We start from the raw sequence: 53366 nt of genomic DNA on the forward strand, positions 1-53366 counted from the left end.
TCGTCCGGGGGCACGAAGCCCCGCCTCGTTCGGAACCGCCACCGTTTTCTCGTCGCTGGAGAGAGTCGTGTTCGATGAGTCTTCGCGTCGCCGCTGCCGCCCCGTTCATCCAGAACGGGAGTCGTCGGCTGCAGGAAAACGAGTTCGTCGTCGCCCTCTCGCTCGACCGCGACTGGTTCTCCCCCGATCAGGCGAAGCGACTGATCGACGTCGCAGTCCAGGAGGGACTGCTCGAGCACGAGGGCGGCGAACTCGTGGCCGCGTTCGATCCCGCCGAGGTGACGATCCCGGACGAGTTCGTTCCGGAGGAGGACCTCCTGCAGGGACGGTCGGCGTTCGAGCGCGTTCTCGACGCGCTCGTCGCCGAGGGAATGGAGAAACACGACGCCGTCGGCGCGATAAACGCCCTCCAGCAGGAACTCGGAATCACGATCGAGGCCGCGGCGGTCGTCTACGCCCGCCGCGAGGGGATCGACGTCGAGGATCTCGCCCCCGTCGCGCGGTCCGCGCTGATCGAAGAGCGTTAGGGGCCCGCCGACGGACCGAGGGTATGGTCGAGGACCGGACCACCGACGGCCGACGGATCGCCGAACTGCTCGCGTCCGAACTGGACGGCCGCGAGGATGGGGTACTCGCGGGCGTCTCTATTCTCAACGCCGATCGCGACGTCGAACCCTCGGCGAACGGCGCCCGGGCGTACGACATCGTCGTCGACGGCCGGGAGGAACCGTTCGCGCGCGCGTTCGTCCACCCCGATCGATCCCACCTCGAGTTCGAGCGCGGTCAGGACGCCGCGGCGGATGCGGCGTCAGAAGCCGAACTCCGGGTCCGGCCGAAGGCGACGACGCCCCCGAAGACGCTGGTGTTCGTCGAGAGCGGCGCCGAAGTCAAGCGGGCGACGGACGTGATCCAGGCCGTCGTCCGTGCGGAGTAGTTCGCCGTTCGTTGCGATCCGGACGTTGGCACTCCATCGAACCGTTCGAGTGAGACGCTCGTCGCGGTGTCGCACAACGGACCGGGTGAGAAATCAGTTCCTACGAGCCGACGCTGTGGGCCGTCCCGGCGAGTTCGGCGATCACCGACGGGACGGCGGTCGAGACGTCCGCCTGCTCGACGTGGGCGACGGCGCGCGGATCCGGTTCGGGGCCGCCCTCGAGCAGCACCTGAATCGCGGCCATCCCGGCGCCCGTCGCGCCGCGAATATCGGCCTCGACCTCGTCGCCGACGTACACCGCGGCCTCGGGATCGACGTCGAGGGCGTCGGTGATCGCCTCGAACGCGCGAGGATCGGGCTTTCCGGCCTCGAGTTCGCCCGTCACCAGCGCCGCGTCGAAGGCGTCCTCCCACCCGAGCGTCGACAGTTTGTCCCGCTGGGCGCGAACGGGGCCGTTCGTCAGCAGCCCGATCCGATACTCGTCGCCGAGTTCCGCGAGCATCGATTCGACACCGGGTAGCGGCTCGAGGGCCGCCGCGATCTCGTTGCGGTAGGCCGCGGCGACCTCCGCCGGGTCGGCGTCGGTGTCGCGGTCGGCGAGCAACTCCTCGAAGATCGGCTCGCGCGTCTCTCGAGTGAGGTTTCGGCGGTGGGCGTCGAGGTACGCGCTTCGTGAGAGTTCCGGCGCACCGACGGCGTTCGCTGCGTCTTCGAGGATCGTCGCTCGGTCCTGCTGTGGAACTGCGAGCGTGTAATCGAGGTCGAAGACGACCGCCTGTAACATGGTCTTCGGGAGGGAGTCAACGCGCTTGAACCTATTGTTTCAGGATCGGAGGGAACGTGAACGAACGACGGACACGAGGCGGTCGATCCGCGACTCGAGCGGCGTTCAGTCGTCGCTCGGCTGGGGCGTCGGCTCCGCCTCGCTCTCGAGTAGCGGGACGACGGCGTCCTCGATCCGGTCGGCGTACTGCATGAGCGTCGTGCCGAGAATGCTCATGAGCAGCACGTAGCCGACGGCGAAGGCGTAGATCGTTTCGGCCGTCCCCTCGACGAGTCCGGTCCCGGCGCCCGCGAGCGCGATACTCGCGATGATGAGCGAGAACTCGCCGCGCGTCGTCATGCCGAGTCCGACCCGCACGGAGCGGCGCTCGTCGAGGTCGTAGATTCGGCCGCCGAGGTAGCCGCTGACGAGTTTCGTCGGTGTCGTCAGCACCGCGGCGAGCGCGATGAGCCCCAGCACGTCGATGAACAGCGTCGGATCGGTGATCAGGCCGATCCAGAAGAAGAAGATCGCCGCGAACGTGTCGCGAAGCGGCTCGAGCAGGTTCTCGAGTTCGTGCACGTGGTCGGTCGAGGAGAACGCCATCCCGACGAAGAAGGCCGCGACAGCCTCGCTGACGCCGAGTGCGAGCGCGGCCCCCGAGATGAGGATGGTGATGCCGAGCGCGCGAAGCACGACGAACTCGTGGGAGTCGGTCTCGAGGCTGCGCTGGAACCAGGCGGTCCCGACGTAGACGAGCAGGAGCAACACGAGGATAAATCCCATCGCGATGCCGATCTGGCCGGCCGCCTCGCCGATATCGCCGCCGCCGAGGACGAGCGCGGACGCGATCGCCAGGTAGACGGCGATGAAGAGGTCCTCGTAGACGAGCGTGCCGAGCATCGGGTCGGCCTCGTCGTTGGCGATCCAGCCGAGGTCGATCAGCGACTTCGTGATGATCGCGCTCGAGGAGATGTAGACGATCCCGGCGGTGAGAAACGCGGGGAGGAACGACCCGAAGACGGCGTATCCGAGCACCAGGCCGATCCCGAAGTTGACGATCAGGTCGACCGTCCCCGCCTTGCCGATCCGCTCTTTGGCGGCGATCAGCCGGTCGAGGTTGAACTCGAGGCCCAGAAAGAACAACAGGAGGACGATCCCGAGTTCGGCCCCGAGGTAGATGAAATCCGTCTCGAGGAGGGCGAGTTCCGCTCCGTGTGGAACCGTATCCGTGCCGAGCAGTGCCGGAAAGTCGGCCCGGCCGAGGACGTACTCGCCGAGCACCGTCCCGATGAGAATGTAGAACGGGATGACGGATTGGTTGATCTTGTTCGCGATAAGCCCCGCCAGTGCGACGGCCGCGAACAGGATCCCGACGTCGATCAGCGCGGTCGATTCAGCTGCCACTGGCTCTCACCTCCAACTGCCTCATCATCGGTCGAATCAGGCTTCGCTCTCGCCGCTGATCAGCTTCTCGAACTCGAGGCAGTCCTCCTGTTCGCCGACGACCACGACTGTATCACCGGTCTCGATAACGGTGTCCGGCGTCGGCGGGGTGATAACCTCGTCGTCGCGCTGGATCGCGACGACGGAAACGCCGGTCCGCTCGCGAACGTTGGACTCGCCGATCGAAACGCCCGCGAGTTCGGAATTCTCTTCGACGCTGTACCACTCGAGGAACGTTTCGTCGGAGAGCATCGTCTCCACGCGATCGGTCTGAACCGGCTGAAAGTACGCGCCCTCGAGAATCGTACCGACCTTTCGGGCCAGCTGATCCGACAGTTCGAACAGTTTGTCGCTGTCGGCGTCGGGGTCCGGTTTGAGGTAGACCTCTCGCTTGCCGGTGTTGTGGGTCACGATGACGAGCCGTTCGCCGCCGTCGAGTTCGACCTCGAACTTCTTGCCGACGCCCGGGAGGTCGCTCTCGTAGATGGTCATACGAGAACGACGGTTGCCTCGCGTAATAAATTGACGTGACCCGTCGGTTCACCCCTTCTCAGTCGACGGTAGCGCGGCTTCCGGAACCGTGCCGACCGAGATTTCCGCCACGGTCGCCCTCCCCGGTCAGCGCTCGACCGTCGGTCGTCGCCTCGAAGCTGAACTCTGAACCGCGCGCAGACGGCGTCGGTATCGCGGGCGAACCGGGCGGACGACCGCTCAATTCCCAAGCAGTCTTTTGGTCCGGGGGTGAACGACGGTACCACCGTAGCATGAACCGGGATCTCGGCGTCACCGAAGCGATTCGTCGCGCAGTGCCGGAGTGGACCGTCTCCCTCTTCGATGCGATCGCGCTTCTCGGCGACGAGTTCGTCGTCGTGGCCGTCCTGCTCGGGATCGCGGCCGCCGAAGCGGTCCGTTCGGTCCGACGGGACGTCGATCGGCCGCTCTCGAGGCGGACGGGGTTCGTCCTGGGCGTCGTCCTCGGCGGACTGGCGCTGACGCTCCTTCTGAAGACCGCGTTCGGGTTCTCGCGGCCGCCGGAGTCGTTGCAGGCGATTCCGCGGGAGGGCGAGGGATTTCCCAGCGGACACACGATGGCGGCGACGATTCTCTGGGGAGCACTGGCGCTCCGGAGCAGAACGTCCACGCACCGACGACGGCTGCTCGCCGCGGCGCTCCTCGTCGGACTCGTCGGGCTGTCCCGACTCGTCCTCGGGGTCCACTATTTCGTCGACATCGTCGCGTCGGTCGGCTTCGGCGCGGGCTACCTGCTCGCCACCGAAGCGGCGCTCGACGGCGATCCGGAGCGAGCGTTCGCGGTCGCCGTCGCACTCGGCGGACTGTCGCTGATCGTCACCGGCGGGGCGACCGACGGGCTGCTGGCGTTCGCCGGGTGTGTCGGCGGCGCGGCGGGATGGTTGGCGCTGAACCGACCGGCGGTCCGAAACCTGTGGTCCACCCTCGCCCAGTGAGCCGCGCCCGCGTTCGACTCACGGCGACCGCTCCCACCCGACCGCGACGAATCGCGTTCGGGGCTCGAGGAGATCCCGTGGAAGGGTGACGTGCGCGCCGACGGCGTTCGTCGCGGCGTCCGTGAGGATCGCCGCGCGATAGGGAACGAAACGACTGGAAGAGTTCCATCAGGGCAGGTCGTCCGCGCGGTCGTCCGAACGTCGTTCAGTCGGCGAGTCCCTCGATGAGGAACTCCGCGGAGGCGAGGTTCGTCGCCAGCGCCGTGTCGTGGACGTCACAGATCCGCAGGAGTGCGGAGATATCCGGCTCGTGGGGCTGGGCGCGCAGCGGATCGCGAAGGAAGACGATCCCGTCGAGTCTGGCCTCCGCGACCTCGGAGCCGATCATCAGGTCGCCGCCGAGGGGACCGGACTGCTTCCGGTCTATCTCGAGGTCGGTTTCCTCCATCAGTCGCTTCCCCGTCGTGCCGGTCGCGATCAGTTCGTACTCTCGCAACTGTTCCTCGTGGTGCTGTGCGAACTCGATGAGATCCGGCTTCTTCTCGTCGTGGGCGATAAGCGCGACGCGAGTCATATCGAACGATTAGTCGCCGTGAAAATAACACTACTCGTCGGGAGCGACGACTGATCGGAACGGTCCCATCCGTCTACTGCGAGCGGTGTCCCTTTCAGAAGTCCTCGACGTGCGGACGAACGTCGAGTTCGAGCGTCCACGCCGATCGATCCTGGGTCACGAGGTGCCAGTACGAGTCGGCGATCGCGTCCGGATCGAGCAATTCCGTATCGTCGTGGTCGGACGCTCCTCCGCGGCTGCCCGAGGATCCGATCTGCCCGTCGATCACGACGTGGGCGACGTGGATTCCGTCGGGCCCGAGATCTCGGGCCATCGATTCCGCCATCCCGCGAACCGCGAACTTAGCCGAACTGAAGCCGAGTGCGCCGTCTCGGCCGCGAACCGACGAAGTCGCTCCCGTGAAGACGACGGTCCCACCATCCTCGGCGAGCATGTCCTCGACCGCCGCCTGCGAGCACAGCAATCCGCCGTAGGCCGAGACGCGCCACGCCCGTTCGAACTCGTCGGGCGAGAGACCTCGGATTCCCTTCCACGCACCGCCGCTCGCGTGGTTGACGAGGACGTCCACCGTTCCGAACGCGTCGCGAACCGTCCGAAACCCTGCCTCGACCTGTTCGGGGTCGGTGACGTCCGTCGGGACGGCGACTGCGTCCTCACCGAGGTCGTCGGCCAGCTCCTCGAGGTAGTCCGCCGAGCGCGCGAACAGCCCGACTCGACAGTTCTCGTCGACGAACGTGCGTGCGATTGATTCTCCGAGTCCGGGTCCGACGCCGGCGATCACGGCTGTGCGTGCCATAGAGTGAGAGACGGTCGCGTTCCACAAAACGCTGTTCGGCACCCTCCACGTTCGGCGGGCGAGCCGCCGCCGAAGCACTTTTCTCGCGGGCTCGTATCCCCCCATACTATGACGACACTCAGCGCACACCACGTCGGGATCACCGTCAGCGACCTCGAGAAGACGCTCCCGTTCTACCGCGATACCCTCGGCCTCTCGGTCGTCGATCGGTTCGAGGTCGGCGGCGACGCCTTCGCCGACGCCGTCGACGTCGACGGTGCGAGCGCCCGATTCGCCCACCTCGAGGCCGACGGGATCCGGCTGGAGCTCGTGGCGTACGATCCCGGGGCGCCGGCCCGACCGACCCCCGATATCGACGAACCGGGGGCGATCCACGTCGGACTCGCCGTCGCCGACCTCGAGACCGTCTACGAGGAACTCCCCGACGAGGTGCCGACGCTCAGCGAGCCCCGAACGACCGAGAGCGGAACGTCGATTTGCTTCCTGCGTGATCCCGAGGGCAATCTCGTCGAACTGCTCGAGGCGTGAGAACGGTGCGGTGAACCGGGTCGCCGACCGCTCGGCGGGATAGCAATCTTTTCGACCGTTCGGTGGCCACTCGTCGGTATGAACTTCTTCGATCGCCTGCACGACCGGATTCGGACGGTCGACAGCGTCGTCTCGGTGGGGCTCGACCCCGACCCGTCGCGCATCCCTGACCACCTGCAGGACCACGACCTCCCGCGGTGGGCGTTCAACCGTCGGATCATCGACGCGACACACGAACACGCCGCCGTCTTCAAGCCGAACGCGGCCTTCTACGAGGACCCCGACGGCTGGCGAGCCTTAGAGGAGACGATCGCCTACGCGCAAGGGAAGGGCGTTCCCGTCCTGCTCGACGCCAAGCGGGCCGATATCGGCAACACGACGCGCCAGTACGCCCAGCTGCTCGACAGCGCGGACGCGATCACCGTCAACCCCTACATGGGTCGCGACTCGCTGCAGCCGTTCCTGGCCGACGAGGAGTCCGGGATCTTCGTCCTCTGCCGGACCTCGAATCCCGGCGGCGCGGACATCCAAGACCTCGAGCTCGAGACCGGCGAACCCGTCTACGAGCGAGTGGCTGCGCTCGCGGATCTCTGGAACGAAAACGACAACGTCGGTCTCGTCGTCGGTGCGACCAACCCCGACGAACTCGAGGAACTGCGCGAGCAGGTCCCCGATCTCCCCTTCCTCGTGCCGGGTATCGGCGCGCAGGGTGGCGATGCGGAGGCCGCCGTCGAGTACGGACTGTCGGGCGAGGTCGGCCTGATCAACTCCTCGCGAGGTATTATTTTCGCGGGCGAAAACGAGGGCGAGCGGTTCGCGAGTGCCAGCGGCCAGGCGGCCAAACGGCTCAAGAAGCGACTGAACCAGTACCGCGACTAGTCTTCACAGGTCGGCGAGACGACGCGGCCGGCGACCAGTCCGTCGACGATGCGGCCGACGATCTCTACCTCGACCGACTCCCGAGGTGGCCGTTCCTCGAGCAACTCGAGTCCCTCGACGACGGCGACGTCCATCGGACTAGTGTCGTGAGGATGGGTTGCCACGAGGGTTTCGTCTCGCTGCTCGAGTTCGAGGCAGAACGTCTCACCGATCGCGAGCGACTCACTCAGCAGGTTTCGAATCGACGTCATTGGGGATCGTGACTCACGCGTCAGAACCGGTGGATGTCGACGTCTTCGGATTGTTCGTCGGGCTGTGCCTGCGTGGCGCAGTCGGCACAGAGGCCCGCGTCCGGCTCGTAGTGTACCTCACACGCGAGCGTTCCACAGTTGGGACACCGCTCTTGTGCCTGCCGCGATTCGCAGATCTGGCAGAGGCCACTGATGCTCATACCAGTCCGTACGGGCTCGAGGGGCTTGAAAGGGGGCCCGGCAGCGCCGGGGTCTTCGTTTCGACTCCCGCAGGTCGGTGGAGGACGAAACGATGGTGCGAAGTGAATCGGTTCCCGTCGACCGAAGGCTACTCGGCGTCCGTCTCGAGATCGTGACAGCACTCGAGAACCTGCTCGAGGTCGGCGGTCGGTGACGTCCACCTGACTGTGCCGCTCCGACTGTCGTACTCGACCAGTTGCCGATCGGCCAGTTTCGGCAGCTGATTGTGATAGAGGTCGATCAGCACCGGTTCCCGCTCGTCGGCCGTGATCTGCTCGACCGGCAGGTCAGCCTCGCGAGCGGCGATCGTCGTCGCCAGCGACTCGACGTCCGCGATCTCGTTTTCGGAGAGGTAGTACAGGACGTCGCGGCGCCGCTGATGACCGAGAAGCGAGAGCAGTTCGTCGACTGACGACCGTTGATCGTCGACAGCAGGCGCGTCGAGTCGAAACTCGCCCGGCGCTGACTGGCCGTCGGACTTCTCGGAACGATAATCAACCATATATCTGTTGAGTATCGACCGACGCTAATAAATTTGCTAGAGAAGTGTTCCGCCAGAGCGTAGGAAACAAACACAAAATCAGATGTAATACATACTATTCTTTTGATAGTAATTCGCGTTAGTTTCACGCTTTTTTCGACTAGGATATCCGCGACCTTTTCGTGGGGCTCGCTCGTACTCCGCTGCAGATGACGAACGATTGCTCTCGGACGCGAGACGGATCTCGGGGTGGTAGCGAAGGTTCTACAGCTACCGAGATCTCGACTCGTCCGAGTGTCGCAATCGTCGAGCAGATCGCGGACGAAGCCGGAATCTCGCCGCTCGGGTTGCGGCCGCTGAACGACACGATCGATGCGGACGCTCTGGACCAACTGCTCGATGACGCGGACGAGACAGCGAACGACGCGTGGCCGACCGTCGTCTTTACGTACGCGAACCACCGCGTTTGCGTGACCGCCGACGGCCAGATAACGCTCTCGAGTCCCAGCGCTACCGACATCTCGGTCGTCGACGAGTGGACTCACGTTTCGATCGTCGAGACGTCAGACGAAGCAGACGTCGCGACGCGCGCCGTGTCGGCAGTCGCCGAGCACTCCGGACGGGACCTCGCGAAGGTTCGGTCGGCGATCGGGAACGTCGTCGACATCGACGCGATAGCTCGACTCGGAGAGGAGCGCGGAAACGGGGCGTCGCGATCCGGGGCCACCGTGTTGTTTTCGGTACTCGGTTACGACGTCGTCGTCGAGTCCAACGGAACGATCGCCGTCGGATCCACGCTCAAACGGCTGAAACAGACCGGAGGGAACGTGTTGATCGCCGGCGCCGTCCCCGATGCGCTCACCGACGTCGCCAGCGCCAATCTGCTCGGCGACCCCGAGCGCGGCCGCCGGCACGTTTTCGCGTTACTCGATCGCGACGGCACCGTCGTTCCCGCCCGTCTGGGTTCGACGGACGCGACGGCCGCGCGCGTCGTCGACTACACGGCGGCGTCGCGTTCCGCGGCGAGCGCACAGCCGACCGTCGACGGCGGCCCCGCTGTCACCGACGAGCCGACCGATCTCGACGAGCTCGGGACGGCGATCGAGACGGAAATCAGGGCGCTCGTAGCGGGAACGGCCCTCTGTGAACCGGGAGAGCTCCGCCTCTGCGTCGACTCGCTGCGGCCGGTGCTGGACCAGCGCGACGCGGAGGAAGCCGTCGCGTTCCTCGAACCGATCTGCGAATCGGTTCGAGGCGTATCGGGGCTCGCACACTACGTGCTGCCGGTCGACCGGGACGAGCCGGTCGTACGGACGCTCGAGTCGCTGTTCGACGCGACGATCGAACTTCGAGTGACCGAGTCGGGTCCCGAGCAGCGGTGGCACCTTCACGAGAGCCACTACACGACCGACTGGTTCCCCCTCGCCCCCGTCCAGTGAAATCCCGAACGCCCACTCGAGGACGTGTCGCTCGCGATCGAAACCCGATCGCCACTCAACGATGAGCCTGAATCCGACGTTTCAACCGGTTGATGACAGACCCGGACTGACCGTCATCGACCCCGTCGAAAACAAGCAGTATCCGTTCCAGACTCCCGATTCCGTTTCGCTGTATTCGACTGACGACGAGGGGTTCTACTTCCCGGTCGACGCCGCCGTCTCGTTTACCACGACCAAGCTGGTGTTGCCCTACGTCGTTCCGATCTACGTTCGGGATCCGGCGGGTGAGATGCTCCTCGAGGCCGAACACTACGCCTACGAGACGCTGCCCGAGGGGGAGTACATCCTCGAGTTGATGGCGCCGATCAAACTCTACGTTCGCGTTCGAAGCGAGGTGACGATCGCGTCCTCCGACGATCGCCTCTCGTTCGACTTCGGCGGACCGACGTCCGTTCGACTGGGTGCACGCTCGCGTCACAAGCGTCCCGCGGCGACGGTCGGGACGACGGCCGACCCCGCCGACCTGGCACGCGCCGTCTCCACCTTCGGCTCCGCGCTGAAGACGACCCGCTGCGATCGGTCGCTCCCCTCGTTCCGGGGCCATCCACCGCGGCTCGTGCTCGAGGACGAACTCCGGATTCCGGAGGGGCTCGAGCCGCCGGATACCGGGATCACTATCGTCGTGCCGCCGGAGCGGACGGCGATCTACGCCGTCAGTTCGCTCGCCTACTATCTCGGCGCGACGGTCGAAACGGGGTCGCGTCCCCGGATCGAAACAGATCGCGGATTCGAGTTCTCGCTCGCTCGCTCGGATGAGCCGTTCGACCGGACGGTCCAGCGGGTTCTCGAACGCGTGTTCTTCTTCGACTGCGTGACTCGGACGGAGGGATTTTACCGGGTCGACCTCCACGAGCGCCGTCGCCTCGAGGAGCGCGTCGATCTCTCGTTCGACGAGTTGTACGAGGCGCCGCTGGCCGATCGGCTGGCCACCGTTCTTTCGGTGCCGTTCGAGACCGTCGCGGATCTCGTCCCGCAGTGGCACCTCGTCACGCACGCGACGGCGGCGGCGGAGAACGCGGCGACGCTTCCGTTTCTCGTAAACGAACTCTCCGTCGTCCGGACCGCCCCGGACGACGGGGAACGAGACGCTCCCTCGTCGGCGCGACCACCCGCCATCGAAGAGTTCACGCGCTCGAGCACCCGATCGACGGAGGGCAATTCCGACTCCTCCTCGATCGACTCCTACGTCTCACCGCCCGACGTCGACGCCTTCGAACAGGCGTGGCTGGGCGACGGCGTTCCGGTCGGAGCGAACAAACTCTCGCGAACCGCGTTCGAGAACGGACTCGATCGATCGACGTCCAGCGACGGTGTCGAGGTTACGATCGTTTGTAACGATCCGGAGATGGCCGCCGAACTCGAGGCGGGCGACGACGGTCTCTACGGGAAGCGCGAGGAACTCCCCTTCGACGTCACCGTTCACCGAAACGTCTCCGGCGACGAACTGCGTCGGCTGTTCGCCGAAGACGTCGACTTCCTCCACTACGTGGGCCACGTCAGGGACGGCGCCTTCGTCTGTTCCGACGGGATGCTCGACGCCGGAGCGCTCCCGGATATCGGCGTCGAGGCGTTTCTGATCAACGGCTGTCGGTCGTACGATATCGGAACTCGACTGATCGAGGAAGGAGGTGTCGGCGGAATCGTCACGCTCAGCGAGGTCGGTAACCAGGATGCGATCGCAGTCGGCCGGTTCATCGCGAAACTTCTGAACAACGGGTTTACACTCCGGTCCGCGGTCTCCTTGGCGCGTTCTCACCGCTTCGTCGGCAACCAGTACATCGTCGTCGGCGACGGCGGCGTCGCGGTCGGACAGGCCGGAAGCGGCGTTCCGAACAGTTGTCGTCTCGAACGAATCGACGGCGACGACGCGTACCGGCTCCAACTGCAGTTGTATCACGTCGACAGCGGTGTCGGTGCGCAGTACATCCCCTACCTCGATGGCGTAGACTGTCACTTCCTCGCAGGAAACGAACTTCCGCCGATACGGGTTTCCGGCGAGTCGCTGGCGCGCTTCCTGCGGCTAGCGCAAGTACCGGTCGAGTACGACGAAGAATTTTGTTGGTCGACTGACGATCGGTTCGCTACGCTGTAACGACGCCGTTCAGATTCGGACGTTACCACGTGCCGCCGCCGTTCCCGGCAGCGACGGTGCCGGCCTGCGACAGCAGGAGGCAGGCGGCGAACAGGACGCCCATCAGTCGGGGATGCTCTGCGAAGAACGCTTGTAGTCGGCCATTACTGGATGACATTACACCATTACCTTCGCCGGCGCTCGTAATATAATTTTCCTAAAACATTGTTTACGTAATTAGTAATTTCTTACCAGATTCCTTCAAAAATAATATTATTATGTTCGGTTTGTATTACCTAATTACCGAGACAGAACGAGAGATTACCGAACGAGAACGAGAGCGATAGTGCAGCTCTCGGGACGTAAGACGCGCTTTCGGGAGTAATATCGGATTTAGGCCGGAATTTGTCGGGAAGCGAGCGAGACTCCCGCTCGAACCGGCCGCTACAGTGGCCGAAACTGGCTCTGACCGCGAACTAGCTTCGTTCGTGAGACGATTTCCGACCGAGTTGTTCCGCCTGTGTGCTGTGCTAACTTCTCACTCGGGCGGGAAGTTTTTATCAGTTCGCCTGCTACCCGCACCCATGACCCGTGACCGGGCCCTCCTCGACCGGGCCCTGGAACGTGGCGAACAGGACGGGGGTAGCATCGAGTTCAAGGAACGACTGCTCCGGGACGTCCACCTCGAGGGGGGACGCAGGGAGAGTCTGGCCGCTCAACTCCGACACCGAATGCTCTCGGGCGACGGCGAGGCGACGTACGTCGTCGGCGTCACCGACGATGGCGGCCTCGCCGGCATCGACCCCGACACGTTCTCCGAATCGATGGACGTTCTCTCGCTGCTCGCGGAGGAAGCCGACGCCCACATCGACGACGTCCAGACGTGGGGTCTCGAGGGCGGGATCGTCGGCGTCGCACGGATCTGCGACGGGGCGATCCTCGAGACCGACGACGAACACCTCGTCGTCGGAACGGCAGGCCACGTCGACCACGGAAAGAGCACGCTCGTCGGTTCGCTCGTCACCGGAACGGCCGACGACGGCGACGGCGCGACGCGCGCGTACCTCGACGTCCAACCCCACGAGGTCGAGCGCGGACTGTCGGCGGACCTCTCGTACGCCGTCTACGGCTTCGACGACGGCGGGCCGGTCCGCGTGCGCAACCCGAACCGGAAAGCCGACCGCGCCGAGGTCGTCGAGGAGGCGGACCGACTCGTTTCGTTCGTCGACACCGTCGGCCACGAGCCGTGGCTCCGCACGACGATCCGCGGACTCGTCGGCCAGAAACTCGACTACGGACTGCTCGTCGTCGCCGCCGACGACGGTCCGACGCGAACGACGCGGGAACACCTCGGCGTCCTGCTGGCGACCGACCTCCCGACGATCGTCGCGATCACGAAAACCGACGCGGTCAGCGAGGAACGGGTCGAGGAGGTCGAACGCGAGGTCGAGCGACTCCTCCGCGACGTCGACAAATCACCGCTACGGGTCGCCCGTCACGGCGTCGACGCCGCCGTCGAGGAGATCAACGAGCGCGTCGTCCCGATCGTCGCGACCAGTGCGATCACGATGGACGGTCTCGAGACGCTCGACGAACTGTTCGATCGCCTGCCGAAGACCTCCCAGGACACCGGCGAGTTCCGAATGTACGTCGACCGAAGCTACTCCGTGACCGGCGTCGGGGCGGTGGCCTCGGGCACCGTAATGGCGGGCGAAGTCGAGGCCGGCGACGAACTCCTGATCGGCCCGATGCCCGACGGCCGGTTCCAGCAGGTCGAGGTTCGCTCGATCGAGATGCACTACCACCGAGTCGACAGGGCCCGGGCCGGCCGGATCGTCGGGATCGCGCTCAAGGGTATCAAGGAGAGCGCCATCGAGCGCGGCATGGTCTTGCTCCCACGGGACGCCGATCCCGACCCCGTCCAGGAGTTCGAGGCCGAGGTCATGGTGCTCAACCACCCGACTCGCATCGGCGACGGCTACGAACCGGTCGTCCACCTCGAGACGATCGGCGAGGCCGCGGCCTTCTCCCCCGAGAACGGCCGCCTCCTGCCCGGCGACACGGGGAAGACTACCGTCCGGTTCAAGTTCCGTCCGTACCTCGTCGAGGAGGGTCAGAAGTTCGTCTTCCGCGAGGGCCGAAGCAAGGGTGTCGGAACCGTAACCGACGTCCGCCCAGCCCAGTAATCGTCGTCACGCCGTCCCATTGTCCCGTTTTCCGGAACGGACCGGCGGGATCAGTTATCAGTCCTGTTTCCGCCGGTATCCGTTCTCCGTTCGTTCCGCCAGCCCGGGTAACACCGCCCACTCGAGGAGTCGCTCGATACGTGCTTCTCGACGCTTCTCGAGTCGGCTCGAGCGTTCGTGACGCGCGTTGTGAGAACTCGTCTCCGAGAGATGTGTCACGGTCGCCTTCGTGGTGAGAGGGTCGTCCGCTGCCTCGAGTCGAGCGAGCAACTCGTCGGCGCGGTAAACCCGGTCGCGAAACGCCCGCCGAAGGCTCTCGAGATCGAAATCGCGTCGGATCCGAGCGAAACCCGACGTGCTCACGGTCGCGAGTTCGAGCGCGCGAAGGAAGGTCAGCCACGCGGCAGCCGCGCCACGCGATTCGATCTCGGTTCGATCCACGAGTCGGGCACAGCAGTCGTCCGCGTCCTCCGGATCGCGCGGCACGGCTCGCCGGACGGTCTCGAGGGACTCGAGCGAGTCGGGCGCCGGGGGAACGGGTTTGAACTGCACGCCTACAGGTCGAACGACTCGGCGAGGAGTTCCTCGTCAGTCTCGCCGTGGACGTACGTCGGTCCGCCGAGCACGTCGACGGTGACCTTCGCCGGGGCGAACAGGTCCGACGGGACTTCCTCGAACTCCCAGTCGAGATCGTCGAAGACGTCGGCGAACGGGCGGCCGTGGTCCTCCGCGGCCGTCGACGGGATCGAGTCGAAGACGTCGGCGTCCTCGCGGACGGTGAGGTGTGCGGTGCCGCCGTAAGCGAGCGCGTCGTTCGTCCGGGCGATCGCGGTCTCCTCGTCGGCCGCGACGGGCGCGACCGGCGCACGACCCGTCGCCGAGACGATGTCGAGCGGCTCGTAGCCGAGTTCCGTGAGTCGGTACGTCGCGAGTTCCGCCGCGCGCGCGGCGGTGGTGATACTCCCGGCGAGACTCGCGGTCCGGTAGGCGAGCAGGAAGACGCTGCCGGTCTCGACCTCCGCGAGGTCGGCGACCTGTTCGGCCGCCGACTCCGGCGGGAGTTCATCGCTCTCGACGGCGAGCGCCGTCAGATCGAACGCGTCCGTGTAGCCGACCTGACGGAACTCCTCCTCCTCGGCGACGAGCGCCCGGGCGGGACCGCTGCCGAGCCCCTCGAAGTCCTCCGTGGTCAGCTCCCAGCCCGCCTTCTGCGAGCACAGCAACGAGAGCGCCGGCTGGTCGGTCGTCAGTTCGATGTGCGGAATCGGCGCACCGTCGATCTCTCCCAGTCCTCGGCTCGGCGTCGCCATTCCGGCGGTCTGGATCTCCGTGAGCAGGAGTCCCGCCTCGAATCCGCCGTCGAATTCGACGCCGAAGTCGAGGACGGTCGCCTCGTTGTCGAGATCGAAGCCGCCGATGTTCAGCTCTTCGGCGTACTCGAGGGCCTCGTCGACCAGCTCGATCGCCATCCGGTTAAGACTCTCCATACCCTCTCTTCCGTGCCGGACGTAAAACAGTTTGTCAGTTCGATTCCGCGGGGCGGGGGCGTTCCAGCGGTCTCAGGCGACGACCTCGTATCCCGCGTTCTCGATCGCGTCGCGAATCGATCCGACGGTGGTCGTCTCGTCGTGCTCGACGCGCACCTCGTCGTTCTCGTGGTTGGCCGTCGCCGAGGAGACGCCCGAGAGCGCCTCGAGCGTCTCGGTTACGTTCGCCTCACAGCCGTCACAGGACATGCCGGTGACCTCGAGTGTCGTTTGCTCCATACTCGAGGACGCTCTCTCCAGGGAGTTTTTCCTTCCGCTTCGTCGGCCGTCCGAACGAGTGGTAGTTTGATATGGTTCTCGAACAGGAATTGCGTATGTACACCGTCCTCGTACCGATCGACGACAGCGACGAACGGGTCAGGAGTCAGATCGAGACGGTTCGCGGCCTGCCGGCAGTACCGGCCGAGATCGCCGTCGACGTACTGCACGTCCGCGAAGAGCTCGACTTCTCCGCCGAAGACGTCGAGGACGTCTCGATCGGCCAGCTCGAGACGGATCTCGAGGATCTGTCGGAACTGCCGGAGACGGCGTCGCTGATCGCGAGCGAACTACGGGAGTCGGGAATCGAGACGGCCGTCCACGCGGCTACGGGCCGACCGCCCGCTGCGATCGTCGACGTCGCCGACCGGCTGGACGCCGACCAGCTCGTTCTCGGAGCGCGACGGCAGTCGCCGGTCGGCAAGGTCCTGTTCGGTAGCGTCGCCCAGTCGGTGCTGCTCGACGCCGATCGGCCGGTGACGATCGTTCCGGCCTGAGCCGGTCCGTACTGGATCGACGGCTACCCGCTCCCGCTTCTCGGCGGCCGTCCGAGTTCCTCTTCGACGGCCTCGACCTTCTCCGACGCGGCCATCTCGCGCGTTCGCTTGTCGTCGATTTTCAGGACGGTGCTCACCCGATCGCCGTCGACGGCGTCGTGAGCGGCCTGTGCCGCCGCGAACAGTTCGTCGGTGGAGTCGGTCTCGATCACCGTCCCCATCGGATTCGTCTCGTACTCGACGTCGTACTCCTCGAGCGCCTCGACTGCCTTCGCGACTTCCCCGGCCATGCTCCCCTCGGTCACCGGTGCGACGCTCAGTAGTGCAACGACTGTCATACTCGGCAGTGACGGGTGCGAAGTTCCTAAAGCCGTCCCTTGAAAGCGGATCCTCGAGTCCACGTCCCCCGCCGATACGGGGCCCTCAGGGCACAGCACAACCTACCGGCGGATCCGCCACTCGTCAGCGGCCCGGTCTCGGCTGGTGAGTCTTCGCCGGCGGGTAAATGATGATGTCGCCGTTCGCGTAGACGTACACCTCGTGCTCTAGGGCAGTGAACGCGATGTGTCCGCCCGTTCGTTTGGTGCCGTCCGCCTTGGGTCGGAAGATCCGATCGAGCGCGTCGGGATCGATACTGTCGTAAAGCGAGAACTCTCCCTGGGAGACGTCGGTCTCCGCGATCGACGCGAGCGCGTGGACGATCGTCGTGGTTAACGTCGCAGTTCCGTCGTCGTCGTAGTGGAAGACGTAGCGGTCGTTAGCCTGGTCGTACTGGACCTCGTCCGTCTCGTCGCTGGGTGTGGTTTCAGTTTGCATAGGAAGAACTCGGTCGTTCAACTGTTCACTGTCCGTAATGACTCGGAGTATAAAAGCCGATCGCAGCCGGTAGCGTTGCCGTGTGCGACTCTCGTCCCTGCCGAAGCGTCCGTCCGTCCGAATCGTCTCTCGAGTTGAACGGCCTCGCTCGAGGAAGCCACACGATCCGGACGCAGTCGCCGCTCAGAACGACTCGCTCGGCCATTCCAGTCGCTCGCCGAGTGCCGGCGGCGTTCGGTCGCTGTACCCCTTTCGCCCGATCGCCCGTTCGCTGACGGTGTTGAAGATGGCCACTCGAGCCTCCGCGGCCGACTCGAGGTGCTCGTCCGGGAGCAGTTCGAACAGTTCGCGAAGCGTCTGTTCCCCGTTGGGGAGTTCGAGTACCGCGCTTCCGTACGTCTCGATCAGTTCACCGCTCGTCGTCGGATACTGGTGCTTCTCGAGCTCCTGGGCGAGCGGACCGAAGTCGATTCCGAGTTCCCGGGTTCGACCGCCGTTGTTTGGTCCGGTCATCGCTCGTAGTCGCGCGACCGAACGGGATAAAGGCCGACCGTGGTTTCACGGCGAGTTTCCCGTTCGTGGCGCCCTCGGCGTCTTTCTCGAGGACGGTTTCAACGTGGTTACTCGGCTCAGTGTGTGATTAGCACGCGCTTGCACTCGCGGCGCGCGGGTCGGCCGGCAGTATTTGCCGTAGAACTGTTCGGAGAAGTGCGCTGGCTGGGATTTGAACCCAGGTTGTGACCATGGCAAGGTCACGTGATACCACTACACTACCAGCGCCCGATTGCACTCGAACGTATCTCGAGTGAATTGATAAGGGTTACGAATCGTTCGATTCGGGCCCGGAGGATGATCCTTTCTCGAGTTCGCGGGAGAAGCGCGCTGACTGGAATTCGAACGATGCAAAGACGATCTCACTCGTGGTTCGAGAGAGCTTTGCTCTCTCGTCATCAAACGAAGTCGTCGGGTTCGCGGACCTCGCGAAGTCTGGCGGGGCTATCTCGCTGATCTCTCGGGAGCTTTGCCCAGTCACGAAACGGTTCCGCCGGTTCGAGCGACTCCGCTCGTCGGAGTTATTCGCCGTAAAAGTGCGCTGGCTGGGATTTGAACCCAGGTTGTGACCATGGCAAGGTCACGTGATACCACTACACTACCAGCGCCCTGTTGCACTTTCACCTATCTCTGGTAACTGTATAAGGATTGCGAATCGACCCGAATGTGTCCCGCGGCGCCGTACCACACGCTAAGCCGTCCGCAGTGCGTCAACTCAATTCGCATATTCTACGCGCACGCGAGAGCACGAGCACAGAAACACGTTAGTAGTCGTGACACTGTTTCTCGAGGATCGGTATGTGTCGAATTCACCCCTGTGAGCCGTTCACAGCCGGGATCGAATCCGCTACCCTTTTAAGACCTTGTCGGCAAAATATCGCTACAGTCTAGTGACGCGGCGCCGAAGCGTCACGGCATGACCGTCAGCGTACTCGTGCCGTCGTCGCTCACCCGAGAAGCCGAGGACAAACGCGAGGCAACTCGCAAACTCGGATACGTCGCCCGCGCGGCGACGATCTTTCGGGCAGACCGCCTCGTCGTCTTCCCCGATGGGGAAGGCGAACGCGGGCGATTCGACGGCGGGTTCGTAGAAACCGTCTTACGGTACGCCGCAACGCCCCCCTACCTCCGCAACGAGGCGTGGGGGATGCGGGACGAACTGGAGTACGCGGGCATCTTGCCGCCGCTCCGCGCCGTGTCACAGACCGGCTCCGAATCAGACGGTTCGGGGTCGTCAAGACAAGGAATCGTGACCGAGGTCGGACCTGAAGGGCGCGTCCGGGTCAATTGCGGCTTGCAACACCCGATCTCCCTCAACGTACCGTCGCAAATGACGGTCGAGGAGGGGGAGCGCGTGACCGTCAGGATCTCTTCGCGACGACCGGTCCGGGCGAAGCTCGAAGATGTTGCCCTTCCGGGGCTCTCGATCGAGCGGACGGACCTGCAGGCAGCGCTCGGCCGTGAGGACGCCGGCGTTCGTATCGCAGCCTCCCGATTCGGTGCAGAACTCACCGTCGGGCGGCTCGAGACGCTGGCCGGACGGCGCGAACGCGACGGGATGACTGTCGCGTTCGGGGCGCCCGAGAGAGGGCTGCCGGACATCCTCGGAATGGACGAGGAAACCGTCGACACCCTGTCCCGTTGGGACGGCGACGACGGTGATGGAGTCGAACCCACAGCCGATCCGGGGTTCGACCTCTGGCTGAATACGGTTCCGGACCAGGGAAGCAAGGTGGTTCGAACGGAAGAGGCTCTGTTCGCCACCCTCGCTCCCCTCTCACTCAGAGAGTGATAGAATGCCACAACCAAACGCACCACGCAAAGGCTCACTCGGGTTCGGTCCACGACAGCGCGCCTCTTCGGAGGTTCCGCGCTTTAACTCGTGGCCGGACGACGATGGACAGCCGACGCTCCAGGGCTTCGCGGGCTACAAGGCCGGCATGACCCACGTCGTTATGGTCGACGACAAAGCGAACTCGCCGACCGAAGGGATGGAAGAGACCGTCCCGGTAACGATCGTGGAGACGCCGCCAATGCGCGCGGTCGCTCTGCGTGCGTACGAAGACACGCCGTATGGAAAGAAGCCGATCACCGAGGTCTGGACCGACGAGTTCGTTCCCGAACTCGATCGCGTTCTGGACCTGCCCGGTGACGACTACGACACCGACGCGGCTGCGGATGAACTCCGCACCCTCCTCGAGGAGGGCCGCATCGACGACGTTCGCGTCATCACGCACACGGTTCCCGGATCCGTTCAGTCGGTTCCGAAGAAGAAACCGGACGTGATGGAGACGCGCGTCGGCGGCGGCTCGATCGAGGACCGCGTCGAGTTCGCGCTCGACCTCATCGCCGAGGGCGGGGAACACGTCATGAACGACACGTTCCGCGCCGGCGAGTACGTCGACGCGAGCGGCGTCACGAAGGGGAAAGGTACCCAGGGTCCCGTCAAGCGATGGGGCGTCCAGAAGCGCAAGGGCAAGCACGCCCGGCAGGGATGGCGCCGCCGCATCGGGAACCTCGGTCCCTGGAACCCGTCACGCGTCCGCTCGACGGTCCCCCAGCAGGGGCAGACCGGCTACCACCAGCGGACTGAACTGAACAAGCGCCTCGTCGATATCGGCGACGGCGCAGACGCGACGGTCGACGGCGGCTTCGTCAACTACGGCGAAGTCGACGGACCGCACGCGTTGATCAAGGGCTCGCTCCCCGGGCCGAACAAGCGCCTCGTGCGCTTCCGCCCGGCGATCCGACCCGGAGACCAGCCGCGCCTCGATCCCGAGGTCCGGTTCGTCTCCACCGCATCCAACCAGGGCTGATAGTATATGGAAGCAACAGTACGCGACCTGAACGGCTCGGACGCGGGATCGGTCGAGCTCCCGGCGGTCTTCGATACCCAGTACCGCCCGGATCTGATCGCCCGTGCCGTCCGCGTCGCTCAGGCAAACCGAAAACAGGACTACGGCGCCGACGAGTTCGCCGGCAAGCGCACGCCGGCAGAATCGTTCGGCAGCGGCCGAGGTATGGCCCACGTTCCCCGGCAGAACGGACGCGCTCGCCGCGTTCCCCAGGCCGTCTCGGGACGCAAGGCCCACCCGCCGAAAGCCGAGAAGGACTGGTCTGAATCGATCAACACGAAAGAAAAGAAACTGGCCGTTCGCAGCGCGATCGCTGCGACGACCGACGCCGAACTCGTCGCCGAGCGCGGTCACGCGTTCGACGAGGACACCGAAACGCCGGTTGTCGTCTCCGACGAGTTCGAAGACCTCCAGAAGACGAAGGAAGTCGTCTCGTTCCTCGAGGCAGCGGGCCTCGCGGACGACATCGACCGCGCAGACGAGGGTCGCAGCGTCCGCTCGGGTCGCGGGAAGACCCGTGGACGCAAGTACAAGCAGCCCAAGTCGATCCTCTTCGTCACCTCGAGCGAGAACGGCCCGTCCCGTGCGGCCCGAAACCTCGCCGGCGCAGACGTCACGACGGCTGCGGAGGTCAACGCGGAAGAGCTCGCGCCGGGCGCCCAGCCCGGTCGACTGACGGTCTGGACCGAGAGCGCACTCGAGGAGGTGGCTGACCGATGAGTTCGGTCATCGAACACCCACTGGTCACGGAGAAGGCGATGAACGACATGGACTTCGAGAACAAGCTCCAGTTCGTCGTCAACCCCGACGCCACCAAACCCGAGATTCGCGACGACGTCGAGTCGAGCTTCGACGTCTCGGTCACCGACATCAACACCCAGATAACGATGAAGGGCAAAAAGAAAGCGATCGTCAAGCTGTCCGAGGAGAACGACGCCCAGGAAGTCGCCTCGCGAATCGGGGTGTTCTGAGAATGGGACGACGCATTCAAGGACAACGGCGCGGTCGCGGGACGTCGACGTTCCGCGCCCCGTCCCATCGCTACAAGGCGAAGCTTGACCACAAGAAAGAGGAAGACAACGACGTCGTCCGCGGGACGGTCGTCGACATCGAACACGACCCCGCCCGCTCGGCGCCCGTCGCCGCCATCGAGTTCGAAGACGGCGACCAGCGACTCGTGCTGGCGCCCGAAGGGATCACGGTCGGCGAAGAGATTCAGGTCGGCGTTTCGGCGGAGATCAAGCCCGGAAACACGATGCCCCTCGCGGAGATCCCCGAAGGGGTTCCGGTCTGTAACGTCGAAGCCAACCCCGGCGACGGCGGTCGATTCGCCCGAGCCTCGGGTGTCAACGCGGACCTGATCACCCACGACCGCAACGCCGCGGTCATCCAGCTTCCCAGCGGCGAGGTCAAGCGCCTCGATCCGCAGTGTCGCGCCACCATCGGCGTCGTCGCCGGTGGCGGTCGCACGGAGAAGCCGATGGTCAAGGCAGGGAACAAGTATCACAAGATGAAGGCACGGGGCACGAAGTGGCCTCGCGTCCGCGGTGTCGCGATGAACGCCGTCGACCACCCGTTCGGTGGCGGCGGCCGACAGCACCCCGGCAAACCCAAGTCCGTCTCGCGGGACGCCCCGCCGGGACGGAAAGTTGGTGACATCTCCTCGCGCCGTACCGGCCGAGGTGGAAACAAATGAGTCAGGAGTACCGAACCGGCCGTGAAGGTGAGTTCACTTACCGCGGCCACACGCTCGAGGAGCTGCAGGATCTGGAGCTCGACGAGGTCGCAGAACTGCTGCCCGCTCGCAAGCGGCGAAGTATCAAACGCGGACTCTCCGTCGAGAAGCAGAAGCTGCTGGAGAAAGCCCGCGAGAAAGGCGAGGAAGAGACCGCTAACGCGCCGATCCGCACGCACCTGCGTGACATGCCGATCGTGCCCGAGTTCGTCGGTCTGACCTTCGAGGTTTACAACGGTCAGTCCTTCGAGCGCGTTCGCGTCGAACCCGAGATGATCGGACACTATCTCGGCGAGTTCCAGCTGACCCGCACGTCCGTCGAACACGGACAGGCCGGGATCGGCGCGACTCGATCCTCGAAGTTCGTCCCACTGAAGTGATCATCGTATGGGAATCAACTACTCAGTCGACGCGGACCCGGACTCCACCGCGAAAGCGATGCTTCGGGAGCGTCACATGAGCCACAAGCACAGCAAGGAGGTCGCCCGCGAGATCAAGGGTCGAACGGTTGCGGACGCCCAGGCGTACCTTCAGGACGTAATCGACGAAGAGCAGTCGGTGCCGTTCAAGTCCCACAACACCGGCGCGGGTCACCGCTCGGACGTCGACGGCTGGGACGCCGGCAAGTACCCCGAGAAGGTCTCGGGCGAATTCCTCGACCTCCTCGAGAACGTCGAGTCGAACGCAGACCACCAGGGTTTTGACGGCGCGACGATGGAAATCGTTCACGTCGCGGCTCACAAGGTCGGCGAGTCCGTCGGTCGGAAGCCCCGCGCGATGGGGCGTGCGACCGCCTGGAACACGCCGGAGGTCGACGTCGAGATCGTCGTCAGCGAGGAGACGGACGAGGACGAGACGGAGGGTGATAACTAATGGCTGACGAACACCAGTTCATCGAAAACGGCCTGCAGCGGTCCCAGATCGACGAGTTCTTCGAAGAAGAGCTCGGTCGCGCGGGCTACGGTGGTATGGACGTCGCCAAGACGCCGATGGGAACCCAGATCGTCCTCAAGGCCGAGAAGCCCGGGATGGTCATCGGCAAAGGTGGCGAGAACATCCGGAAGGTCACGACGGCTCTCGAGGAGAAGTTCAACCTCGAGGATCCACAGATCGACGTACAGGAGGTCGACGAACCCGACCTCAACGCACGGATCGTCGCCGACCGCCTCGCGAACGCACTCGAGCGCGGTTGGTACTTCCGGAAGGCCGGCCACACGACGATCGACCGGATCATGGACTCCGGCGCACTCGGCGCCGAAATCGTCCTCTCCGGGAAGGTCACGGGCGCCCGATCGCGCGTCGAGAAGTTCAACCGTGGCTACATCAAGCACAACGGCGAACCCGCCGAAGAGGTCGTCGACCACGGCCAGGGCGTCGCGGTCATGAAGCTCGGCACGATCGGTGTCGACGTCAAGATCATTCCGCCGGGAGCCGAACTCCCCGACGACTTCCAGATCCACGAAGACATGGATCCCGAAGAGCTCGTCCCCGACGCCGTCGAGGCCAACGAGGCTGAAGGCGTCGAAGAGCTGCTCGAGGGCGAACCGGAGGAGGCCGAAGCGGCCGACTCCGGCGCCGAGGCCGCGGCCGACGAGGCCGTCGAGCCCGGTGAGGAGGCCGACCTCGACGAAGACGTCGTCGAGGAGGTCATCGAATCGGAGGTCGACGCCGACGACGAAGACGTCGATATCCCCGACGAGTCGCCGGTCGAAGAGGACCTCGACGAACTCGAAGAGGACGTCGAGGCCGAGGCCGAAGAGCTCGTCGCCGAGATGGACGACGAGGACGTCGATACGGACGAGGACGAAGACGAGGGAGGTGACGCCTGATGGCGATCCTCCACGTCGAAGAAGTCCGCGACATGACGGCCGCCGAACGCGAAGAGGAACTCGAAGAACTCGAGACCGAACTGCTGAACCAGAAGTCGGTCCTCGCAGCCGGTGGTGCCCCGGAGAACCCGGGCCGCATCGGCGAACTCGGTCGCACCATCGCCCGGATCAAGACGGTCCAGCGCGAAGAGGGCGACCTCGAAGACGAAGAGTAAGACAACAATGGCACTGACACCCGAGACACTGCCGCGACACGAACTCAACGGACTTCCCGTCCGCGTCGTCGAGAGCGACGACGCCTCGCGGGTCGGCCTCGAGGGCCGCGTCGTCATCGAGACGACCAACACGCTCTCGATAGAAGTTCGAGACGACGGCGAGTCTCGGGTCGTCATGGTGCCGAAATCGGGCTCGACGTTCGAGTTCGCGATCACAGATGACGCCGCCGACTCCGAAAAGGGGTCGGGGACCGCGTCCAAACTGGCCGACACTCAACCCGACCCGTCCGATCGATCGGACGAGTCGGACAGAGCTAGCGGCGATGCCGCCAGCTGTCGTGGCGATGGCCCCTCACGGGACCACCGCCACGCCGCCGGCGAGGACGTGGCCTACGTTACGGTCGATGGCTCGCGACTGCTCTCACGACCCGCCCGACGCACGGAAACGAATGGTGACTCACCATGGCAATAGGACTAGACGTTGAAACCCCTCCGGAACCGGAAAACCCGGAGGAATACGACTACGAGAAGTGTCCGTTCTACGGCGAGCTCTCCGTCCGAGGTCAGATCCTCGAGGGGACCGTCGTTTCGACGGACATGGACAAGACCGTAGTCGTCGAACGAGAGTACGATGTGGCGGTTCCGAAGTACGACCGCCAGATGAAGCGTCGCTCGCGCATCCCGGCTCACGTGCCGGGCGTGCTCGAGCCGCTCTCGGTCGGTGACACGGTCAAGATCGCAGAGACCCGACCACTGTCGAAGACCAAATCGCACGTGGTTGTCGAAGTAACCGAAGAAGCGACTGCGGAGGACATCGCCGAGCTGACCCGACAGGCCGAGCCTGAGCGGGAGCTGTCGACCGGCGACGTCACCGAAGGCGCTGAACCCGAAGCAACCGAGGGTGATCAGTGATGGAGGCGATGAAGGCTGACGTCACGCAGGGCCTCAAGAAGGGCTCGCTCGTCACGTGTGCCGACAACACCGGCGCGCGCGAGCTGAAGATCATCAGCGTCGCGGGCTACCACGGCACCAAGAACCGCCAGCCGAAGGCGGGACTCGGTGACAAAGTGACCGTCTCGGTCACGAAGGGTACCCCCGAGATGCGCCGTCAGGTCCTCGAGGCCGTCGTCGTCCGCCAGCGGAAGTCGATCCGCCGACCGGACGGCACCCGGCTGAAGTTCGAGGACAACGCGGCGGTCATCATCGACGAGAACGAGGAGCCCCGCGGAACGGAGATCAAGGGGCCGATCGCCCGCGAGGTCGCAGAGCGCTTCGGAGCAATCGCGTCCACCGCAACGATGATCGTATAGACAATGAGCAAGCAACCACACAAACAGCGAATCCAGACGGAGCGTGCGCCGCTGCACAAGCGACAGAAGCAGCTCCACGCGACGCTCTCCGGGGAACTCCGTGAGGAGTACGACACGCGCCGAACCCGCGTCAACGCGGGTGACACCGTCGAGGTCATGCGCGGCGACGCCGCCGGCAGTGAAGGCGAGGTCCTTCGCGCGATCCTCGAGGACGGCACGATCCACGTCGAAGACGTGACGGTCGAGACGGCCGACGGCGAAGAGGTGCCGCGACCGCTCGACCCGTCGAACGTCCGAATCACGGAGCTCACCCTCGAAGACGAGCGTCGCGAGGCACGCCTCGAAGGCGACGCAGAAGACGAAGGTGATAGCGAATGACGAAGCACCAGAAACGACTGTCCGTACCGAAGTCCTGGCCGGTCGAACGCAAGACCGAGGTCTTCACGGTCAAAGCCGGTGCCGGCCCGCACGGAAAGGATGGCGTTCCGCTCGTCGTCCTCCTCCGGGACGTTCTCGGCTACGTGGACTCGAAGAAGGAAGCACGATACGCGCTCTCGCAGGACTCGATCCTCGTCAACGGGGAACCGATCAACGACGAACAGCGCCCGATCGGCATGTTCGACATCATCGCGTTCCCCGGCCGCGAGGAGTACTACCGGGTCTTCCCCGACGAAGGCGGTCGGCTCGCGCTGACCGGAATCGACGAGGAGTCCGCCGGAAGCCGCCTCGGCAAGATCGAGGGCAAGCAGCAGGTTCCGGGTGGCGACACCCAGCTGACGCTGCACGACGGCACGAACGTGCTCGTCGAAGAGAGCGAGTACAGCCCGAACGACTCGATTGTCGTCGACAACGACGACAAATCGGTCGTCGCGCACTTCCCCTACGAGGAAGGTGCGCTCGTCACTGCCGTCCGTGGCAACCACGGCGGAAAGATCGGCGACCTCACCGAGATCGACGTGACCCCCGGCAGCGGCTCGAACATCGTCACCGTGGAAACGGAAGACGGCGAGTTCGAGACCGTCGAGGAGTACGTCGTCGTTATCGACGAGAACTTCACGGGCGACGCAGGTGATGACGAATGAGCGAGGCTGACTCCGGCGAATTCCACGAGATGCGCGAACCCCGCGTCGAGAAAGTCGTCGTCCACATGGGCGTCGGCCGCGGTGGCCGCGAACTCGGCAAGGCCGAGGACATCATCGAGGAGGTCACGAGCCAGGAAAGCGTCCGTACGCAGGCGAAAAAGACCGAACCCGACTTCGGTATTCGCCAGGGCGACCCGATCGGTACGAAGGTCACCCTTCGCGACGAGGACGCGTACGACTTCCTCGAGAAGTCCCTGCCGCTCGCTGACCTCGCCGACAAGCAGTTCGACAATACGGGTAACTTCAGCTTCGGCGTCGAGGAACACACCGAGTTCCCGAGCCAGGAGTACGACCCGAACGTCGGGATCTACGGAATGGACGTCACCGTCAACCTGGTGCGTCCGGGTTACCGGATCGCCAAGCGCGACAAGGCCACCCGTTCGATCCCGTCGAAGCACCGACTCACCCCCGAGGACGCCATCGCGTTCCTCGAGGCGAACTTCGACGTGAACGTGGAGGAGTCCGCGGATGAGTGAAAGCGACGTAGAAAACGAACAGACGGGCGAGCACGCGGCAAAGCGCACCGGCCAGATCGAGGAGTGCCAGCGCTGTGGCCGCAAACAGGGGCTCGTCGGCAAGTACGACATCAACCTCTGTCGGCAGTGCTTCCGCGAGATCGCCCGCGACATGGGATTCAAGAAGTATCGATAATATGACCGGGAACGATCCACTCAGTAACGCGCTCTCCGGACTCGACAACGCCGAGAGCGTCGGACATCTGACCCACGAGGTAACGCCCGCCTCGAACGAGATCGGCAGCGTACTCGAGGTCTTCTACGACCGCGGGTACATCGACGGCTTCGAGTTCGTCGATGACGGTAAAGCCGGTCAGTTCGAGATCGAACTGAAAGGAGCGATCAACGAGTGTGGCCCCGTCAAGCCCCGCTACGCCGTCGGTGCCGAGGACTTCGAGAAATGGGAGAAGCGATACCTCCCCGCTCGAGACTTCGGCGCGCTCGTCGTCACGACGAGCAGTGGCATCATGAGCCACTACGAGGCACGCGAGCAGGGCATTGGGGGCCAGGTGATCGCATACGTCTACTAATCATGCGAGTCGAACTGGAAATCCCCGAAAACGTATCTGTCGAGGTTGACCATCTCGACGTGACCGTCGATGGACCGGAAGGCGCCGTTTCGCGGCGTCTCTGGTACCCCGACGTGACCGTCGAGGTCGAAGACGACCACGTGGTTATCGAAAGCGAGGCCGAGGACGCGAAGACGAACGCGACCGTCGGCACCTTCGAGAGCCATATCACGAACGCGTTCCACGGCGTGACCGAGGGCTGGGAGTACAAGATGGAAGTCTTCTACTCTCACTTCCCGATGCAGGTCCGCGTGGAAGGCGACGACGTCGTCATCGAGAACTTCCTCGGCGAAAAGGCAGCGCGACGTACGACTATCCACGGTGATACCGAAGTCTCCGTCGACGACGAACGGCTCGTCCTTTCGGGCCCCAACAAGGAAAACGTCGGACAGACGGCGGCCGATATCGAGCAGCTGACGCGTGTCCGCGGCAAGGACACCCGCGTCTTCCAGGACGGGGTCTACATCACCGAGAAACCCGCCACAGGAGGTGCCTGATAGATGGCAGACGACGAACCGCAGGAACTCGAGGACATCAGTGGCGTCGGTGCGAGCAAGGCAGATGCACTCCGCGATGCCGGCTTCGAGACGATCGAAGACGTCAAGGAGGCCGATCAGGACGACCTGGCCGAGGCCGACGGCGTCGGAAACGCGCTCGCCGCTCGTATCAAAGCCGACGTCGGCGATCTCGAGGTCTCCGAAGAGACCGAGGCCGAGATCGAAGACGAAGGCGCCGAAGAGGAAGCAGAACCGGACGAAGACGTCGAAACCGAACTGCAGCCGCGCGGGTTGACCGAGAAGACGCCCGACCTGAGCGACGAGGAACAGCGCTTGCTCGACCGGCGCAAACAGGAGGGCAAGCCGCAGTTCAACCGTCAGGACTACCACAAGAAGAAGCGAACGCCCGAATCGTGGCGCCGCCCGCGCGGTCAGCTGTCGAAGCAGCGCCGCGGCGTCAAGGGCAAGGGCCCGAAGGTTCAGGCAGGCTTCCGAACCCCCGAGGCCGTTCGTGGGAAACACCCCAGCGGCTTCGAGGAAGTTCGCGTCGAGAACGTCGACGACCTCGAGGGTGTCGATGGCGACCGCGAAGCGGTACGCATCGGCTCCTCGGTCGGCGCGCGCAAGCGCGAACGAATCGAAGAGGTTGCCGAGGACCGGGGCGTTCGCGTCCTGAACCCGACCTACGAGGAAGTCGAGGTGGAATCCAATGACTGATCTGAGCGCACAGAAGCGACTCGCTGCTGACGTCCTCGACGTCGGCAAGAACCGCGTCTGGATCGACCCGGACTCCCAGGGAGAGATCGCGGAAGCGATCACCCGTGACGAGATCCGCGAACTCGTCGACGACGGCCGTATTCAGGCCAAAGATGCGCGCGGAAACTCCCGCGGCCGTGCCCGTAAGCGCAACGCAAAGCGCGCCTACGGACACCGCAACGGCCAGGGCAAACGCAAGGGCAAGAAGGGCGCACGCCAGAACGAGAAAGAACAGTGGCAGAGCAAGATTCGTGCACAGCGACGGAAGCTTCGCGAACTCCGCGACAAGGGCGAAATCACGCCCACGCAGTACCGGCAGCTCTACAAGAAAGCTGGCGGTGGCGAGTTCCGCAGCGTCCAGTACCTGTTGAACTATATCGACGAAAACTACGGTGACCAATAATGGCGACAGGACCACGATACAAAGTACCGATGCGGCGTCGCCGTGAGGTCCGGACGGACTACCACCAGAGGTTGCGCCTGCTGAAATCGGGAAAGCCCCGCCTCGTCGCTCGCAAGAGCAACAAGCACACTACGGCGCAGCTGATCTCTCCCGGACCTCAGGGAGACGAGACGCTTGCAAGCGCACACTCGAGCGATCTCGAGGAGTACGGCTGGGAAGCCCCCACGAGCAACATCGCTGCGGCCTACCTGACCGGCCTGCTGGCCGGCAAACGGGCGGTCGAGGCCGGACTCGAGGAAGCGGTCCTCGACATCGGTCTCAACACCGCAACGCCCGGGAACAAGGTGTTCGCAGTCCAGGAGGGCGCGATCGACGCCGGACTCGAGATTCCGCACAACGACAGCGTGTTCGCGGACTGGTCGCGTACGCGCGGCGAACATATCGCCGAGTACGCCGAACAGCTCGACGAGTCGCTGTACAGCGGTGAGTTCGAGGCAACAGAACTACCAGAACACTTCGACGAGGTACGAGAGGCGATTCTCGAATGAGTAACTACAACGACCGCGGATGGGAACCCGTCACCCGTCTCGGCCGGATGGTCCAGGAGGGCGACATCGATACGATGCAGGCCGCCCTCAACTCGGGACTCCCGCTGAAGGAACCCGAGATCGTCGACCAGCTCCTCCCCGGACTGGACGACGAAGTGCTGGACATCAACATGGTCCAGCGTATGACTGACTCCGGTCGACGCGTCAAGTTCCGCTGTGTCGTCGCAGTCGGCGACCGCAACGGCTACGTCGGCTACGCGGAAGGCCGTGACGATCAGGTCGGGTCCGCCATCCAGAAGGCGATCGGTATCGCGAAGCTGAACATCATCAAAGTGCCCCGCGGCTCCGGCTCGTGGGAGGACCGTTCGGACCGTCCGCACTCGCTGACCCGACAGACGACCGGCAAAGCCGGCTCCGTCGAGGTCGAACTCATCCCGGCTCCCGAAGGGCTCGGGCTGGCAGCGAGTGACACCGTCCACGCCGTCCTCGAACTGGCCGGCATCGAGAACGCCTGGACCAAGAGCCACGGCAACACTCGAACCACGGTCAACCTCGCGAAGGCGACGTTCAACGCGCTCGAGAACGCATCGCAGTCGCGTCACCCGAGCCGTCGCGGCGGTCGCGACGAAGCGGAGGTGACTGAGTGATGAAGGCAGTCGTTCAGGTCCGCGGCGAAGTCAACCGCAACCAGGACATCCAGGACACCCTGGAGATGCTCAACATTCACAGCGTCAACCACTGTGCGCTCGTCCCCGAAACGGACACGTACGGCGGGATGATCGCCAAGGTCAACGACTACGTCGCGATCGGCGAACCGGACGTCGACGTCCTCGAGACCGTCCTCGAGAAGCGGGCGGAACCGCTCGAGGGTCGGCAGGCGGACGTCGACGAGGAGTGGCTCGCCGAGAACACCGAGTACGACGACTTCGGTGCACTGGCCGAGGCGCTGCTCGACGAGGAGACGACGCTCCGCGACGAAGGGCTGTCGCCGACGCTGCGTCTTCACCCACCCCGTGGTGGCCACGAGGGTATCAAGAAGCCGACCGCGGAGGGCGGCCAACTCGGAAAACATACAACCGAGCAGATTAACGACCTGTTAGAATCGATGCGATAACAATGACGAGCAAAAAACGACGCCAGCGCGGATCGCGGACGCACAGTGGCGGCTCCCACAAGAATCGACGGGGAGCGGGTCACCGTGGCGGACGCGGGCGCGCCGGCCGCAGCAAACACGAGTTCCACAACTACGAACCGAAGGGCAAACACGGCTTCAAGCGACCGCAGGACATCCGCGAGACCGTCGCGGAGATCGACGTTCAGAAGCTCGACGAGGACGCGATCCTCTACGTCGCCGACGATCTGGCCGAGGAGACCGACGACGGCTACGCGCTCGACGCGCGCGACATCGTCGAGGACGGCCACGAGGCCGACGTCGTCAAAGTGCTCGGCTCCGGCCAGGTCCGCAACTCGCTCGAGGTAACGGCGGACGCCTTCTCCGAGGCCGCTCGCGAGAAGATCGAGGCTGCCGACGGTGAGGCAGTCGTCTCGGAGCGAGCCCAGGAGGCAGAGGACGAAGCCGACGAACCAGAACAGGACGAGGAGTAACACATGGGATGGAAGGAAGCCGCTGAACCGGTCTTAACGCGGATGCCGACAGTACGCCGTCCGGAGGGGCACGTCCCTTTCAAGCGGAAGCTGACGTGGACGGCCGGCATCCTCGTGTTGTACTTCTTCCTGACGAACATCGCGCTGCTCGGAATGCAGGCCGAAGGCGCAACGGACCTCTTCGGCGAGTTCCGAGCCGTCCTGGCCGGCGAGTTCGGCTCGCTGTTACAGGTCGGTATCGGCCCCATCGTCACGGCAAGCATCGTTATGCAGTTACTCGGTGGAGCGAATCTCCTCGGTCTCGATACCGACGATCCGCGGGACCAGGTGCTCTACCAGGGACTGCAGAAACTGCTCGTCATCGTGATGACGGCGCTGACCGCGCTCCCGATGGTGTTCGCCGGCGGCTTCCTCCCGGCTCAGCAGTCGCTGACGCTCGGCGGGTTCACCTTCGACAGCACGCAGGTCCAGATGCTGATGTTCCTCCAGATCTTCGCTGGCGGTATCCTCATCTTGTACATGGACGAGGTCGTCAGCAAGTGGGGGGTCGGCAGCGGGATCGGGCTGTTCATCATCGCCGGCGTGAGCCAGCGACTGGTGACCGGGTTAATCCAGCCCACGGAAGGTGGGTTCTTCTACGACTGGTACCGGATTATCTTCGGTGACGTCGAGATCGGCTCGCTCGTCGCCGGTGACGGGCTAAACACGCTGCTGCTCGGCGAGGGGCACATCATCGCCCTGTTGACGACGGTCCTGATCTTCGCGATCGTCGTCTACGCCGAGTCCGTGCGCGTCGAGATCCCACTCAGTCACGCCCGGGTCAAGGGTGCTCGCGGTCGCTTCCCCGTGAAGCTCATCTACGCGAGCGTCCTGCCGATGATCCTCGTTCGGGCGCTCCAGGCGAACGTCCAGTTCATGGGCCAGATCCTGAACCGAACGTGGGACGGCATGCCCGCCGCACTCGGGCAGTACAACGCTCAGGGAGAACCCGTCAGCGGGTTCTTCTACTACACCGCACCGATCTACTCACCCGCCGACTGGATGTGGTGGACCGGTGAGGTCGCCCAGGCGACCTGGATGGTGCTGATCCGCATCTCCATCGACCTGACGTTCATGGTCGTCGGCGGTGCGGTCTTCGCCATCTTCTGGGTCGAAACCACCGACATGGGTCCGGAGGCGACGGCCCAGCAGATCCAGAATTCCGGGATGCAGATCCCCGGCTTCAGACAGAACGTCGGCGTCATCGAGAAGGTCATGGAGCGGTACATTCCGCAGGTGACCGTCATCGGTGGCGCACTCGTCGGGCTGCTCGCCGTCTGGGCGAACATGCTCGGCACCATCGGCGCAGTCACCGGAACCGGGCTGCTGCTCGCGGTCTCCATCACGTACAAGCTGTACGAGGAGATCGCCGAGGAGCAGATGATGGAGATGCACCCGATGATGCGCCAGATGTTCGGCGACGAATAGCGGCACACGCTCCTCTTTCCGTTCTTTCACCGACTCGAGAGAGACATCGCTTCCCTCTCGAAGGTCGTCCTCGAGTTGGCTCGATCGCTGGCTATCGCTTACTCGTTCCGTCGTCGTCGAACTCTGGATTACGCGGAGCCCAGCCGGCGCGTGAGAACGTTCAACAGCACCGGGGACTTTCTCCGGAGAACACGAAGAGGCTCGTTCTTGCCGCTCGAGCGCCGCTGTGGACGCGAGGATCACTCGTTGTCCATACTCGACGAACTCGGTGGACCCGGAGCGACGGCTCCACCGGGCGCGTTCTCGAGGGTGGATTGCCCTATCGGCGGTGAGAATCAGTTGTCAACGTCCACAGCGGGTTCACAGTAGGTGTTCCATCCAACAGTTAGCGTCGATCCGGTCCCGAGTCCAGCGCCGTTTCCGGGTTTCCCTCGCACCTCGCCTCGAGCGAGTACCGCGGACGACTCGTTCCCGTCGCCGTCGGCATGGAGTTCGTCACGCTGACAGAGACCGATATGCCACGCGCTAACTGAACAGGATCTCTCTCGGCCGAGAGCAACAGAGGGGAGCCAGCAGCGCCTCGGGAGGCATCGATGATCCACGGACGATCAGTCGACCGGTGAAACGGACCCGTCTACCTGACCGGTCGCCGGGTTCGTCGAATAGGAGATAGCCGAGAACGGAAGAGATCGGTTCGAGGAGAAAATCCGAGACGCGCTTACTGGATGGAGTAGCCCGCCGCGATGGTCAGCAGAAAGACCATGAACACGGCGACGGCCATCATGTACGAGATGGCGCGCGGCTCTTCGATCAGGTGTTGGTAGAAGCCGGCAATCAGCAGCGACTTGGTGATCGCGAGTATGATCGTCCCACCCATGGCCATCGTGTAAGTGAACGTCTCGTCGAAGTGGAAGAACACGAACTTCCCGGTTCCCAGCACCAGCAGTACGACGTAAATGAGGGTGTACAGTCGAACGTCGGCCATTGGTGAGCAATGTGTGTGTGGAGCACTTATACCTTCCTCATGCGGTCGACGAGCGCCAGAAACGCAATACGGTAATCGAGGTTTGGGATCGCGCACGAGCCGTAAACCGTCAGTTGATCGGCGCCGAAGAGACACGTTCGCTCTCACAATCCACAGCTCGTGCTCACCGACGGGATCGTCGCGGTGACACGGTCGCCTCGAGGACCAGCGCGCCGACGGCACACAGTTCGACGCGACGCTCCTCTACGATCTGTGCGGCCTCGATCCCTCGACGTCCTCGACGGGACTGGCGCAGATCCCGCGTCTGCCATCTGGATTCGTAACGACGGCAGTATCTCACGTGTCGTTCTGCGCGGACAGTCGTGGTTCTAACGTGCCGTCGTCCGTGTTCGGTTGTGTGGCTCGAGGTTGACCGGGAGCGTCTCGAGCGGTCCAAAGCCTTGCTCGTCGATCAGCGGGATCCCCGTTCAGTGAAGCCGGACGATCAATACGGAAACGACGACGAGTGCGAAGCAACCGGCTGGATCGAGTCGAGTCCAAAAGAAACGCGTCGGAAACGGTGTAGCGGCCGTCCGCTACATCAGGTAGAACAGCGGGAAGAGGATGACCCACACGATGTCGACGAAGTGCCAGTAGAGGCCGAAGAACTCCACCGGCCGGTGGTCCTCGAGGTAGGCGTCGATCGACCAGACGCGGTAGATCATGAAGATAGCGATCAGCAGCCCGAGGATCACGTGAAGCGCGTGCAGCCCGGTAGTCACGTAGTAGATCGAGTACTCGATGCTGTACCACCAGTAGTGGTCCTCGGCGAACTTCACGCTGTACTCGAAGGCCTTGACCCCCATGAACGTCAGGCCGAGCAGCAGGGTCGCGCCGAGCGTCGCGAGCAGCCCTCGCTTGTTCTGGCGTTCGGCCATCACGAGCGCGAGAATGACCGTGAAACTCGAGGTCAGCAGGACGTAGGTGTTGATGAGGCCGGCCTCGGTCATGGCGTCGAACTCCCACGCGAACCATCCCATGTGAATGCGCATGAAGATGTACGCCCCGATGGCGGCGCCGAAGACGACGACGTCCGAGGCGAGGAACACCCAGACGCCAAACTTCGTGTTGCCGACGCCCTCGAACGGCCAGCGCTCGGCGATGGCCATCTCGGGCGCGTCGAACTGTTCGCGGCCGAAGTTAAACAGCGTGTACGCGAGGATCGCCACGCCGAGCGCGGTTATCACCGGGTAGACGAGACTCGGTTCGGCGGCAGTTCCCGTGAGACTCTCGGGTGCGACACCGGTTCCTTCGGCGAAGTTGATGACGTACGGCGTCAGCCCCGAGAGACCGAGGAAGAACGTGAACGTGCCAATCCCGATCCCGAGCGGCCAGATACTGGCGTGATCGGCGTGTTCCTCCGTGTGAGTGGTGGTTTCGGTAGTCGCTTCCCCTCCGTGCGCGACGCCACCGTCGGTTGCGGCCGCCGAGTCGTCGACGAACTCGAGTTGACCGCTGGCGTAGCTGGGACGACCGTCCCAGTTTTCGAGCGGCGGGGGCGAGGGAATCGCCCACTCCGCCGTGCGCGAGAACTCCCACGGATTGTCGGGCGCTCGCGGCCCCGCGACGAGGCTGTGAGCGAACGTCGCGAACATGATCACGAACGAGAAGCCGAGGATGAACGCCCCGACGGTCGCGACCTGGTGGTAGATCTCCAGTCCCTCGCCGAAGTGGAAGACGCGCCGCGGCGTCTCCCAGGCGAGGAACATCGGGAAGTACAGCAGGTTGAAGCCGATGAAGTAGACCGCGAAGTTGAGTTTGCCCAGCGTCTCGGAGTACATCTTGCCGGTGATCTTCGGCCACCAGTAGTAGAGACCGGCGATCAGGGCGGTGACTCCGGAGACCATCACATAGTGGAAGTGGGCGACGACCCAGTAGGTGCCCCGGAACTCGTAGTCGAGCACGACGGCGCCGAGGAACACCCCGGTGATGCCCCCCAGGATGAACAGCACGAGTGCGCCGAGGCTGAACAGGAACGGCGTCGTGAATCGGACGCGTCCCTTGACCATCGTGTAGATCAGCGAGAAGACCATCAGGTCGAACGGTAACGAGATCCCGATGGTCGTCGCCATCATCAGCGTCTTGATCTCGAGGTTGATGGTCGTCAGGAACATGTGGTGCATCCAGACCAAAAAGGACTGGACGGCCACCAGCACCATCGCGATGATGACCCACTTCCGGCCGACGAGTCGACGCCCCGTAAACGTCTGGAACGTCTCGAACATGATCCCCAGCGCGGGGAAGAAGACGATGTACACCTCCGGATGGCCGAAGAACCAGAATATGTGTGCCCACAACAGACTCGAGCCCTGCTCCGTCGCGAAGTACTGAGTCAGGAAGATTCGATCTGCACTCTGTAACAGCAGCGCGGCCAGCAGCGCGGCGAACGCGAACAGCATCATCCAGACCGTCAGCAGCCACGACCAGGTGAAAAGCGGCATGTTCCACAGGCCGAGCCCCTCCGCTCGCGAACGGTGAATCGTCGTGAGAAAGTTCACCGACCCCAGCGTGATCGAGAACACGAACAGCATCAGCGCGAGAACCGATGCGTTGCTACCGGTGGTCGCCTCCAGTGCGGGCGTGTACATCGGCACGTTCAGCGGCGCGTACATCGTCCACCCGCCGGCGTAGGAGCCACCCTGGAAGAACGAAATGGCGAACAGGACGCCCGAGAGCAGGTAGAACCAGTAACTCAGGGCGTTCAGCCGGGGGAACGCGAGGTCCTTCGCCCCGATCTGGAGGGGGACGAAGTAGTTCGCGAAACCGGCCGCGAACGGCGAGAGGAACCAGAACACCATCAGCAGTCCGTGCGTGGACACCGCCTGGTTGAACTGGTTGTTCGTGAGCAGACCGGTGCCGCCGGCCTCCCACAGGTGGGCGCGGAACGCGAGCGCCATGAGACCGCCCAGCACCAGGAAGAACAGCGCAGTCCCGAGATAGAGGATGCCGACGTCCTTGTGGTTGGTCGTCACCAGCCAGCGTTTGACCGAGCGCATCGGGGGAAGATCACCCATCAGTCGTCACCTCCGTCTTCGGTGTCGTTGGCTTCTTCGGTGTCGTTCGTTTCATTCTCGCCGTTTTCGTCGTCACCGTTTTCTTCGTTACCACCGTTTTCGTCGTCCGTTTCATTCCCGCCGTTTTCGTCACCGTTCTCCTCGTCGGCCTCCTCGTCATCACCGTTCTCCTCATCGTCTGGTGCTTCATCTTCGAGGAACTGTTCGTACTCTTCTTCACTCACGACCTCGACGGTACCGGTCATCTGCGTGTGGCCGTCACCGCAGAGTTCGAAGCACTCGATCTCGTGAGTGTCTCCGGCCTCGCCGGTCATGAACCACGTTCGGTCGGTCTCACCGGGGATCGCGTCCGCCTTCACGCGTAAGTCCGTTATCCCGAAGTTGTGCCAGACGTCGCCACCCGTCACGTTGATCCACACCGCCGTGTCCTCCGGAACGGTCATCGTGTTCGTCGAGGACGCCCCGTTCTCGTACTCGAAGAACCAGGCGAACCCGTCACCCACGACGTCGACCTCGATGGAGTCCTCGTCCGGAATCTCGTCGCTGGGGTCCTCGACGTACAGCAGCATTCCGTACGTCCAGATAATGAGCGAGATAACGACGATCGCGCTCAGACCGAACGATAGGAACAGTTTCTTGCCACCCTCTCCTCCTGTCGGTAACTCCCCGAGTGTAGGCCGCGCCTTGTCCGATGTCTCGTCGCCGCCATCACGATACTTGTACGCGTTGTACAGCGTATACGCGATTACGACGACACCAACGAGCGTCCCGAGTCCCAGAAAGACCAGGAAGATTTGCTCGAAGATATCGACGCGCGTTCGAACCTGCATGGGGATCATAGCTGCGCTGAAGATTGTATTCACCTCGGTTGAAGTCCGCTTATATGTCGGTCGATGGTTGCCGTGGGCACTTATCTATTTGGAAACGCCCCGGATAGATCCGCACAACGACGTGCTGTCGAGCGGGTTTCGCCGCCGTCGGCTGGACTCGAGTACCCACGTCTCGATTCATCATCAGCCAGTTAGAGCCAGAGACCTTTTTTCTATCGTTCGTGCTGCCGTCGAGTGACCAGCCAGCCAGCCGTTACCGGAAACATTCTCCTCAACGTCGAACCTGTTCGGGTCGAAAAAGACGGTCCGGTAACCGGTTCAACGAGTTACTCGTCCTTCGGTGATCGGGAGCCGGTCGCGCGCTGACCGTGATGAAGTGGCGGTTACGTGTAGAGTTCGAGTCTCCGGAAGGCTTCGCCCACGAGTACCGCAACCGGGATGATCTCGAGGCGGCCGATCCACACAGGCTGCAGACCACCACTATTGTACGCTCTCGCCGCGCGAACCGTCTGCTCGTAGCGTGCGGTCCTGATCTGGCTTTCGTCATCGATCGATTTTCGTCTGCTTATCCGCCCTGAGTTTGGTCGAGCGAGGAAGTGACCACCGACCGGCGAACAAAAAACAGGATCCTTCACACCCGTAGTCGTACGTACGCGCATGAGTATTCGCCTCGACGACGTGAACAAACGCATCATCCACGCGTTAATGGGGGACGCTCGGAATACGTCCGCACCGATGATCGCCGAGGAAGTGGGCGTCTCTCCCGCAACGATTCGAAACCGGATCAACCAGCTTGAGGACGCCGGGATCATCAGAGGATATCACGCGAACGTCGATTTCGATTCTGCCGACGACATGCTCACGACCCTGTACGTGGCGACGGCGCCGGTCGGAGAACGTGCACGACTCGCCCAGCAAGCGCGGACGATTACCGGCGTCGTCAACGTTCGAGAGTTCATGGCAGGAGGGGAAAACCTCCACGTTCTCGCCGTCGGAGGCGATGTCGAAGGGGTAAACGACGTCGCACGAGAGCTGACGGCGCTCGGTCTCGACATCGACGACGAAAAACTCGTCCGGACCGAGCAGTTTCAGTCGTACCACCCCTTCGGTCCCGCCGAAACCCGCCAGCAGTTCTCGGATTACATCAGTCTCGCCGGCGGCAACAAGGTCGTTCAACTCACTGTTGAGGACGACGCACCGATCGCCGACACAACCCTCGAGCGAGCTGGAACCGAGGGGCTGCTCGAGGAAGGATTGCTCGTCGTCTCGATCGAACGGGAGGATTCCGTACTGACGCCGACGGGCGACAGCGAAATACGAGCTGGTGACCTGCTCACGGTTCTCTCCAGGGATGGAATTACGGATCGCATGCTCGACGCGTTCGAAGCGAAAGACGACTAGCGAGTCGATACTGGAACGTCAACACACTTATTCTGGAGGACTGAATCAACACGATGTATATGAACTCTGTTTCGGAATCAAAAACCGCTTCCAGAAGACCGGTCCGTTCATCCCGGCCCGGCAGCCGACGGGGTGAGACCGGGAATGGCTGATCAGGAACTCGCCCGAGACCTCGGATTCCTCGAGGCGTACACCCTCGGGCTCGGAACGATGATCGGTGCGGGGATCTTCGTCCTGCCAGGGATCGTCGCCGAGAGCGCCGGTCCCGCGAGCATGATCTCGTTTATAATTGGTGGCATCGTCGCCCTGCTCGCGGCCCTCTCGCTTTCGGAGCTGGCAACCGGGATGCCGAAAGCCGGCGGGAGCTACTACTACGTCAATCACGCGCTCGGGAGCTTCTTTGGAACGATCGTCGGCTGGGGGATGTGGGCCGGATTGATGTTCGCGACCGCGTTCTACATGCTCGGCTTCGGGCAGTATCTGCTCAATCAGCCGTCAGACGCCCTCACTGTCATCCTCGCCGGACTGGTGATGGCTTCGCTCCTCGTGGGGATCAACTACCGCGGGGTCAAGGAAACGGGATCGTTACAGAACATCATCGTGATCCTACTCGTCGGCCTCATCACCCTCTTTATCGCCGTCGGACTCACGAACATCGACACGAGCCTGCTCGACCCGTTCGTCCGAGAGGGTGAAGGATGGCCGGTTGTCGCGGCAACGGCGGGGACCGTGTTCGTCACGTTCATCGGCTTCGAAGTGATCGCGACCAGCGCCGAAGAGATCAAAGACCCCGGTCGAAACCTCCCGCTCTCGATGATCGCCGCGGTCGTCACGCCGACGATCCTCTACGTTCTCGTGATGCTCGTCAGCACGGGCACGCTTCCGGTGCCGGAACTGGCCGCATCGGACGTGCCGGTTGCCGACGTCGCCGCCGAAGCGGCCGGGCAGTTCGGAGAGATCGCCATCGGCGAGTACACCCTCGAGCTCGCCACGATCGGCTCGCTCGTGATGATCACCGGCGCGATTCTGGCGACTATCTCCTCGGCGAACGCGTCGATTCTCTCGGCTGCGCGAGTCAACTTCGCCATGGGCCGCGATCAGATCCTTACCAACTGGCTCAACGTGATTCACGATCGGTACCGGACGCCCTATCGAGCGATCCTCGCGACGGGTGCCGTTATCCTCGTACTTATCGCCAGTCCGCTACCGATCGATACGCTCGCCGACGTCGCGAGCTTCATGTTCCTTATCACGTACGCGCTCGTTCACGCGGCGGTCATCGTCTTGCGGCGTGCGGATCCGGACGAGTACGATCCGGATTTCCGGATCCCGTCCGCGTTGTACCCGATCGTTCCGATCCTCGGCTTTCTGACCTGTCTCGGCGTCATGGGCCAGATGCAGTGGCAGGTACAGGGGATCGGCCTCCTGATCGTCCTCGTCGGGATCGGCTGGTACGCGTTCTACTCGAAGGAGAAGGCAATTTCGACGACGCTTATCGGTGAAGCCGTCGCTCCCACCGGCGAGACGCACGAGGACGAAGACGTCTATCGTGTCGTCGTCCCGGTCTCGAATCCCCAGACGGAACGTCCGCTGATCAAGTACGCCGCGGCGAGCGCGGCCGCCGAGGAGGAGCGCGCCGAACTCGTCGCCGTCAACGTTATTGAGGTCCCGCCGCAGATGTCTCCCGCCCAGATCGAGTTCGAAGAGGAGCGCGTCGAGAATCAGCGCGCACTCCTCGAGAACGCCCGCGATATCGCTACGGATCTGGACATCCCGGTCAGAACGCGCGCAATTGTCGGTCGAAACGCCGGCGACTCGATCCTATCGGTGCTCGAGGAAGAACGCGCAGATCACGTGCTACTGGGCTGGTCCGGGGAACGACGCCGTCGTGACGTCCTCTTTGGCACGACGATCGATCCGCTGCTCGAGCGGGCGCCGTGCGAGGTGACGCTGGTCAAGGATCCAACCGTCACTCCCGATCGGATCGTCACGCTCGCCGGCGAAGGTCCACACGCCATTGCGTCAGCGAAACGCGCCGGCGAGATACAACGTACGTTCTCCGGAACGACGCTGACCTTACTGAACGTCCAGCCTGAACCGGACGATGGTGAGTCCGAAATCGATCCGTCCGCCGTCGGCCACGAAACGATCACGGACGTCGCGACCGGAGCGGGACTCGAGGAGGACGAGTACGACCCACGCGTGATCGTCAGCGACGACGTCCGAGAGACGCTCATCGACGCAGTGACGGAGTACGATACGATCTGCATCGGTGCAACGGGCACGAGTACGGTGGCACAGGCACTTTACGGTTCCATCCCACAGACGATCGTTCAAGAGAGTCGCGGTACAGTCGTGATGGCCCGCGGCGAGAACAGGGCTCCACGAACGTTCCGACAGGCGCTCGTCCAGCGATTGAGCGGATAGCCGAACTCGCTCCGAAGCGCACGCTTTCGACCAACGGACGGCGAGCGGGAAACACGCGCCGGCTGCCGATCGTCAGGCTACTTCTGAGGGACAGTCCTCGGGATTTCCCAGTGAGGGGTTCGATCGTCCCCGCCTATCCCCAGCGAAGGACAGGGTCTCTCACGTCCGTCAGTGAAGTCGGTAGCAACCACTCGCCGGGCGATAGCCTCGCGGTTCGACCGAAGTGAGGTCCACGCGAGGAGTACCGGTCGTCGCGTTCGAGCGTGGATCGATCGTCCAGAGCGGGGTGTCGACCGAAGAGTCCCGGATCAGGACTTCCAGTACGCTGGCAGCAACAGCACGAGCACGGGGATGATCTCGATCCGTCCGATCCACATCATGATCACCATGACCGCACGAGTGGTGACGGGGAACCCGGCGTAGTTGTCCATCGGGCCGGCCATGCCGAACGCGGGGCCGATATTGAGGAAGATCGACGCGGCGGCCCCCAGCGCCTCGAACTCGGTGACGCCCGTCCCGGCTCGAGCGGCATCGACGACGATGAGAATCGTCAGGAAAAAGAAGATGACGATCGCGAGCATCACGTAGGAGAAGATGTCGTTGATCGTCTCCTCGTCGACGACGCCGTCACCCAGCCGGACCGGCTGAACTGCCGTCGGGTGAATCGACGTGAAGAAGTTGCGGTACAGTCCCTTTAGGATCACGAGCCAGCGGAGCGTCTTGATGGAACAGGTCGTACTGCCGGCCATCCCGCCGAGGAACATACACAGAAAGAGAACGTGTTTGGCGCCCGGCGTCCAGAGGTCGAAGTTGGTCGAGGCGTACCCCGTCGTCGTTACCAGCGAGACGACGTTGAAAAAGCCGTGTCTGATCGTCTCCTCGAGCCCCCTGTTGATCTCGGGATCGAGTCCGATGATGAACGAGACGATCACGCTGAAGAACGCGATGACGCCGAGATAGAAGCGGAACTCTTCGGATTCGAACGGCCGGCTGAAGTCGCCCTGGGTGATGTAGTACAGCAACACGAAATTAGTCGCTCCGAGGATCATGAAGGGTATGACAGCCCACTGAACGATGGGCTCGAACGCGCCGATGCTCTGGGGCTCGGGGGAAAACCCGGCGGTCGAGACGCTCGTGAGCGCGTGGGCGGCGGCGTTGAAGAGATCCATGTTGGGGGCGAGACCGACGAGGTGAAGCAAGTAGAACGTCGCTGCCGCGAGCAGGGTGAGACCGACGTACAGTCCCCAGATGAGTCGGGCGGTGCTCTCGATCTGCGGGGTCAGCTTGGTCACGTTCCTGGTCTGCGTTTCTGTCTCCATCAGCTGTGCACCACCGACCATCAGATTCGACAGCAACCCGATCGCGACGATCAGGATGCCGAGTCCGCCGAGCCACTGCAGTAGCTGCCGCCAGAGCAGGATCGCTCGTGACTGGTTCTCGAAGTCCCACTCGTTCATCACCGTCGCACCCGTCGTCGTGAGTCCGCTCATGCCCTCGAACAGCGCGTTGATGAGGCTGTAAAACGCGGAGCTGGGACCGGCAGCGAGGCCAGCCAGGTAGAACGGGATCGCACCGATGACGGCGACGCTGAGCCAGGTCAGCGCGACCATCAGGAACCCCTCGCGCTGGCCGAGTTCGCGGTCGTCGCTCAGCAACTCGAGTGCGCCCCCCAGTACGGCCGTGATGACGACCGCGACGGCGAACGGGATGATAGCGTCGCCGTCGAACACGGCCAGGACGAGCGGGACGGCGAGCGGCACCGCGAGCCACTTCAGAACCGTTCCCGTCAGGCTACAGCTCGAGCGCCAGTCGACGCGGATCCTCATCGAGTGCTCCGAGGTGTGCCGTCCGGGAAGATAATCGGTTCGGAACTGATCCCGCCGATGCTCGCGACTCTCCGATTCTCGTCACGCGCTGGCGATCCATCGCTCGCCCCGCCCGAGTCGCGTGGCGTTCGCCTTCGAGCCGACACGGGAAACGCAGCGAACGTCTCAACGGACTACTCGGCGTTCTGTAACCCGATCAGCCGTTCTCGGAGCGACCGGCTGGTCGGTCGTTCCGCCAGAAGGACGGAACACTCGACGTCGTTAATGACGTCGTAGGCGAGCGAGCCGCGGACGAGCCGCGAGAGGAGACCCCGTTCGGTCGCGCCGATGATGACCAGCGAGTGGTCCCGCGCGGCGGTTGCGATCGCGCCCTCGACGTCGCCGGACGTGTCGATCCGGATCGCCGCGTCCTCGAGGCCGTGATCCGCGGCCCACTCGGTCAGGAACCTCTCGCCTTCGGCCTCCTCCGTCGGGTCGTCGACCGCGTGCAGGAGCGTGACCTCGGAACCGAGCTGGTCGCGGAGGTACGTGGCGATCTCGGCGCTCAGATCGGAGTCGGGACCGCCGGCCGTCGGGACCAGCACGCGATCGGTCTCCAGCCCCCGGTCCTTGAGAACGAGGAAGTCACAGGGGAGGTCGTGGGTCAGCTCCTCGAGCGGACGCTCCGCGCGGCCGGCGGACCACGGTCTGTCCGCCCCCCAGCCCATGACGACCTTGTCGGCTTCCTCGCGGCGGGCCACGTCGAACACTTCCTCGAACGAGCGGTGGGAGACGATCGTTCTGACGTCGACGGGGACGTCCATCGTCTCCGTGCTCTCGCGGACGTTTTCCATCAGCTGCTGGGACTCCTCGTCGATTCGTCGGACGTGTTCCGATCCCTCCGAGAGCGGCGTCTGATCGGGGACTTCGACGATGTGGACGGCCTGAACGCGGCCGTCGTTGGCCTTCGCGAACACGCTCGCCAGCGAGAGGAGAGTGGATTCGGTCCGGGGGTTCGATACCGGCACCAGTACCGTGTACTCGCTGCCGCCGGACGGACGCGCGACCGTCGCCGCCGAAACTGCGGCGTCGGGCATCTCCTCGGACCGCGAGAGGATGTAGTGGCTCAGTACGCCTTCCCGCTCGGTCTCGTGGCGAGCGTAGACGCCGTACCAGATAATTGCACCCGCGACGAACAGCATGCCCAGCGCGATCTCGATCCGCTCCATGAACCCGATCAACCCGAGCGAGAGGACGACCCCGAGCATGGGCGTGATCGGATACAACGGGACGGTGAAGTCGGGGTCGTATTCGGGGACGTCCGCCTCCCGGAAGACGATCAGCGCCGCGTTGATCAGCGCGTAGACAACGAGGTGAAGGACGCTAGCTGCCTTTGCCAGTACTTCGATGTCGCCCCCGAGAACGGCGATGAAGACGATGATCATCAGCCCGGTGACGGCGATCGACCGGTACGGCGTGGCGAACCGCGGGTGGATCTCGTTCAGCCAGTCGGTGACGATCTTGTCCCGACCCATCGCGAAGTTGATCCGCGCGGAGGCGAGGATCGACGCGTTGGCGCTCGAGGCGGTCGCCAGAAGTGCCGCGAGCGTGATCGACGTCACACCGATTACGCCGAGGTTCCCCTCGAAGATGACGTTCGCGACGTCGGACATGGGCGTGCTCTCGCTGATCGAGTCGTACGGGATGATCCCGACCATCAGGCCGACGAGGATCGAGTAGATGACCATTACGATGGCGACGCTGCCGATGATGGCTATCGGAAGGTTCCGGCCCGGATTCTTGAGTTCCTCGCCGATGGTCGCGATCTTCGCATATCCCAGGTACGAGACGAACACGAGCGCGGCACCGGGGAGGATCGCCCCGGTCCCCTCAGGCGTGAGTCCGTCGGTCGTGACCGTTCCCCAGTCGAACGAGAAGAATCCGACGATGGCGAAGACCGTAAGAATTCCCAGGAGGATCGTGACGATGACCGTCTGGACGCCGCCGGTCTCTTTCGCACCGATGTAGTTGACGCCGACGAATACGATGCCCGCCAGCAACGCGCCAATCTGGATATCGGAGAGAATGAACGGGCCGAGAACGATCGTCGGGAGCAGTTCTATCGAGCCGAGCAGCGGGATCGTAACGACGACACCGCCGAGTAGCGTCGCGAGGTAGCCGCCGAAGCCGATGCAGTAGAAGGCGCTTGCGAACGCGAGTCCCATCCAGTCCCCCATGCCAGAGATCGAACCGAAGAGAGGACCGAGTCCCCGATTGATGTAGTAGTACGCGCCACCTGCTTTCGGCATCGCAGTCCCGAGTTCGCTCACCGAGAGCGCGTTGACCATCGCGATACTTCCGCCGATGATGAACGACACTACGACTGCGGGCCCCGCTTCGGCCGCGGCGACGCCGGGGAGAACGAAGATCCCGGCGCCGATCATCGTCCCAATCCCGACTGCGAGCGCCGAAACCAGGCCCAGGTCCTTGGCGAGTTCCTCGTCACTCATCCGTCGTCCCTCCCCGGCCGTCGCCGAGTGGCGCGTCTCGCACGGCGAACCGATGCCCTCGCCGCTCGGTCCACCCGCGCGAAATCGACGTCAATCGCGGTGCGTCTTTGGTCAGAGCGATCGAACCGTCCAGTGTTTTTCCTGCCCCCAAATCCCTCTTCATCATCCGTCACCAGCGGTATACCAGGAGACGGTTCGAGTCCGGTTCCGTAGAGAAAGTTGCCACTGCGTGAGAAAACCGTCGTTCATACCCGTGCAAAGAGAGACTCACTCCTTAACTGATTCGATTACTCGTCTCGATGCGGGAGGGACACGACCGGAACAACGGGATCGGTGACGAGTTTCGACGTCGTATCGCCGGCGAGGAGTTGCACGATCCGGCTGCCGCCGCGTGCGCGGATCGCGACCGCGTCCGCTTTCGCGTCGGTTGCCGCGTCGAACAGCGCGTCGGCGACGTCCGTCCCGTAGACGGTTCGGGTGTCGACCGAGACCCGATCGCCGAGTTCCGAGTCCACGACCGCGATGAACTCGGCGGCGTCTTCCTGGCGTTTCCCCAGTGGCGCCTTGTCCATCGCGCCGGCGGCTTTTTCGATCACGTGGACTGCGGTGACCCGCTCTACGTCCTCGAGATACGGCTCGAGTGCGGCACACGTCGCTCGAGCGTCCTCCTCGGTCGCGACCGGAACGAGGAGGTGGGTGAGTAACGATTTGCTCATACCGTACGTTTCTGACCGACGCACTTAAGATTCGATACCGGACCGTGGGCCGGCGGGGAGGCTGGACTGCGAAGGAGCGTTCTCAGAGAGCGGCCGTGACTTCGTCTAAGAGTTGCGTCTCGGTAAACAACACGACGTGATCGCCCGGCTGGATCACGGTTTTTCCGCGCGGGATTACGAGTTCTCCCGCTCGAGAAATCGCTCCGATCACGACGCAATCCGGAAAATCGTCTATGGCGTCGACGATTTCGCGTCCGGCCAGCGCGCTATCGCGGCTGATTTCGATCTCCAGGACCTCCGCTCGGTCGTGTTCGAGCATTGCGATCTTCTCCATCTGGTCGGCGCGGGTAAACCGGATGATTTCCTCCGCCGTCTCTTCCCGGGGGCTGATCGCTACGCTGACACCGACGGTTTCGAATAGCTCAGCGTATTCGACGGTTTCGATCACCGCGACGGTCCGTTCGACGCCGATTTCGCGGGCCAGCATCGAGACCAGGAGGTTTCGCTCGTCGCTATCGAGTGCCGCGATCACCATGTCCGCTTCGTCGACGTGCTCGCGTTGGAGAAAGTCCGTATCGGTAGCGTCACTCTCCCAGACGGACGTGTTCGGGAGGTCTTCGGCGAGTTCACGCGCTCGGTCGTGGTCCCGCTCGATCAGGTTCGGGTGGTAGCCGTGCTCTTCGAATACGCGTGCGGTCTGGAATCCAATTTCGCTGCCCCCAATAATGACGACGTCGTCGATCTTGTTATTTTCGTGAATTACGATATCGTTCGCAAACTGCTCGACCGAGCTGGAGCTTCCGATGACGACCACGCGGTCGGTTAGTTTGATAACGGTATCCCCACGCGGGATGATCAGTTCGTCGTCCCGGAAGAGCGCGGCGAACGTCAGTGAGTCGTATCGGTCGGCTTCCTGGACGGTCTGGTTCGCGACCGGACTCTCCGGACCGATTTCGAACTCAGCCATCCGAACGAGACCGCCAGTGAACGTATTGACGTCGTGGGCGCCGGGGAACCCGGAAATACGGAAGATCGCCTCCGCCGTCAGGAGGTCCGAACTCACCATGAAATCGACGCCGTAGGCCCCGCTAGATCCTTGCCAGGTCGTGAGGAGCTTCTGCTGTTTGACTCGGGCGATAGTGAACACGTCACCGGTGGTCTTCGCGGTTCCACACGTGACGATGTTCGTCTCGTCGATGTCGGTGGACGCGATCAGCAACTCCGCCTTCTCGATTCCGGCCTCCCGAAGGGAGTCGAGATCGGTGCCGTCACCCTGAATCACCATCGCGTCCAGCGAATAGGTGAGGTCCTCTACAATCTCCTCGTCTTGCTCGATGACGACCACGTCGTGGGTCTCGACGAGATCCCTGGCGATCGATCGCCCGACCTCGCCCGCTCCGACGATGATTACGCGCATCCGAATCCCTCTCGTTCCATTCTGACGAGAGTTGCGGACGAACCGCGAAATGTGTTACGGAGACCTCCGGCACCTCCGTCCAAATCTGGTTTCTTCATCGTTGCATCCTTTTCGGTGATTTCTTATCAGGTGGCCGTTTGCGCATTTCTATGGACAGTACGTGGTGTCTCGATCCATGAGATGGCGGGTTGACTGGCGGGCAGGTGTCAGCCTCGTCGGGACCGTCATTAAATATCTCGCCCTGACGATGTTCGTTCCACTAACTGTCGCCGTCATCTACTGGGAAGACGTCTGGGTTTTCGTCGCGTCTATCCTGATCGCGGTTGCTATCGGTCTGTCTCTCGAGCGTCTCGACCCGGACCCGGACCTCGGACCGGAGGAGGCGTTGCTCCTGGTTTCGCTGTCGTGGTTCGCCGCCGCGCTCATCGGGATGATTCCGTTCATGCTCGCCGGGTACGGGACTGGGTCGACGCTTGCACACCCGGTCAATGCCCTCTTCGAGTCGATGAGCGGCTTTACCACGACCGGGGCGACTGTCATGGGCGAGATCAGTTTCGAGCGCCACTCGCACGCGCTGTTGATGTGGCGCCAGCTCACGCAGTGGCTCGGCGGGATGGGGATTATTGTCCTGATGATAGCCATCCTTCCCGAACTCGCAGTCAACGGTGCGCAGTTGATGCAGACGGAGGCCCCCGGTCCCGAGCTACAGAAGCTCACGCCAAAAATCGCGGAAACGGCGCGAGCGCTCTGGCTCGTCTACTTCGGGTTCACGGTGGTGTATATCTGTCTGCTGTACGGCCTTCACCTGGCCGGGTTTGCGCCGAATATGGACTTCTACAACGCCGTCGCACACGGCTTTACGACCTTACCGACCGGCGGCTTCTCTCCACAGGCCGACAGTATCGCCGCGTTCTCGGCTGCGGTTCAGTGGGTCGTCATCCCGTTCATGGTGATCGCCGGCGTGAACTTCGCCCTGTTCTGGCACGCGTTCCGGGGCGAGTTCCGCGAACTCACCCACGACACGGAGTTCCGGGCCTACACCGGTGCGATAGCGGTTTTGATCGCGATACTGTCGGTGCTGCTGGCCCGTGGCGCAGCGCCCGTCCTCGAGATCGGTGGCGCGACCGAGGGGCTGACCGAAAACACGATCCGCCAAGCTGCGTTCCAGATCGGCGCGTTGCTGAATTCGACCGGATACGCGACGAGTGACTTCGCGCAGTGGAGCACGAACGCACAGATGGTCCTCCTGTTCGCGATGTTTATCGGCGGGTCAGCCGGATCGACCGGTGGCGGAATCAAGGTCATCCGATGGCTGGTGGTTCTCAAGGCGATTCGACGGGAACTCTTCGTGTCTGCACATCCGGAGGCAGTCCGACCGGTACGTCTCGCTGGCCACGTCATCGACGAGGATGCCATTCGCGGGATCTTCGCGTTCACCCTCCTCTACCTGCTGCTGTTCGCGGGATCCGCCGTGTTTATCGCCGTCGACTCGGCGCGGATCGGGTACGACTTGAGCGCGCTCGAGGCGATCAGTGCATCGCTGGCGACCATCGGGAACATCGGACCTGGCTTCGGGTCACTCGGCCCGTTCGGAAGCTATCTCGAGTTCTCCAATACGTCCAAACTGCTCATGACATTCCTGATGTGGGTTGGCCGGCTCGAGATCGTCCCGGTCCTCGCCCTGTTCATCAGCGGCCTGGACCGGTCCTGACTCGAGGTTCTGTTTCTGGAAACGGTCGTCACCGGCCCGGGTCGCCGGGATGCCGTCCTCTCTGGTTCCGAGAGGTCGAGCGATTACCGCTGGTTTTGTGTGGCTCGTTCGACGGATTGTTTGAGCGTATTCTGTACTGCCCACGCCGCCCAGAGAAAGACGAGGGCCGTGAATACGACCATCTCGATTCGGACGATCGAGCCGTGCCAGATGGTGAGAACGATTGCGGCGAGCGTGACTGAGAGTGTGATGACACTGAATATATCGTAGAACGACCGCGGGTTCCGGACACTGGGAAGCCGTACGCGCACGTGATACCAGTACGGTTGAAACACATATATAACACCGGTAGCACCGCACCGGAACGCGTTCCGTCTCTGGTACGGAGCGTACCACAGCACGACCCAACAGGGGAAGTTCACGGACGACACGGTAACAGTTGTCGACGTACAATCGAAGACGGGCAAGCAATATCGAAAACCGAGATGCCTTTCTATCACACATCGTTCCGAGCCGTTGCAGTCCGCGTCTGATGGTGTCTCGTTATCGTACACCTGTCAATCGTACAATCCGGCGCGCACCATGGCCCCGCGAAGGAGAACCAGCACGGGAATGATCTCGAGCCGCCCGATCCACATGTTGAGGAGGAACACGACCTTCGCGGCGACAGGCATATCCGGGCCGGTGATCCCGGCGGAGAGGCCGACCGTGCTCTGTGCGCTCATGACCTCGAAGAGCGCGTACTCGGTCGGAATCTCCGTCGGAAGCGTCGCGAGGAGGACGGTCAGTCCCACCGCGAGGAAGATCAGCCAGAGGAGCAACACGATCGCCGCCTCCTCGAGTTCTCTGCTCGCCTGATCTTCGTCGAGCGATCGATCCCCGATTCGGAGCCGTCGCACTGCGGAACTCGGGGTGAACACGCCGGCGATACGCCACCGGGAACCTTTCACGAGCGTGATCGCGCGGATGAGTTTGATTCCACCGACCGTCGACCCGGCGGCGGCACCGGTGAGCATTCCTGCACAGACGATCAGCGTCGCGTCGGCGGTCCAGACCTGTTCCGTCCCGTTTCCGATCGCCGTCGTGCCGAACCCAGCGTTCGACGTCCCGGAGACGAACTGGAAGAGTCCGTATCGAAACGCGTCCTCGAAGCTATCGTACGTGCCACGGAGGTAGAGAGTCCCCGTCAGGACGATCGAGCCGATACTGAACCAGATGAAGACCCACCGGGTCTGAACGTCCGCATAGAGGTTCCTGATCTCGCCTTTGAATAGCAGGTAGTGGACGGGGAAGGCGATGCTGCCCGCGACCATCACCGGGATGACCGCGTACTCGATGAGCGGACTGCCGTAGTGACCGATCGAGTCGGCGTGAATCGAGAATCCGCCGGTCGAAATACCGGTCATCGCGTGATTGATTGCCCCCCACAGCGGCATCCCGGCCGCGAGGAACAACCCGATAGCCCCGATCGTGAGGACGAGGTAAATCTTCCAGATTTCGTGCACTGTCGAGACGATACTGGGATGGATCTTCGTCGATCGGGCCTCGCTCTCGTACAGCGTGAGCGACCCACTCCCCGGTCGTGCGAGGACGGCGACCGTCAGCACGATGACCCCGACGCCGCCGATCCACTCAGTGAACGACCGCCACCACTGCATCGTTGCGGTGAGTTCCTCTTCCGTGTTCGCCATCGTCAGCCCCGTCGAGGTGAATCCGCTGAGACTCTCGAAAACGCCGTTCAGCGGATCCTGGAACTCGGCGGTCGTCTCGTTGAGCGGTGGCGTGTTCGCCCACGTCGGGAACGGGTCGATAGCGATCGTCCACGCGACGAGAAGCAAGGGGAGCGCGCCGAGGACGCCGACGGCCGCCCACGCGGCCGCTGCGGTAAGCATCCCGTGGAGTTTGTCCGAGTCCGGCGCGTCGGCGAACCAGCGAGAGAGGCTCCCGCCGACTGCGAGCATCACGAAGCCCGACCCCACGAGCGCCGGGATCGCGTAGTACTCACGATGTAGTATCGCCACGGGAATCGAGACGAACGCCATGAGGGAGACGATCTGGACGATCCCTCCGACGTCCCGTCCCACCGTTCGAAACTGGACCCTCATTCGTGATTCCCGGTAAACGCCATCACGGCATCGTCCAGCGTAGCATCGTCGGTAAACACCGTTACCTGGTCGCCCGCGTGAACCGTCGTCTCTCCTCTCGGCGCTCGAATCTCCCCGTCGCGCTCGAGTGCGACGACGAGACAGCCGTCTGGAAGCGCTCCCGACTCTTTTGCCGTCGCGAGCAGTTGTCCGTTCATCCGCGCGTCCTCGGTGACGGTCAGTTCCACCAGTTCGGTCTGATCGTCGAGATCGATGAAGTCACTGACGTTCGGATACCGGACGGAGTGATAGAGATAGTCCGCGATCAGTCGCTGCGGATTCTCGATCATGTTGACGCCGATCTTCTCGAAGACGGGGAGGTTTTCGGGCTCGTGGACGACGCTGACCAGGTTCGGGACGTCGTGTTCCTGGGCGAGTAACATCACCATGATGTTGACCGCGTCGACGTCAGTGGTCGAAATGACGGCGTCCGCACGGTCGATCTCCGCGTCTCTGAGCGTCCCGTGGTTCGTCGCGTCGTCGTTGAGGACGAGACAGTCATGCTCCGTCGAGACCTCGTTCGCTCGTTCCTCGTCAGTCTCGATGACGACGACGTCGTTGCCGCCGTTCACTGCGAGGTCGATCAGATTCGAACCGATGCTTCCCGCGCCGATGATTACGAGGTACATGTATTAGTTCACCAGTCTACGAATCGCATTCGTTACATCGAGAGCGTATCGATGGGCTACTGTTTTCCTAGTAAGCGATTGGATACGTCCGTATAAAAGAGTCGGTTCGGGAAATCGCCCGACTGAGTCCCGATTCAGCGTCGAATTCCTCTGGCTTGGCGATGCCAGGAACAGTTGTGGAACACACCTATTGGTCCAGTCATCCTCTATGGGAGTAGAAAGACTATGTCGTCAAACGTACTCGTTCCGATCAGCCTGCCGGATCCGGAATCAGTCCCGGCGTCACTCGTCGAGTTGCTTTCCTCCACGAGCGTCTTCGTCCTCGGGGTATACGACGTTCCCGACCAGACCGCACTCGAACTGGCTCGCGATACCGACCGGGGAGAAAACGAGAAGCGGATCAACACGGCCGTGGATCAGTTCAGCGAGGTCGGCGCCGAGGTCACGTCGAAAATCGTCTTCACTCACGATCGCCGTGAGACGATCGATCGTGTGGCCACGGAGGAAG

General features: G+C 63.4%; 62 protein-coding genes and 2 tRNA genes (1 of these 64 running past the window's edge). 38 read left to right on the top strand and 26 right to left on the bottom strand.

Annotated elements, in window-relative coordinates; genetic code table 11:
- The first annotated feature begins 74 nt into the window (after positions 1 to 74).
- Together NED97_RS09650 and NED97_RS09655 are read left to right on the top strand one after the other, a co-directional pair.
- The gene (locus tag NED97_RS09650) at positions 75 to 527 is read left to right on the top strand and encodes a DUF2240 family protein (protein WP_252490480.1); all 453 of its coding nucleotides are present in this window, start codon (positions 75 to 77) and stop codon (positions 525 to 527) included.
- Between the two features lie 23 nt (positions 528 to 550).
- Positions 551 to 934, top strand: a complete 384-nt coding sequence (locus NED97_RS09655; RefSeq protein WP_252490481.1) for a hypothetical protein — start codon at positions 551 to 553, stop codon at positions 932 to 934.
- 100 nt (positions 935 to 1034) lie between these two features.
- Here NED97_RS09655 and NED97_RS09660 read toward each other — a convergent pair whose 3' ends face one another.
- The 3 genes from NED97_RS09660 to NED97_RS09670 all read right to left on the bottom strand — a co-directional run bounded on the left by NED97_RS09660 (position 1035) and on the right by NED97_RS09670 (position 3635).
- Complete coding sequence (locus NED97_RS09660) at positions 1035 to 1718, bottom strand: HAD family hydrolase (protein WP_252490482.1); 684 nt, start codon at positions 1716 to 1718, stop codon at positions 1035 to 1037.
- Positions 1719 to 1823: 105 nt separating this feature from the next.
- Entirely contained in the window at positions 1824 to 3104 is a 1281-nt protein-coding gene (locus NED97_RS09665) for a cation:proton antiporter (RefSeq protein ID WP_252490483.1), read from the bottom strand.
- Between the two features lie 36 nt (positions 3105 to 3140).
- A complete protein-coding gene (locus NED97_RS09670; protein ID WP_252490484.1) occupies positions 3141 to 3635 on the bottom strand; it encodes a cation:proton antiporter regulatory subunit in 495 nt (164 codons plus the stop codon).
- Positions 3636 to 3907: 272 nt separating this feature from the next.
- On the opposite strand from NED97_RS09670, the gene NED97_RS09675 reads away from it, so the two are divergent.
- A complete protein-coding gene (locus NED97_RS09675; protein WP_252490485.1) occupies positions 3908 to 4609 on the top strand; it encodes a phosphatase PAP2 family protein in 702 nt (233 codons plus the stop codon).
- A gap of 205 nt (positions 4610 to 4814) precedes the next feature.
- On the opposite strand, the gene NED97_RS09680 is transcribed toward NED97_RS09675, so the two are convergent.
- Entirely contained in the window at positions 4815 to 5183 is a 369-nt protein-coding gene (locus NED97_RS09680; RefSeq protein WP_252490486.1) for a methylglyoxal synthase, read from the bottom strand.
- 94 nt (positions 5184 to 5277) lie between these two features.
- Entirely contained in the window at positions 5278 to 5979 is a 702-nt protein-coding gene (locus tag NED97_RS09685) for an SDR family NAD(P)-dependent oxidoreductase (RefSeq protein WP_252490487.1), read from the bottom strand.
- Positions 5980 to 6087: 108 nt separating this feature from the next.
- Between NED97_RS09685 and NED97_RS09690 the strand changes: the two genes are divergently transcribed.
- Positions 6088 to 6507, top strand: coding sequence for a VOC family protein (locus NED97_RS09690; protein WP_252490488.1), 420 nt, complete (start codon positions 6088 to 6090; stop codon positions 6505 to 6507).
- Between the two features lie 78 nt (positions 6508 to 6585).
- Positions 6586 to 7386: an orotidine-5'-phosphate decarboxylase gene (gene pyrF, locus NED97_RS09695; protein WP_252490489.1), complete on the top strand. Its 801-nt coding sequence runs from the start codon at positions 6586 to 6588 to the stop codon at positions 7384 to 7386.
- Here pyrF and NED97_RS09700 read toward each other — a convergent pair.
- The 3 genes from NED97_RS09700 to NED97_RS09710 form a co-directional block, all read right to left on the bottom strand.
- On the bottom strand, positions 7383 to 7637 hold the full coding sequence (locus NED97_RS09700; RefSeq protein WP_252490490.1) for a hypothetical protein: 255 nt from the start codon (positions 7635 to 7637) through the stop codon (positions 7383 to 7385). The two genes, pyrF and NED97_RS09700, sit on opposite strands and share 4 nt — an antisense overlap.
- A gap of 20 nt (positions 7638 to 7657) precedes the next feature.
- A complete protein-coding gene (locus NED97_RS09705; protein ID WP_252490491.1) occupies positions 7658 to 7837 on the bottom strand; it encodes a hypothetical protein in 180 nt (59 codons plus the stop codon).
- 128 nt (positions 7838 to 7965) lie between these two features.
- The gene (locus NED97_RS09710) at positions 7966 to 8379 is read right to left on the bottom strand and encodes a DUF7344 domain-containing protein (RefSeq protein WP_252490492.1); all 414 of its coding nucleotides are present in this window, start codon (positions 8377 to 8379) and stop codon (positions 7966 to 7968) included.
- 188 nt (positions 8380 to 8567) lie between these two features.
- On the opposite strand from NED97_RS09710, the gene NED97_RS09715 reads away from it, so the two are divergent.
- Both NED97_RS09715 and NED97_RS09720 read left to right on the top strand, forming a co-directional pair.
- Positions 8568 to 9797, top strand: coding sequence for a DUF7504 family protein (locus NED97_RS09715; RefSeq protein ID WP_252490493.1), 1230 nt, complete (start codon positions 8568 to 8570; stop codon positions 9795 to 9797).
- A gap of 61 nt (positions 9798 to 9858) precedes the next feature.
- Positions 9859 to 11949 (top strand): hypothetical protein, encoded by a 2091-nt coding sequence (locus NED97_RS09720; protein WP_252490494.1) that lies wholly within the window; start codon positions 9859 to 9861, stop codon positions 11947 to 11949.
- A gap of 22 nt (positions 11950 to 11971) precedes the next feature.
- Here the strand turns inward: NED97_RS09720 and NED97_RS23090 are convergent, their stop codons facing one another.
- Positions 11972 to 12106 (bottom strand): DUF7503 family protein, encoded by a 135-nt coding sequence (locus NED97_RS23090; RefSeq protein WP_256493421.1) that lies wholly within the window; start codon positions 12104 to 12106, stop codon positions 11972 to 11974.
- Between the two features lie 406 nt (positions 12107 to 12512).
- Here NED97_RS23090 and NED97_RS09725 point away from each other — a divergent pair, with 406 nt between their 5' ends.
- Positions 12513 to 14114, top strand: coding sequence for a GTPBP1 family GTP-binding protein (locus NED97_RS09725; protein ID WP_252490495.1), 1602 nt, complete (start codon positions 12513 to 12515; stop codon positions 14112 to 14114).
- A 57-nt stretch (positions 14115 to 14171) separates the two neighbouring features.
- Here NED97_RS09725 and NED97_RS09730 read toward each other — a convergent pair whose 3' ends face one another.
- The 3 genes from NED97_RS09730 to NED97_RS09740 all read right to left on the bottom strand — a co-directional run bounded on the left by NED97_RS09730 (position 14172) and on the right by NED97_RS09740 (position 15880).
- Positions 14172 to 14666, bottom strand: a complete 495-nt coding sequence (locus NED97_RS09730) for a hypothetical protein (RefSeq protein WP_252490496.1) — start codon at positions 14664 to 14666, stop codon at positions 14172 to 14174.
- A gap of 2 nt (positions 14667 to 14668) precedes the next feature.
- Entirely contained in the window at positions 14669 to 15601 is a 933-nt protein-coding gene (mch, locus tag NED97_RS09735; RefSeq protein WP_252490497.1) for a methenyltetrahydromethanopterin cyclohydrolase, read from the bottom strand.
- Positions 15602 to 15673: 72 nt separating this feature from the next.
- Entirely contained in the window at positions 15674 to 15880 is a 207-nt protein-coding gene (locus NED97_RS09740) for a heavy-metal-associated domain-containing protein (RefSeq protein ID WP_252490498.1), read from the bottom strand.
- A gap of 95 nt (positions 15881 to 15975) precedes the next feature.
- Between NED97_RS09740 and NED97_RS09745 the strand changes: the two genes are divergently transcribed.
- Positions 15976 to 16416 carry a universal stress protein gene (locus tag NED97_RS09745; RefSeq protein ID WP_252490499.1) on the top strand — a complete coding sequence of 147 codons (441 nt, stop codon included), beginning with the start codon at positions 15976 to 15978 and terminating at the stop codon, positions 16414 to 16416.
- 23 nt (positions 16417 to 16439) lie between these two features.
- On the opposite strand, the gene NED97_RS09750 is transcribed toward NED97_RS09745, so the two are convergent.
- From NED97_RS09750 to NED97_RS09770, 5 genes are all read right to left on the bottom strand, one after another.
- Positions 16440 to 16754, bottom strand: a complete 315-nt coding sequence (locus NED97_RS09750; RefSeq protein WP_252490500.1) for an MTH1187 family thiamine-binding protein — start codon at positions 16752 to 16754, stop codon at positions 16440 to 16442.
- A gap of 124 nt (positions 16755 to 16878) precedes the next feature.
- A complete protein-coding gene (locus NED97_RS09755) occupies positions 16879 to 17232 on the bottom strand; it encodes a HalOD1 output domain-containing protein (RefSeq protein WP_252490501.1) in 354 nt (117 codons plus the stop codon).
- A gap of 183 nt (positions 17233 to 17415) precedes the next feature.
- On the bottom strand, positions 17416 to 17745 hold the full coding sequence (locus NED97_RS09760; protein ID WP_252490502.1) for a DUF5789 family protein: 330 nt from the start codon (positions 17743 to 17745) through the stop codon (positions 17416 to 17418).
- Between the two features lie 196 nt (positions 17746 to 17941).
- Positions 17942 to 18012: transfer RNA gene (locus NED97_RS09765), tRNA-Gly, on the bottom strand.
- A 309-nt stretch (positions 18013 to 18321) separates the two neighbouring features.
- Positions 18322 to 18392 (bottom strand) — tRNA-Gly (locus tag NED97_RS09770).
- A 308-nt stretch (positions 18393 to 18700) separates the two neighbouring features.
- On the opposite strand from NED97_RS09770, the gene NED97_RS09775 reads away from it, so the two are divergent.
- The 25 genes from NED97_RS09775 to secY are packed head-to-tail and all read left to right on the top strand — an operon-like array spanning position 18701 to position 33230.
- Positions 18701 to 19576, top strand: coding sequence for an RNA methyltransferase (locus tag NED97_RS09775; protein ID WP_252490503.1), 876 nt, complete (start codon positions 18701 to 18703; stop codon positions 19574 to 19576).
- Positions 19577 to 19580: 4 nt separating this feature from the next.
- Positions 19581 to 20600, top strand: coding sequence for a 50S ribosomal protein L3 (locus tag NED97_RS09780; protein WP_252490504.1), 1020 nt, complete (start codon positions 19581 to 19583; stop codon positions 20598 to 20600).
- Positions 20601 to 20606: 6 nt separating this feature from the next.
- Positions 20607 to 21359 (top strand): 50S ribosomal protein L4, encoded by a 753-nt coding sequence (gene rpl4p, locus NED97_RS09785; RefSeq protein ID WP_252490505.1) that lies wholly within the window; start codon positions 20607 to 20609, stop codon positions 21357 to 21359.
- On the top strand, positions 21356 to 21610 hold the full coding sequence (locus NED97_RS09790) for a 50S ribosomal protein L23 (RefSeq protein ID WP_252490506.1): 255 nt from the start codon (positions 21356 to 21358) through the stop codon (positions 21608 to 21610). Before rpl4p ends, NED97_RS09790 begins: the two co-directional genes overlap by 4 nt.
- A 2-nt stretch (positions 21611 to 21612) precedes the next feature.
- Entirely contained in the window at positions 21613 to 22335 is a 723-nt protein-coding gene (locus NED97_RS09795; protein WP_252490507.1) for a 50S ribosomal protein L2, read from the top strand.
- Positions 22332 to 22754 carry a 30S ribosomal protein S19 gene (locus NED97_RS09800; RefSeq protein ID WP_148860747.1) on the top strand — a complete coding sequence of 141 codons (423 nt, stop codon included), beginning with the start codon at positions 22332 to 22334 and terminating at the stop codon, positions 22752 to 22754. Before NED97_RS09795 ends, NED97_RS09800 begins: the two co-directional genes overlap by 4 nt.
- 7 nt (positions 22755 to 22761) lie before the next feature.
- Positions 22762 to 23247 (top strand): 50S ribosomal protein L22, encoded by a 486-nt coding sequence (locus NED97_RS09805; RefSeq protein WP_252490508.1) that lies wholly within the window; start codon positions 22762 to 22764, stop codon positions 23245 to 23247.
- The gene (locus NED97_RS09810) at positions 23247 to 24203 is read left to right on the top strand and encodes a 30S ribosomal protein S3 (protein ID WP_252490509.1); all 957 of its coding nucleotides are present in this window, start codon (positions 23247 to 23249) and stop codon (positions 24201 to 24203) included. Before NED97_RS09805 ends, NED97_RS09810 begins: the two co-directional genes overlap by 1 nt.
- Positions 24203 to 24418 (top strand): 50S ribosomal protein L29, encoded by a 216-nt coding sequence (gene rpmC, locus NED97_RS09815; protein WP_252490510.1) that lies wholly within the window; start codon positions 24203 to 24205, stop codon positions 24416 to 24418. The genes NED97_RS09810 and rpmC overlap by 1 nt, the downstream gene beginning before the upstream one ends.
- A gap of 7 nt (positions 24419 to 24425) precedes the next feature.
- On the top strand, positions 24426 to 24890 hold the full coding sequence (locus NED97_RS09820; protein ID WP_252490511.1) for a ribonuclease P protein component 1: 465 nt from the start codon (positions 24426 to 24428) through the stop codon (positions 24888 to 24890).
- A complete protein-coding gene (locus NED97_RS09825; RefSeq protein WP_252490512.1) occupies positions 24881 to 25330 on the top strand; it encodes a 30S ribosomal protein S17 in 450 nt (149 codons plus the stop codon). Before NED97_RS09820 ends, NED97_RS09825 begins: the two co-directional genes overlap by 10 nt.
- Positions 25330 to 25728 carry a 50S ribosomal protein L14 gene (locus NED97_RS09830; protein WP_252490513.1) on the top strand — a complete coding sequence of 133 codons (399 nt, stop codon included), beginning with the start codon at positions 25330 to 25332 and terminating at the stop codon, positions 25726 to 25728. Before NED97_RS09825 ends, NED97_RS09830 begins: the two co-directional genes overlap by 1 nt.
- A 3-nt stretch (positions 25729 to 25731) precedes the next feature.
- Positions 25732 to 26106 carry a 50S ribosomal protein L24 gene (gene rplX / locus NED97_RS09835; protein ID WP_252490514.1) on the top strand — a complete coding sequence of 125 codons (375 nt, stop codon included), beginning with the start codon at positions 25732 to 25734 and terminating at the stop codon, positions 26104 to 26106.
- Complete coding sequence (locus tag NED97_RS09840; protein WP_252490515.1) at positions 26103 to 26810, top strand: 30S ribosomal protein S4e; 708 nt, start codon at positions 26103 to 26105, stop codon at positions 26808 to 26810. Before rplX ends, NED97_RS09840 begins: the two co-directional genes overlap by 4 nt.
- Positions 26807 to 27346 carry a 50S ribosomal protein L5 gene (locus NED97_RS09845; RefSeq protein WP_252490516.1) on the top strand — a complete coding sequence of 180 codons (540 nt, stop codon included), beginning with the start codon at positions 26807 to 26809 and terminating at the stop codon, positions 27344 to 27346. Before NED97_RS09840 ends, NED97_RS09845 begins: the two co-directional genes overlap by 4 nt.
- Positions 27339 to 27521, top strand: a complete 183-nt coding sequence (locus NED97_RS09850) for a 30S ribosomal protein S14 (protein WP_148860757.1) — start codon at positions 27339 to 27341, stop codon at positions 27519 to 27521. The genes NED97_RS09845 and NED97_RS09850 overlap by 8 nt, the downstream gene beginning before the upstream one ends.
- 1 nt (position 27522) lies before the next feature.
- Positions 27523 to 27915, top strand: coding sequence for a 30S ribosomal protein S8 (locus tag NED97_RS09855; protein WP_252490517.1), 393 nt, complete (start codon positions 27523 to 27525; stop codon positions 27913 to 27915).
- 2 nt (positions 27916 to 27917) lie between these two features.
- Complete coding sequence (locus NED97_RS09860) at positions 27918 to 28451, top strand: 50S ribosomal protein L6 (protein WP_252490518.1); 534 nt, start codon at positions 27918 to 27920, stop codon at positions 28449 to 28451.
- A gap of 3 nt (positions 28452 to 28454) precedes the next feature.
- Complete coding sequence (locus NED97_RS09865) at positions 28455 to 29168, top strand: 50S ribosomal protein L32e (protein WP_252490519.1); 714 nt, start codon at positions 28455 to 28457, stop codon at positions 29166 to 29168.
- A complete protein-coding gene (locus tag NED97_RS09870; RefSeq protein WP_252490520.1) occupies positions 29161 to 29610 on the top strand; it encodes a 50S ribosomal protein L19e in 450 nt (149 codons plus the stop codon). The genes NED97_RS09865 and NED97_RS09870 overlap by 8 nt, the downstream gene beginning before the upstream one ends.
- The gene (locus NED97_RS09875; protein WP_252490521.1) at positions 29610 to 30158 is read left to right on the top strand and encodes a 50S ribosomal protein L18; all 549 of its coding nucleotides are present in this window, start codon (positions 29610 to 29612) and stop codon (positions 30156 to 30158) included. The genes NED97_RS09870 and NED97_RS09875 overlap by 1 nt, the downstream gene beginning before the upstream one ends.
- Positions 30155 to 30805, top strand: coding sequence for a 30S ribosomal protein S5 (locus tag NED97_RS09880; protein WP_252490522.1), 651 nt, complete (start codon positions 30155 to 30157; stop codon positions 30803 to 30805). The genes NED97_RS09875 and NED97_RS09880 overlap by 4 nt, the downstream gene beginning before the upstream one ends.
- Positions 30805 to 31272, top strand: coding sequence for a 50S ribosomal protein L30 (gene rpmD, locus NED97_RS09885; protein WP_252490523.1), 468 nt, complete (start codon positions 30805 to 30807; stop codon positions 31270 to 31272). Before NED97_RS09880 ends, rpmD begins: the two co-directional genes overlap by 1 nt.
- A 2-nt stretch (positions 31273 to 31274) precedes the next feature.
- On the top strand, positions 31275 to 31763 hold the full coding sequence (locus NED97_RS09890) for an uL15m family ribosomal protein (RefSeq protein WP_252490524.1): 489 nt from the start codon (positions 31275 to 31277) through the stop codon (positions 31761 to 31763).
- 3 nt (positions 31764 to 31766) lie between these two features.
- Positions 31767 to 33230 carry a preprotein translocase subunit SecY gene (secY, locus tag NED97_RS09895; protein ID WP_252490525.1) on the top strand — a complete coding sequence of 488 codons (1464 nt, stop codon included), beginning with the start codon at positions 31767 to 31769 and terminating at the stop codon, positions 33228 to 33230.
- A gap of 718 nt (positions 33231 to 33948) precedes the next feature.
- Here the strand turns inward: secY and NED97_RS09900 are convergent.
- From NED97_RS09900 to coxB, 3 genes are all read right to left on the bottom strand, one after another.
- Positions 33949 to 34215, bottom strand: a complete 267-nt coding sequence (locus NED97_RS09900) for a cytochrome C oxidase subunit IV family protein (protein WP_252490526.1) — start codon at positions 34213 to 34215, stop codon at positions 33949 to 33951.
- 575 nt (positions 34216 to 34790) lie between these two features.
- Positions 34791 to 37268, bottom strand: a complete 2478-nt coding sequence (locus NED97_RS09905) for a cbb3-type cytochrome c oxidase subunit I (protein WP_252490527.1) — start codon at positions 37266 to 37268, stop codon at positions 34791 to 34793.
- The gene (coxB, locus tag NED97_RS09910) at positions 37268 to 38098 is read right to left on the bottom strand and encodes a cytochrome c oxidase subunit II (RefSeq protein ID WP_252490528.1); all 831 of its coding nucleotides are present in this window, start codon (positions 38096 to 38098) and stop codon (positions 37268 to 37270) included. The genes NED97_RS09905 and coxB overlap by 1 nt, the downstream gene beginning before the upstream one ends.
- 657 nt (positions 38099 to 38755) lie before the next feature.
- Here coxB and NED97_RS09915 point away from each other — a divergent pair.
- Entirely contained in the window at positions 38756 to 39499 is a 744-nt protein-coding gene (locus NED97_RS09915; RefSeq protein WP_252490529.1) for an Lrp/AsnC family transcriptional regulator, read from the top strand.
- 144 nt (positions 39500 to 39643) lie between these two features.
- A complete protein-coding gene (locus tag NED97_RS09920) occupies positions 39644 to 41926 on the top strand; it encodes an amino acid permease (protein ID WP_252490530.1) in 2283 nt (760 codons plus the stop codon).
- 308 nt (positions 41927 to 42234) lie between these two features.
- Here the strand turns inward: NED97_RS09920 and NED97_RS09925 are convergent, their stop codons facing one another.
- The 4 genes from NED97_RS09925 to trkA all read right to left on the bottom strand — a co-directional run bounded on the left by NED97_RS09925 (position 42235) and on the right by trkA (position 48374).
- Complete coding sequence (locus tag NED97_RS09925) at positions 42235 to 43752, bottom strand: TrkH family potassium uptake protein (protein ID WP_252490531.1); 1518 nt, start codon at positions 43750 to 43752, stop codon at positions 42235 to 42237.
- Between the two features lie 173 nt (positions 43753 to 43925).
- Positions 43926 to 46241 carry an amino acid permease gene (locus tag NED97_RS09930; RefSeq protein ID WP_252490532.1) on the bottom strand — a complete coding sequence of 772 codons (2316 nt, stop codon included), beginning with the start codon at positions 46239 to 46241 and terminating at the stop codon, positions 43926 to 43928.
- A 287-nt stretch (positions 46242 to 46528) separates the two neighbouring features.
- Positions 46529 to 46957 carry a universal stress protein gene (locus NED97_RS09935; RefSeq protein ID WP_252490533.1) on the bottom strand — a complete coding sequence of 143 codons (429 nt, stop codon included), beginning with the start codon at positions 46955 to 46957 and terminating at the stop codon, positions 46529 to 46531.
- A gap of 82 nt (positions 46958 to 47039) precedes the next feature.
- Positions 47040 to 48374, bottom strand: a complete 1335-nt coding sequence (gene trkA, locus NED97_RS09940; protein WP_252490534.1) for a Trk system potassium transporter TrkA — start codon at positions 48372 to 48374, stop codon at positions 47040 to 47042.
- A 175-nt stretch (positions 48375 to 48549) separates the two neighbouring features.
- On the opposite strand from trkA, the gene NED97_RS09945 reads away from it, so the two are divergent.
- A complete protein-coding gene (locus NED97_RS09945; RefSeq protein ID WP_252490535.1) occupies positions 48550 to 50085 on the top strand; it encodes a TrkH family potassium uptake protein in 1536 nt (511 codons plus the stop codon).
- Between the two features lie 557 nt (positions 50086 to 50642).
- On the opposite strand, the gene NED97_RS09950 is transcribed toward NED97_RS09945, so the two are convergent.
- Complete coding sequence (locus NED97_RS09950; RefSeq protein ID WP_252490536.1) at positions 50643 to 52190, bottom strand: TrkH family potassium uptake protein; 1548 nt, start codon at positions 52188 to 52190, stop codon at positions 50643 to 50645.
- Positions 52187 to 52858 carry a potassium channel family protein gene (locus tag NED97_RS09955; protein ID WP_252490537.1) on the bottom strand — a complete coding sequence of 224 codons (672 nt, stop codon included), beginning with the start codon at positions 52856 to 52858 and terminating at the stop codon, positions 52187 to 52189. The genes NED97_RS09950 and NED97_RS09955 overlap by 4 nt, the downstream gene beginning before the upstream one ends.
- Positions 52859 to 53083: 225 nt before the next feature.
- Here NED97_RS09955 and NED97_RS09960 point away from each other — a divergent pair, with 225 nt between their 5' ends.
- Positions 53084 to 53366, top strand: partial view of a universal stress protein gene (locus NED97_RS09960; protein WP_252490538.1) — the 5' end (the start) only. The gene runs 425 nt beyond the window's last position; 283 of the gene's 708 nt are visible here — the first part of the coding sequence; the start codon lies at positions 53084 to 53086; the stop codon falls past the right edge of the window.

Origin of the sequence: Natronococcus sp. CG52 (assembly GCF_023913515.1) — an archaeon.
GTDB classification, from domain to species: Archaea; Halobacteriota; Halobacteria; order Halobacteriales; family Natrialbaceae; genus Natronococcus; species Natronococcus zhouii.

Excerpts from the sequence above, each read along its gene's own strand:
- NED97_RS09660 (WP_252490482.1), bottom strand. The coding sequence starts at position 1,718 with ATGTTACAGGCGGTCGTCTTCGACCTCGATTACACGCTCGCAGTTCCA.
- NED97_RS09690 (WP_252490488.1), top strand. The coding sequence starts at position 6,088 with ATGACGACACTCAGCGCACACCACGTCGGGATCACCGTCAGCGACCTC.
- NED97_RS09840 (WP_252490515.1), top strand. The coding sequence starts at position 26,103 with ATGACGAAGCACCAGAAACGACTGTCCGTACCGAAGTCCTGGCCGGTC.
- NED97_RS09905 (WP_252490527.1), bottom strand. The coding sequence starts at position 37,268 with ATGGGTGATCTTCCCCCGATGCGCTCGGTCAAACGCTGGCTGGTGACG.
- NED97_RS09775 (WP_252490503.1), top strand. The coding sequence starts at position 18,701 with ATGACCGTCAGCGTACTCGTGCCGTCGTCGCTCACCCGAGAAGCCGAG.
- NED97_RS09745 (WP_252490499.1), top strand. The coding sequence starts at position 15,976 with ATGTACACCGTCCTCGTACCGATCGACGACAGCGACGAACGGGTCAGG.
- NED97_RS09845 (WP_252490516.1), top strand. The coding sequence starts at position 26,807 with ATGAGCGAGGCTGACTCCGGCGAATTCCACGAGATGCGCGAACCCCGC.
- trkA (WP_252490534.1), bottom strand. The coding sequence starts at position 48,374 with ATGCGCGTAATCATCGTCGGAGCGGGCGAGGTCGGGCGATCGATCGCC.
- NED97_RS09705 (WP_252490491.1), bottom strand. The coding sequence starts at position 7,837 with ATGAGCATCAGTGGCCTCTGCCAGATCTGCGAATCGCGGCAGGCACAA.
- NED97_RS09760 (WP_252490502.1), bottom strand. The coding sequence starts at position 17,745 with ATGACCGGACCAAACAACGGCGGTCGAACCCGGGAACTCGGAATCGAC.
- rpmC (WP_252490510.1), top strand. The coding sequence starts at position 24,203 with ATGGCGATCCTCCACGTCGAAGAAGTCCGCGACATGACGGCCGCCGAA.
- NED97_RS09870 (WP_252490520.1), top strand. The coding sequence starts at position 29,161 with ATGACTGATCTGAGCGCACAGAAGCGACTCGCTGCTGACGTCCTCGAC.
- NED97_RS09655 (WP_252490481.1), top strand. The coding sequence starts at position 551 with ATGGTCGAGGACCGGACCACCGACGGCCGACGGATCGCCGAACTGCTC.
- NED97_RS09750 (WP_252490500.1), bottom strand. The coding sequence starts at position 16,754 with ATGACAGTCGTTGCACTACTGAGCGTCGCACCGGTGACCGAGGGGAGC.
- NED97_RS09810 (WP_252490509.1), top strand. The coding sequence starts at position 23,247 with ATGGCTGACGAACACCAGTTCATCGAAAACGGCCTGCAGCGGTCCCAG.
- NED97_RS09860 (WP_252490518.1), top strand. The coding sequence starts at position 27,918 with ATGCGAGTCGAACTGGAAATCCCCGAAAACGTATCTGTCGAGGTTGAC.
- NED97_RS09670 (WP_252490484.1), bottom strand. The coding sequence starts at position 3,635 with ATGACCATCTACGAGAGCGACCTCCCGGGCGTCGGCAAGAAGTTCGAG.
- NED97_RS09890 (WP_252490524.1), top strand. The coding sequence starts at position 31,275 with ATGACGAGCAAAAAACGACGCCAGCGCGGATCGCGGACGCACAGTGGC.
- NED97_RS09820 (WP_252490511.1), top strand. The coding sequence starts at position 24,426 with ATGGCACTGACACCCGAGACACTGCCGCGACACGAACTCAACGGACTT.
- NED97_RS09865 (WP_252490519.1), top strand. The coding sequence starts at position 28,455 with ATGGCAGACGACGAACCGCAGGAACTCGAGGACATCAGTGGCGTCGGT.
- NED97_RS09720 (WP_252490494.1), top strand. The coding sequence starts at position 9,859 with ATGAGCCTGAATCCGACGTTTCAACCGGTTGATGACAGACCCGGACTG.
- NED97_RS09725 (WP_252490495.1), top strand. The coding sequence starts at position 12,513 with ATGACCCGTGACCGGGCCCTCCTCGACCGGGCCCTGGAACGTGGCGAA.
- NED97_RS09800 (WP_148860747.1), top strand. The coding sequence starts at position 22,332 with ATGAGTCAGGAGTACCGAACCGGCCGTGAAGGTGAGTTCACTTACCGC.
- NED97_RS09780 (WP_252490504.1), top strand. The coding sequence starts at position 19,581 with ATGCCACAACCAAACGCACCACGCAAAGGCTCACTCGGGTTCGGTCCA.
- NED97_RS09935 (WP_252490533.1), bottom strand. The coding sequence starts at position 46,957 with ATGAGCAAATCGTTACTCACCCACCTCCTCGTTCCGGTCGCGACCGAG.
- NED97_RS09915 (WP_252490529.1), top strand. The coding sequence starts at position 38,756 with ATGAGTATTCGCCTCGACGACGTGAACAAACGCATCATCCACGCGTTA.
- NED97_RS09715 (WP_252490493.1), top strand. The coding sequence starts at position 8,568 with ATGACGAACGATTGCTCTCGGACGCGAGACGGATCTCGGGGTGGTAGC.
- rpmD (WP_252490523.1), top strand. The coding sequence starts at position 30,805 with ATGAAGGCAGTCGTTCAGGTCCGCGGCGAAGTCAACCGCAACCAGGAC.
- NED97_RS09700 (WP_252490490.1), bottom strand. The coding sequence starts at position 7,637 with ATGACGTCGATTCGAAACCTGCTGAGTGAGTCGCTCGCGATCGGTGAG.
- NED97_RS09790 (WP_252490506.1), top strand. The coding sequence starts at position 21,356 with ATGAGTTCGGTCATCGAACACCCACTGGTCACGGAGAAGGCGATGAAC.
- NED97_RS09945 (WP_252490535.1), top strand. The coding sequence starts at position 48,550 with ATGAGATGGCGGGTTGACTGGCGGGCAGGTGTCAGCCTCGTCGGGACC.
- NED97_RS09650 (WP_252490480.1), top strand. The coding sequence starts at position 75 with ATGAGTCTTCGCGTCGCCGCTGCCGCCCCGTTCATCCAGAACGGGAGT.
- pyrF (WP_252490489.1), top strand. The coding sequence starts at position 6,586 with ATGAACTTCTTCGATCGCCTGCACGACCGGATTCGGACGGTCGACAGC.
- rplX (WP_252490514.1), top strand. The coding sequence starts at position 25,732 with ATGAGCAAGCAACCACACAAACAGCGAATCCAGACGGAGCGTGCGCCG.
- NED97_RS09805 (WP_252490508.1), top strand. The coding sequence starts at position 22,762 with ATGGGAATCAACTACTCAGTCGACGCGGACCCGGACTCCACCGCGAAA.
- NED97_RS09900 (WP_252490526.1), bottom strand. The coding sequence starts at position 34,215 with ATGGCCGACGTTCGACTGTACACCCTCATTTACGTCGTACTGCTGGTG.
- mch (WP_252490497.1), bottom strand. The coding sequence starts at position 15,601 with ATGGAGAGTCTTAACCGGATGGCGATCGAGCTGGTCGACGAGGCCCTC.
- NED97_RS09955 (WP_252490537.1), bottom strand. The coding sequence starts at position 52,858 with ATGTACCTCGTAATCATCGGCGCGGGAAGCATCGGTTCGAATCTGATC.
- NED97_RS09875 (WP_252490521.1), top strand. The coding sequence starts at position 29,610 with ATGGCGACAGGACCACGATACAAAGTACCGATGCGGCGTCGCCGTGAG.
- NED97_RS09825 (WP_252490512.1), top strand. The coding sequence starts at position 24,881 with ATGGCAATAGGACTAGACGTTGAAACCCCTCCGGAACCGGAAAACCCG.
- NED97_RS09880 (WP_252490522.1), top strand. The coding sequence starts at position 30,155 with ATGAGTAACTACAACGACCGCGGATGGGAACCCGTCACCCGTCTCGGC.
- rpl4p (WP_252490505.1), top strand. The coding sequence starts at position 20,607 with ATGGAAGCAACAGTACGCGACCTGAACGGCTCGGACGCGGGATCGGTC.
- NED97_RS09855 (WP_252490517.1), top strand. The coding sequence starts at position 27,523 with ATGACCGGGAACGATCCACTCAGTAACGCGCTCTCCGGACTCGACAAC.
- NED97_RS09755 (WP_252490501.1), bottom strand. The coding sequence starts at position 17,232 with ATGCAAACTGAAACCACACCCAGCGACGAGACGGACGAGGTCCAGTAC.
- NED97_RS09710 (WP_252490492.1), bottom strand. The coding sequence starts at position 8,379 with ATGGTTGATTATCGTTCCGAGAAGTCCGACGGCCAGTCAGCGCCGGGC.
- NED97_RS09675 (WP_252490485.1), top strand. The coding sequence starts at position 3,908 with ATGAACCGGGATCTCGGCGTCACCGAAGCGATTCGTCGCGCAGTGCCG.
- secY (WP_252490525.1), top strand. The coding sequence starts at position 31,767 with ATGGGATGGAAGGAAGCCGCTGAACCGGTCTTAACGCGGATGCCGACA.
- NED97_RS09685 (WP_252490487.1), bottom strand. The coding sequence starts at position 5,979 with ATGGCACGCACAGCCGTGATCGCCGGCGTCGGACCCGGACTCGGAGAA.
- NED97_RS09925 (WP_252490531.1), bottom strand. The coding sequence starts at position 43,752 with ATGAGGATCCGCGTCGACTGGCGCTCGAGCTGTAGCCTGACGGGAACG.
- NED97_RS09680 (WP_252490486.1), bottom strand. The coding sequence starts at position 5,183 with ATGACTCGCGTCGCGCTTATCGCCCACGACGAGAAGAAGCCGGATCTC.
- NED97_RS09920 (WP_252490530.1), top strand. The coding sequence starts at position 39,644 with ATGGCTGATCAGGAACTCGCCCGAGACCTCGGATTCCTCGAGGCGTAC.
- coxB (WP_252490528.1), bottom strand. The coding sequence starts at position 38,098 with ATGCAGGTTCGAACGCGCGTCGATATCTTCGAGCAAATCTTCCTGGTC.
- NED97_RS09795 (WP_252490507.1), top strand. The coding sequence starts at position 21,613 with ATGGGACGACGCATTCAAGGACAACGGCGCGGTCGCGGGACGTCGACG.
- NED97_RS09950 (WP_252490536.1), bottom strand. The coding sequence starts at position 52,190 with ATGAGGGTCCAGTTTCGAACGGTGGGACGGGACGTCGGAGGGATCGTC.
- NED97_RS09740 (WP_252490498.1), bottom strand. The coding sequence starts at position 15,880 with ATGGAGCAAACGACACTCGAGGTCACCGGCATGTCCTGTGACGGCTGT.
- NED97_RS09850 (WP_148860757.1), top strand. The coding sequence starts at position 27,339 with ATGAGTGAAAGCGACGTAGAAAACGAACAGACGGGCGAGCACGCGGCA.
- NED97_RS09830 (WP_252490513.1), top strand. The coding sequence starts at position 25,330 with ATGGAGGCGATGAAGGCTGACGTCACGCAGGGCCTCAAGAAGGGCTCG.
- NED97_RS09930 (WP_252490532.1), bottom strand. The coding sequence starts at position 46,241 with ATGAGTGACGAGGAACTCGCCAAGGACCTGGGCCTGGTTTCGGCGCTC.
- NED97_RS23090 (WP_256493421.1), bottom strand. The coding sequence starts at position 12,106 with ATGTCATCCAGTAATGGCCGACTACAAGCGTTCTTCGCAGAGCATCCC.